The 57,671-nt window shown below is 47.4% G+C and carries 57 protein-coding genes and 1 riboswitch (2 of these 58 cut by a window edge); of the genes, 42 read left to right on the top strand and 15 right to left on the bottom strand.

All coding sequences use genetic code 11. The features are described from left to right. A protein-coding gene (locus tag BLS14_RS22050) for a carbohydrate ABC transporter permease (protein ID WP_063567788.1) crosses the window boundary here: on the bottom strand, positions 1–817 show its 5' portion. 41 nt of this gene lie to the left of the window's left edge; 817 of the gene's 858 nt are visible here — the first part of the coding sequence; it begins with the start codon at positions 815–817; the stop codon falls past the left edge of the window. Between the two features lie 489 nt (positions 818–1,306). On the opposite strand from BLS14_RS22050, the gene BLS14_RS22045 reads away from it, so the two are divergent. After that, the gene (locus BLS14_RS22045; RefSeq protein ID WP_090953963.1) at positions 1,307–1,663 is read left to right on the top strand and encodes a FlxA-like family protein; all 357 of its coding nucleotides are present in this window, start codon (positions 1,307–1,309) and stop codon (positions 1,661–1,663) included. A 136-nt stretch (positions 1,664–1,799) separates the two neighbouring features. On the opposite strand, the gene BLS14_RS22040 is transcribed toward BLS14_RS22045, so the two are convergent. After that, positions 1,800–3,155, bottom strand: a complete 1,356-nt coding sequence (locus BLS14_RS22040) for an MATE family efflux transporter (RefSeq protein ID WP_090953961.1) — start codon at positions 3,153–3,155, stop codon at positions 1,800–1,802. A gap of 167 nt (positions 3,156–3,322) precedes the next feature. Here BLS14_RS22040 and BLS14_RS22035 point away from each other — a divergent pair, with 167 nt between their 5' ends. The 8 genes from BLS14_RS22035 (at position 3,323) to BLS14_RS22000 (ending at position 10,667) form a co-directional block, all read left to right on the top strand. Continuing rightward, positions 3,323–4,057, top strand: coding sequence for a class I SAM-dependent methyltransferase (locus BLS14_RS22035; RefSeq protein ID WP_090953959.1), 735 nt, complete (start codon positions 3,323–3,325; stop codon positions 4,055–4,057). Positions 4,058–4,231: 174 nt separating this feature from the next. Then, complete coding sequence (locus BLS14_RS22030) at positions 4,232–4,810, top strand: RNA polymerase sigma factor (RefSeq protein WP_079695757.1); 579 nt, start codon at positions 4,232–4,234, stop codon at positions 4,808–4,810. After that, positions 4,807–6,069, top strand: a complete 1,263-nt coding sequence (locus BLS14_RS22025) for a hypothetical protein (protein ID WP_090953957.1) — start codon at positions 4,807–4,809, stop codon at positions 6,067–6,069. Before BLS14_RS22030 ends, BLS14_RS22025 begins: the two co-directional genes overlap by 4 nt. 60 nt (positions 6,070–6,129) lie before the next feature. Further along, positions 6,130–6,588 carry a 2-thiouracil desulfurase family protein gene (locus tag BLS14_RS22020; RefSeq protein WP_063567797.1) on the top strand — a complete coding sequence of 153 codons (459 nt, stop codon included), beginning with the start codon at positions 6,130–6,132 and terminating at the stop codon, positions 6,586–6,588. Positions 6,589–6,855: 267 nt separating this feature from the next. Further along, complete coding sequence (locus tag BLS14_RS22015) at positions 6,856–7,533, top strand: NAD(P)H-dependent oxidoreductase (protein WP_072734868.1); 678 nt, start codon at positions 6,856–6,858, stop codon at positions 7,531–7,533. Positions 7,534–7,680: 147 nt separating this feature from the next. After that, positions 7,681–7,992 (top strand): ArsR/SmtB family transcription factor, encoded by a 312-nt coding sequence (locus tag BLS14_RS22010; RefSeq protein WP_063567799.1) that lies wholly within the window; start codon positions 7,681–7,683, stop codon positions 7,990–7,992. A 164-nt stretch (positions 7,993–8,156) separates the two neighbouring features. Beyond that, positions 8,157–9,191, top strand: a complete 1,035-nt coding sequence (locus BLS14_RS22005) for an LLM class flavin-dependent oxidoreductase (RefSeq protein ID WP_063567800.1) — start codon at positions 8,157–8,159, stop codon at positions 9,189–9,191. Positions 9,192–9,506: 315 nt separating this feature from the next. Then, positions 9,507–10,667, top strand: coding sequence for an AI-2E family transporter (locus BLS14_RS22000; protein ID WP_063567801.1), 1,161 nt, complete (start codon positions 9,507–9,509; stop codon positions 10,665–10,667). A 139-nt stretch (positions 10,668–10,806) separates the two neighbouring features. Here the strand turns inward: BLS14_RS22000 and BLS14_RS21995 are convergent, their stop codons facing one another. Further along, positions 10,807–11,178 carry an ArsR/SmtB family transcription factor gene (locus BLS14_RS21995; protein WP_072734867.1) on the bottom strand — a complete coding sequence of 124 codons (372 nt, stop codon included), beginning with the start codon at positions 11,176–11,178 and terminating at the stop codon, positions 10,807–10,809. A gap of 264 nt (positions 11,179–11,442) precedes the next feature. Between BLS14_RS21995 and BLS14_RS21990 the strand changes: the two genes are divergently transcribed. The 7 genes from BLS14_RS21990 (at position 11,443) to BLS14_RS21960 (ending at position 19,461) form a co-directional block, all read left to right on the top strand. Further along, positions 11,443–13,815, top strand: a complete 2,373-nt coding sequence (locus BLS14_RS21990) for a heavy metal translocating P-type ATPase (RefSeq protein ID WP_072734866.1) — start codon at positions 11,443–11,445, stop codon at positions 13,813–13,815. A 100-nt stretch (positions 13,816–13,915) separates the two neighbouring features. Beyond that, positions 13,916–14,275: an SdpI family protein gene (locus tag BLS14_RS21985; protein ID WP_161490650.1), complete on the top strand. Its 360-nt coding sequence runs from the start codon at positions 13,916–13,918 to the stop codon at positions 14,273–14,275. A 246-nt stretch (positions 14,276–14,521) separates the two neighbouring features. Next, positions 14,522–14,962, top strand: a complete 441-nt coding sequence (locus BLS14_RS21980) for a helix-turn-helix domain-containing protein (RefSeq protein ID WP_063567805.1) — start codon at positions 14,522–14,524, stop codon at positions 14,960–14,962. A 140-nt stretch (positions 14,963–15,102) separates the two neighbouring features. Then, positions 15,103–16,320 (top strand): MFS transporter, encoded by a 1,218-nt coding sequence (locus tag BLS14_RS21975; protein WP_072734865.1) that lies wholly within the window; start codon positions 15,103–15,105, stop codon positions 16,318–16,320. Between the two features lie 19 nt (positions 16,321–16,339). Further along, positions 16,340–16,762 (top strand): universal stress protein, encoded by a 423-nt coding sequence (locus BLS14_RS21970; RefSeq protein ID WP_090953955.1) that lies wholly within the window; start codon positions 16,340–16,342, stop codon positions 16,760–16,762. A 90-nt stretch (positions 16,763–16,852) separates the two neighbouring features. After that, on the top strand, positions 16,853–18,277 hold the full coding sequence (locus BLS14_RS21965; protein WP_090953953.1) for an aldehyde dehydrogenase family protein: 1,425 nt from the start codon (positions 16,853–16,855) through the stop codon (positions 18,275–18,277). A gap of 368 nt (positions 18,278–18,645) precedes the next feature. Then, positions 18,646–19,461 (top strand): MerR family transcriptional regulator, encoded by an 816-nt coding sequence (locus tag BLS14_RS21960; protein ID WP_063567809.1) that lies wholly within the window; start codon positions 18,646–18,648, stop codon positions 19,459–19,461. 155 nt (positions 19,462–19,616) lie between these two features. On the opposite strand, the gene BLS14_RS21955 is transcribed toward BLS14_RS21960, so the two are convergent. Continuing rightward, positions 19,617–20,105 (bottom strand): GAF domain-containing protein, encoded by a 489-nt coding sequence (locus BLS14_RS21955; protein ID WP_063567810.1) that lies wholly within the window; start codon positions 20,103–20,105, stop codon positions 19,617–19,619. Between the two features lie 186 nt (positions 20,106–20,291). Between BLS14_RS21955 and BLS14_RS21950 the strand changes: the two genes are divergently transcribed. The 5 genes from BLS14_RS21950 (at position 20,292) to BLS14_RS21930 (ending at position 23,743) form a co-directional block, all read left to right on the top strand. After that, positions 20,292–20,588: a hypothetical protein gene (locus tag BLS14_RS21950; protein WP_063567811.1), complete on the top strand. Its 297-nt coding sequence runs from the start codon at positions 20,292–20,294 to the stop codon at positions 20,586–20,588. Positions 20,589–20,785: 197 nt separating this feature from the next. Continuing rightward, positions 20,786–21,358 (top strand): GNAT family N-acetyltransferase, encoded by a 573-nt coding sequence (locus tag BLS14_RS21945; RefSeq protein WP_063567812.1) that lies wholly within the window; start codon positions 20,786–20,788, stop codon positions 21,356–21,358. A 51-nt stretch (positions 21,359–21,409) separates the two neighbouring features. Then, on the top strand, positions 21,410–22,918 hold the full coding sequence (locus BLS14_RS21940; protein WP_079695914.1) for an MDR family MFS transporter: 1,509 nt from the start codon (positions 21,410–21,412) through the stop codon (positions 22,916–22,918). Between the two features lie 119 nt (positions 22,919–23,037). Next, positions 23,038–23,526, top strand: a complete 489-nt coding sequence (locus tag BLS14_RS21935; protein WP_063567814.1) for a hypothetical protein — start codon at positions 23,038–23,040, stop codon at positions 23,524–23,526. 34 nt (positions 23,527–23,560) lie between these two features. Next, the gene (locus tag BLS14_RS21930) at positions 23,561–23,743 is read left to right on the top strand and encodes a hypothetical protein (protein ID WP_063567815.1); all 183 of its coding nucleotides are present in this window, start codon (positions 23,561–23,563) and stop codon (positions 23,741–23,743) included. A gap of 90 nt (positions 23,744–23,833) precedes the next feature. On the opposite strand, the gene BLS14_RS21925 is transcribed toward BLS14_RS21930, so the two are convergent. Next, positions 23,834–24,295: a MarR family winged helix-turn-helix transcriptional regulator gene (locus BLS14_RS21925; RefSeq protein WP_024632985.1), complete on the bottom strand. Its 462-nt coding sequence runs from the start codon at positions 24,293–24,295 to the stop codon at positions 23,834–23,836. 309 nt (positions 24,296–24,604) lie between these two features. On the opposite strand from BLS14_RS21925, the gene BLS14_RS21920 reads away from it, so the two are divergent. Then, positions 24,605–25,936, top strand: a complete 1,332-nt coding sequence (locus BLS14_RS21920; protein WP_064642418.1) for an MFS transporter — start codon at positions 24,605–24,607, stop codon at positions 25,934–25,936. Positions 25,937–26,048: 112 nt separating this feature from the next. On the opposite strand, the gene BLS14_RS21915 is transcribed toward BLS14_RS21920, so the two are convergent. Next, entirely contained in the window at positions 26,049–26,357 is a 309-nt protein-coding gene (locus BLS14_RS21915) for a type II toxin-antitoxin system death-on-curing family toxin (RefSeq protein WP_244552198.1), read from the bottom strand. A 179-nt stretch (positions 26,358–26,536) separates the two neighbouring features. Between BLS14_RS21915 and BLS14_RS21905 the strand changes: the two genes are divergently transcribed. The 3 genes from BLS14_RS21905 (at position 26,537) to BLS14_RS21895 (ending at position 29,036) form a co-directional block, all read left to right on the top strand. Continuing rightward, a complete protein-coding gene (locus BLS14_RS21905) occupies positions 26,537–27,268 on the top strand; it encodes an ABC transporter ATP-binding protein (RefSeq protein WP_072734860.1) in 732 nt (243 codons plus the stop codon). A gap of 19 nt (positions 27,269–27,287) precedes the next feature. Beyond that, complete coding sequence (locus BLS14_RS21900) at positions 27,288–28,538, top strand: ABC transporter permease (RefSeq protein WP_090953951.1); 1,251 nt, start codon at positions 27,288–27,290, stop codon at positions 28,536–28,538. A 114-nt stretch (positions 28,539–28,652) separates the two neighbouring features. After that, the gene (locus BLS14_RS21895) at positions 28,653–29,036 is read left to right on the top strand and encodes a hypothetical protein (RefSeq protein ID WP_090953948.1); all 384 of its coding nucleotides are present in this window, start codon (positions 28,653–28,655) and stop codon (positions 29,034–29,036) included. A 177-nt stretch (positions 29,037–29,213) separates the two neighbouring features. Here the strand turns inward: BLS14_RS21895 and BLS14_RS21890 are convergent, their stop codons facing one another. Further along, positions 29,214–30,479: a BaiN/RdsA family NAD(P)/FAD-dependent oxidoreductase gene (locus BLS14_RS21890; RefSeq protein WP_079695747.1), complete on the bottom strand. Its 1,266-nt coding sequence runs from the start codon at positions 30,477–30,479 to the stop codon at positions 29,214–29,216. A 196-nt stretch (positions 30,480–30,675) separates the two neighbouring features. On the opposite strand from BLS14_RS21890, the gene BLS14_RS21885 reads away from it, so the two are divergent. From BLS14_RS21885 to nadE, 3 genes are all read left to right on the top strand, one after another. After that, the gene (locus BLS14_RS21885; RefSeq protein ID WP_143021574.1) at positions 30,676–32,370 is read left to right on the top strand and encodes a two-component system sensor histidine kinase NtrB; all 1,695 of its coding nucleotides are present in this window, start codon (positions 30,676–30,678) and stop codon (positions 32,368–32,370) included. 168 nt (positions 32,371–32,538) lie between these two features. Beyond that, a complete protein-coding gene (locus tag BLS14_RS21880) occupies positions 32,539–32,973 on the top strand; it encodes a BrxA/BrxB family bacilliredoxin (RefSeq protein WP_053779648.1) in 435 nt (144 codons plus the stop codon). A 137-nt stretch (positions 32,974–33,110) separates the two neighbouring features. Next, positions 33,111–33,920: an ammonia-dependent NAD(+) synthetase gene (nadE, locus tag BLS14_RS21875; RefSeq protein ID WP_063567821.1), complete on the top strand. Its 810-nt coding sequence runs from the start codon at positions 33,111–33,113 to the stop codon at positions 33,918–33,920. A 99-nt stretch (positions 33,921–34,019) separates the two neighbouring features. Here nadE and BLS14_RS21870 read toward each other — a convergent pair whose 3' ends face one another. Further along, a complete protein-coding gene (locus BLS14_RS21870) occupies positions 34,020–34,835 on the bottom strand; it encodes an alpha/beta hydrolase family protein (RefSeq protein ID WP_090953945.1) in 816 nt (271 codons plus the stop codon). A 186-nt stretch (positions 34,836–35,021) separates the two neighbouring features. On the opposite strand from BLS14_RS21870, the gene acpS reads away from it, so the two are divergent. Next, the gene (gene acpS, locus BLS14_RS21865) at positions 35,022–35,441 is read left to right on the top strand and encodes a holo-ACP synthase (RefSeq protein WP_090810330.1); all 420 of its coding nucleotides are present in this window, start codon (positions 35,022–35,024) and stop codon (positions 35,439–35,441) included. 55 nt (positions 35,442–35,496) lie between these two features. Continuing rightward, a complete protein-coding gene (mutY, locus tag BLS14_RS21860) occupies positions 35,497–36,852 on the top strand; it encodes an A/G-specific adenine glycosylase (RefSeq protein ID WP_090953943.1) in 1,356 nt (451 codons plus the stop codon). Positions 36,853–37,037: 185 nt separating this feature from the next. On the opposite strand, the gene BLS14_RS21855 is transcribed toward mutY, so the two are convergent. After that, the gene (locus BLS14_RS21855; protein ID WP_024632995.1) at positions 37,038–37,649 is read right to left on the bottom strand and encodes a superoxide dismutase; all 612 of its coding nucleotides are present in this window, start codon (positions 37,647–37,649) and stop codon (positions 37,038–37,040) included. A 538-nt stretch (positions 37,650–38,187) separates the two neighbouring features. Between BLS14_RS21855 and BLS14_RS21850 the strand changes: the two genes are divergently transcribed. The 9 genes from BLS14_RS21850 (at position 38,188) to BLS14_RS21810 (ending at position 49,192) form a co-directional block, all read left to right on the top strand. After that, positions 38,188–38,613, top strand: a complete 426-nt coding sequence (locus BLS14_RS21850) for a GNAT family N-acetyltransferase (RefSeq protein ID WP_024632996.1) — start codon at positions 38,188–38,190, stop codon at positions 38,611–38,613. A 423-nt stretch (positions 38,614–39,036) separates the two neighbouring features. Next, positions 39,037–39,642 (top strand): signal peptidase I, encoded by a 606-nt coding sequence (gene lepB / locus BLS14_RS21845; protein ID WP_024632997.1) that lies wholly within the window; start codon positions 39,037–39,039, stop codon positions 39,640–39,642. A gap of 178 nt (positions 39,643–39,820) precedes the next feature. Next, positions 39,821–41,662, top strand: a complete 1,842-nt coding sequence (queG, locus tag BLS14_RS21840; RefSeq protein ID WP_064642404.1) for a tRNA epoxyqueuosine(34) reductase QueG — start codon at positions 39,821–39,823, stop codon at positions 41,660–41,662. Positions 41,663–41,677: 15 nt separating this feature from the next. After that, on the top strand, positions 41,678–42,709 hold the full coding sequence (locus BLS14_RS21835) for an HD-GYP domain-containing protein (protein ID WP_063568445.1): 1,032 nt from the start codon (positions 41,678–41,680) through the stop codon (positions 42,707–42,709). Positions 42,710–42,932: 223 nt separating this feature from the next. Further along, the gene (locus BLS14_RS21830) at positions 42,933–43,196 is read left to right on the top strand and encodes a YneF family protein (RefSeq protein WP_063568444.1); all 264 of its coding nucleotides are present in this window, start codon (positions 42,933–42,935) and stop codon (positions 43,194–43,196) included. Positions 43,197–43,275: 79 nt separating this feature from the next. Further along, on the top strand, positions 43,276–43,869 hold the full coding sequence (folE, locus tag BLS14_RS21825) for a GTP cyclohydrolase I FolE (protein WP_063568443.1): 594 nt from the start codon (positions 43,276–43,278) through the stop codon (positions 43,867–43,869). Between the two features lie 263 nt (positions 43,870–44,132). After that, on the top strand, positions 44,133–44,987 hold the full coding sequence (locus BLS14_RS21820; RefSeq protein WP_090953941.1) for a lipoate--protein ligase family protein: 855 nt from the start codon (positions 44,133–44,135) through the stop codon (positions 44,985–44,987). Between the two features lie 70 nt (positions 44,988–45,057). Further along, positions 45,058–45,282, top strand: coding sequence for a hypothetical protein (locus BLS14_RS21815; RefSeq protein ID WP_053779639.1), 225 nt, complete (start codon positions 45,058–45,060; stop codon positions 45,280–45,282). 268 nt (positions 45,283–45,550) lie between these two features. Beyond that, entirely contained in the window at positions 45,551–49,192 is a 3,642-nt protein-coding gene (locus BLS14_RS21810) for an S-layer homology domain-containing protein (RefSeq protein ID WP_090953939.1), read from the top strand. Positions 49,193–49,329: 137 nt separating this feature from the next. Here the strand turns inward: BLS14_RS21810 and BLS14_RS21805 are convergent, their stop codons facing one another. Together BLS14_RS21805 and BLS14_RS21800 are read right to left on the bottom strand one after the other, a co-directional pair. After that, a complete protein-coding gene (locus BLS14_RS21805; RefSeq protein WP_090953937.1) occupies positions 49,330–50,655 on the bottom strand; it encodes a Fe-Mn family superoxide dismutase in 1,326 nt (441 codons plus the stop codon). Positions 50,656–50,852: 197 nt separating this feature from the next. Continuing rightward, the gene (locus BLS14_RS21800; RefSeq protein WP_090953935.1) at positions 50,853–51,881 is read right to left on the bottom strand and encodes an alpha/beta hydrolase; all 1,029 of its coding nucleotides are present in this window, start codon (positions 51,879–51,881) and stop codon (positions 50,853–50,855) included. Positions 51,882–52,239: 358 nt separating this feature from the next. Between BLS14_RS21800 and BLS14_RS21795 the strand changes: the two genes are divergently transcribed. The 3 genes from BLS14_RS21795 (at position 52,240) to thiC (ending at position 55,370) form a co-directional block, all read left to right on the top strand. Next, complete coding sequence (locus tag BLS14_RS21795) at positions 52,240–52,983, top strand: IclR family transcriptional regulator (RefSeq protein ID WP_063568040.1); 744 nt, start codon at positions 52,240–52,242, stop codon at positions 52,981–52,983. Positions 52,984–53,100: 117 nt separating this feature from the next. Beyond that, positions 53,101–53,214, top strand: a riboswitch (TPP riboswitch). 25 nt (positions 53,215–53,239) lie between these two features. Then, on the top strand, positions 53,240–53,404 hold the full coding sequence (locus tag BLS14_RS32715) for a hypothetical protein (RefSeq protein ID WP_176854680.1): 165 nt from the start codon (positions 53,240–53,242) through the stop codon (positions 53,402–53,404). Positions 53,405–53,576: 172 nt separating this feature from the next. Next, positions 53,577–55,370: a phosphomethylpyrimidine synthase ThiC gene (gene thiC / locus BLS14_RS21790; RefSeq protein WP_371121659.1), complete on the top strand. Its 1,794-nt coding sequence runs from the start codon at positions 53,577–53,579 to the stop codon at positions 55,368–55,370. Between the two features lie 116 nt (positions 55,371–55,486). Here the strand turns inward: thiC and BLS14_RS32710 are convergent, their stop codons facing one another. The 4 genes from BLS14_RS32710 to BLS14_RS21780 all read right to left on the bottom strand — a co-directional run. Further along, the gene (locus tag BLS14_RS32710; RefSeq protein ID WP_176854678.1) at positions 55,487–55,654 is read right to left on the bottom strand and encodes a hypothetical protein; all 168 of its coding nucleotides are present in this window, start codon (positions 55,652–55,654) and stop codon (positions 55,487–55,489) included. Positions 55,655–55,718: 64 nt separating this feature from the next. Continuing rightward, a complete protein-coding gene (locus BLS14_RS21785; protein WP_143021573.1) occupies positions 55,719–56,396 on the bottom strand; it encodes an aspartate/glutamate racemase family protein in 678 nt (225 codons plus the stop codon). A 203-nt stretch (positions 56,397–56,599) separates the two neighbouring features. Continuing rightward, positions 56,600–56,767: a hypothetical protein gene (locus tag BLS14_RS32705; protein WP_161490662.1), complete on the bottom strand. Its 168-nt coding sequence runs from the start codon at positions 56,765–56,767 to the stop codon at positions 56,600–56,602. 542 nt (positions 56,768–57,309) lie between these two features. Further along, positions 57,310–57,671, bottom strand: the 3' end of a protein-coding gene (locus tag BLS14_RS21780; RefSeq protein WP_063568042.1) for a zinc ribbon domain-containing protein. 457 nt of this gene lie beyond the right edge of the window; only the last 362 of its 819 coding nucleotides appear in the window; the start codon falls outside the window, past its right edge; it ends in the stop codon at positions 57,310–57,312.

Here is a 57,671-nt window from a genome sequence, read left to right as displayed (position 1 = left end):
AGAGTTTGATAATAAGCGCCGTAAACGCCATGACGACGATCAGCAGTACCCAAGCGAGTGCCGAGGAGTAGCCCGCTCTGTATTCCTTGAAGGCGCTGGTGTACAGGTTGTAAACGTAGAACCAGGTCGAGTAGTTTGGACCCCCTTGGGTCATTACATACGCCTGCGTAAATACTTGGAAGGAATCAATGACGCCCATAATCAGTTGGAACAAAAGTACCGGTGAAATCATGGGCAGCGTTACGTTCAGGAAAATCCGGAAACGTCCCGCACCGTCAAGCTTGGCGGCTTCCACGAGGCTTGAAGGAACGCCCTGAAGTCCCGCAAGGAACAAAATCATGCCTGAGCCCACCGTCCAGAAGGACATAATCATCAGAGCGTAAAGCGCATAATCGGGGCTCATGAGCCAAGCTGGGCCGCTAATGCCGAACCAGGACAGCACGTAATTGAACAGACCGATCGATGGATTGAAAATCCAGTACCATAGCAAGGACATGGCGACGCCGGATACCATGCTCGGAAAATACATGGCCGTGCGGAAAAATCCGCGAAACGGTATTTTCGCATTGAGCAGGAGAGCAAATCCCAGTGCCAGCAGCAGCTGGATCGGTACACTGATAAATGTATAGCGTACCGTTACGACAACAGATTTCCAAAATAGGTCATTTTGAAACATTTCTTTGTAATTCGCGAGTCCGACATATTTCGGCGGGTGGATAATGTCATAGTCCGTGAAGCTGTAATAAAGGGATGACAGAATCGGATACAAGGCAAACACGAAGAAACCGATAAGCCATGGAGAGATGAAGAGGTACATGTAAAATGTCTGCCGCCGGCTTTCGCGATGGGTCACATAAACACCAACCTTTCTATTTGATATAAAGTTATAACGCTTTAACTTTCATAGTTGAGTTTCCCCGAAATAAAAAGGTTTCATGTGATGTTATGTAATTGAAAGTTAAAGTGCTTTAACTTTATTATCCGGACTGATGAGATTATCATAGTGGATGGTTTCTCAATTATCAACCCTTTTTTTGGATAGTTGAAAGCGCTACCTTCATTGGTGCTTCGGAAGTTCTTTCAATACGCCTGATAAAGGCTGATTTAGAAAGGTTTTTTTGGGGGAATCAAGCCCTCGAAAATTCACGAAATTTCTTGGAAGAAATTTTCGCAAAATGATCGGGTAACTTTGTTCGAAAAACTAGAAATGGCCGGCGCCAATCATTCAGCAACCTTTCAGTTGAATTTAACGTTCCTATCGTCTGGATGGGATATAGTGGAACCAAGAAAGAGGAGGAGATCAACAATGAATATTTCTTCAGCAGCAAGTTCCACGACATCCTACATATCCACGTCTTCATCCAGTTCAAACAGCACAAGTGAGTTGGAAAAACAAAAGACGAAGCTTGAGGCCGAATTGGAGAAAGTGCAATCCAGCAAGGACGATGATAAAACCAAGGAGACCAAAACGAAGCAGCTGCAGCAGCAAATCAAGCAAATCGAAGCTCAAATCTCGCAGCAAAGCTCCCAGAGCAGCGGGACAACCGGAACCAAAGAAGCGCCGCCGGCCAAACCACCAACGAATGGTATGCAAGCAGCATCCCCGCAAGAAATTGCAAATGCAACGACGGACAGCAATGGCCGATTTGATATTCGGGTATAAGATATAATATAAAACTTATTAAAAACATATTAAACGAACGAGCAAATCGTTAATTTAGAGGGAACTAGAACAACCAAAAGACCTGCCTGATCTCTATAGATCAAGCAGGTCTTTTGGTTGTTCACATGTACATGTTTTATTCAATCGTTAAACCGTTTATCCGTTCAGAGATGGCTCTTTTTTTATAGTACATGCCGATAGTCACCAGAACCACCATCTCGGATAGCGGAACGGCAAGCCAAACGCCAGTAACACCGAAGAATGAAGGGAGGATCGCAATCAAAGCAACCATAATAATCATCTCGCGTGCAGCTGTAATCCAGATGGCCATTTTGGCATTTCCGACAGATTGAAAGTACGTGCTCATGACAAAGTTAATACCCATGAACAAGTATGCAAAAGTAAATATTCGCAAACCGTACACGGCGTTATCCGTCACGCTGGCACTGAAGTTCCCGAAGATTTGCACAAAATAAGGTGCGCCCAGTTGTACAACGAGTAATAGCAGGACCCCACATGCCAGAGCCGTTCTGGAGGCTAAACGAATGGTCTGTTTTTCCCGATCCATCTGTTTGGCTCCGTGATAATAACTGACCAAAGGTTGGGCAGCGGAGGCTAGACCGAGAAATGCGAGCAGTACAACACCATGAATATAGTTCAAGACTGTAAAAGATGCCACGCCATCCGTGCCCGCAATCCGATCCAGTGAGATGTTGTGAGAGATGGAGAAGACGGACATGCCTAGTTCAGCAAGGAAGCTTGGAAACCCAATGAGTACAATAGAAGCCAGCAGTTTGGTATTCCATTTGAAGCGAGTGAATTTGAGATTATTATTTTTTCTGAAAAAGTGAGTCAGCAACACAAGAAGCGCCAGAGATGCCGATATAATTGTACCAATCGCGACGCCACGAACGCCCCATTCCAGTACGTATAACGTTATATAGTTAAGCACAATATTGGCTACCGCAAATGTAATCTGAGCATACATGGATGTATTGGGATTGCTGTCGTTACGAACAAAAATAGTGAGTGCATTCTCAATGGTGAAGACAAAACCGAACAACAGCATAATATTCATATAGTCCGCAGCAAACGGGAATGTTTCAGTATTGGCACCAAGGGCCAAAACAAGCTTATCTCTGAAAGTATATGCCGTATATCCGATAACCATTGTAATCAGCAAAATAATCGTAATGGATTTGGTGAAGATTTGTTTCGCTGTCGTGGGGTCCTTCTTACCCATATAGGTGGAATACAAGGTTGCCCCGCCCATTCCGATCCATAGCGACATAGCTACAAAAAGCGTATAGACAGGAGATGCAATCCCGATTCCCGCCAACGCTGTAGAACCTAGTTTGTGTCCAACCATAATGCCGTCGATAATAAAATTGAAAGCGATAACGAGCATCCCTAATATGGAAGGCACGAGGTAGCTTACAAATGCCTTACCTACAGATTGCCTTTCTAATGGATGCGTCCAATTTGTGTTCATGATGACCTCCGTTAGTATACTGAATGTTCGTTCTATATTATATTATACTGAACGTTCGTTCTGTATAATAACATGCCGAGAATTTGGTTGGCAACTTTTCCAAAAGATGATCGTTTATATGGTAGAGTTAATAGAGCATCTTTTATGACACGGGAGGGAATCTCTTTATGAAGCAAAACAAATATGATGAAGCTGAGTTTTTCGGCAATTACAGTCAGATGGCTCGATCTACCCAAGGGTTGGAGGCTGCTGGCGAGTGGCATGAACTGCAAACGATGCTGCCTGAATTAAAGGGCAAGAACGTATTGGATCTGGGGTGCGGCTTTGGTTGGCACTGTCGATATGCACGTGAGCAACACGCTAGTTCTGTGGTTGGCGTGGATTTGTCTGAAAATATGTTGCAACGTGCACGCGAGATGACGGATGATCCTCAGATCGAGTACCAGCGTATGGCGATTGAGGATATTGATTTTGCACCCGGACAATTTGATGTGGTGATCAGCTCACTGGCTTTGCATTATATCGAGCGTCTGGATCAGGTATACGCCAAAATCAATGCATGTCTTGTTCAAGGAGGTACATTTGTCTTATCTGCGGAACATCCCATCTTCACGGCGCGGGCGGAGCAGGACTGGCATTATGGAGCTCAAGGTGAAATACTGCATTGGCCTGTGGATCATTATCAAGAGGAAGGGCAGCGGGTAGCGAACTTTCTGAATCAGGACGTGGTGAAATATCATCGTACGATGGCGACTCATCTGAATGAATTGATTCAAGCTGGTTTTGTCATTCAACAGGTAGCCGAGTCCAAGCCATCTCTTGAGATGATGGAGCAGGTTCCCGGTATGCGAGACGAGAATCGTCGACCGATGTTTCTGATGATTGCCGCGGTTAAGGCTTGAGCAGCAGCTTCGGCATCAAAATGAAGTTTATGGGTTTTATACTCGATAGACCAGCGCGTTCAGTACATCTGGACTTTGCTGGTTTATTTTATTTTGTAGGAGAGGGAGAAGAAGTAAACCGTTTGGGAACCAAATCCGAATGGACGTAGTCTTATTAAGTGAGGTGAATATCAGTTGGACTATCAATATCTGGCACACGCTCAGACGATCGACAATTACACACTTAGCAGCATGATGGATGAGTACGGGAACGACGTATGGAACTACGCGTACTTTCTGACCAAAAGTACCGAGCAGGCGGATGAATTGTCACAGGAAGTGTTTATCCGGGCATATTCCGGGATCGCCCATTTTCGAGGAGAATGCTCATTGAAGACATGGCTGCTGACCATCACTAGGAACACGACATTTACATACCGGAAATCCAGATTTTTTCGCAGCAGTTTATGGGGAGAGACACTGCCAATCCCCACGGAACAGGTGAATACGAGCATGGGTGAGATGAAGCCTGAAAAATGGGTTCACCCCTCTGCCGAAGCCGAGGCGATTAGCAGGGAGCACATTCACGAAATCTGGGACATCATCATGGCTCTGCCGGACAAATTCCGGGAATTGCTTTTGCTGCATCTGAAGTATGAGCTTAAGACGAGTGAAATTGCGGAAATGCTGGGCATCAGCGCGGGAACGGTCAAATCGCGACTGTCCAGAGCGAAGGCCAAAGTACGGAAACAGTGGGAGGAGCGAAGTGAATGAAACATATGGATGACGAATGGGAAAAAGTAGTCAAACAGGAGCCGTTTGCGGCGTCTCCTTTTACCGAGGAGCATAAACAGAACGTACTTCGTCAGGTAGCCTGGCTCAAATCGGGATCTGCACAGAAAATGAGTGATGTTGGGGATAAGTCCGCCGAGCAAAACACCCTGCCCAATCAACACAGACGCCGTCTTCGCTCCCGCAGAGCTGTTATGGCGTGCACGACGATTGCAGCCGTGGCAGCGGCGGTCATTCTCTGGAACGGACAGATTGTGGAGCCTGTAATTGAAAAAGTATATCCCACAGCAGCGCTGCAATATACCGATGATGCCGGCATGAGCCTGCTCACTGACAAGATGAAAAAGAATGTAGCCGTCACGATGCGAGACTATCTTGGCAAACAATTACGTATAACCAAAGTGCAGGACCTGCCTGTCTCTGGAAGAGTCTCCGTCGAGGCTGGAAAAGAAGGCGATGCAGAATATGCGTTGATCTGGCTTGATGCGGCAACAGGCAATCTACGTGAGGTACAGATGAGACGGGAGATGGCAGCTAATGAGCTGGAGCATCGTTATTTGCGCCAGATTCCTTCACTTCTTGAAGGGATAAACAGTGACCCTACGCTAAAACCGATCTCAGCAAGACGTTATGTGAAAATGAAGCAGGGTCAGGAAAAACCGGTATGGTTCACTACATTGTTTTTGGAGAATAGTAGGGGCAGTGGCAGTATCGAATGGACAAGGGATGAAGCAGTATCCGTTTCTGGTAGTGTGAGTTCAGATACTGTATCACAAGATTTAATAACAGAAGCCAGAATGTCGATTGAAGCCTTGTCTGGTGAGCCCGCACCTGATTTGAAAAATATAATTTTTGAACAAAATGGCAAGACGCTTGAAGATACAACAGACCTGTATTTTGGAGATCGTTATTTAGTAAGTAGAAGTGGTGGGATGTTTAGCGATAAATATACTGTTATGGATTTCCAGAGAGGGATTCCAGACCTTGAAACTCGGGAAGAGTATGAGCATTACTTTGAGAAGTTACGTAACATGAAGGAAAGTGTAATCAGGCAGAATGCAGCACCAATAATCAAACAAATATTCAAAATCGACCTTGATCTATATAAACTTGAAAGAGATCCAAATACGCTTGGAATGGTCACATTCCGTTCAGCAGAGACAGAGGTTTACCATACTTTTAAGGTTCGATATGAAGAAGATGCAAGGATTACGATGATCACATTGGATGCCAACCTCTAAGACTTGATTTCATATGGTACAATCAATTTAATAGATGATTGGAGCATAAGGAGCATAACGATGAAATATTTGGTGAGTTCATGTCTTGCTGGCGTAGCCTGCCGTTACAACGGAACAGCGAGTCTGGATGCAAAGATTCAGGAGCTTGTGGAGCAGGAACAGGCAAAGATGGTCTGCCCGGAGCTGCTTGGAGGGTTTTCCACCCCGCGGGAGCCAGCTGAAATTATCGGCGGTACGGGTAAGGATGTGCTGGCAGGTACAGCCAAGGTGATTGAGAAGAGTGGCAATGACGTCACGGATCTGTACATTAAAGGAGCCTATCAGACACTTGAATGGGCGCAAAAACTGGATGTCACCTGTGTGGTGCTTAAAGAATTCAGTCCTTCCTGCGGTACACAGATGATCTACGATGGCAACTTTGCCAACCACAAAGTCGTGGGCGAAGGGGTTACTTCTGCTTTGCTGCGGCAAGAGGGATTTACGGTTATCTCGGAAAATGAGTTCATGGAACAGTTGTAATTGTCGTAATCACAATAATCTCTGATACGAATTACAGGTAAGTCGCCTTGGGGAGCAGCAGATCCATGGCGACTTGTTTTTTTGTTACAACAGGGCATGCACTTGATTATCGAAAAAACCTTGTTAGAAATAATAGTTACTTTTATATACTAAGAAACATTATTGTGCGTACTTTTATATTTTGATTATAAACTCTAAAATAATACTCAGGTATTCAAGTTCAGACCATAAACAGGAACATAAACAAGAAAAGGATGTGCAGATCATATGGAAGCCTCGGCAAAAGCCATTTCGAAAGAAAACATCTTGAACGCTTACTATTTTCGGCATGCAACCAAACAGTTTGATGCTTCACGTATCATTTCGGCTGAAGATTTTGAGTTTATTCTAGAAACGGGACGGTTGTCGCCAAGCTCAATTGGTTTGGAACCATGGAAATTTCTGATTGTGCAGAACCCGGACTTCCGTAAGCGTCTGTCCGAAGTTTCTTCCGGGGCTCAGAAACAATTGGCGAAGGCAAGCCATTTTATTGTCATTCTGGCGCGGTCTGAGGCGAGTTATAACTCGCCTTACGCGGAATATATGCTGAAAGAAATCAAGGGCATGCCGGATGACGTATTTGAGCTGACCCGTGAAGCTTATGGCAAATTTCAAAAGAACCAACGAATGCTTGAGAACCCGCGTACTTTATTTGACTGGGCGTCCAAACAGACCTACATCGCTCTCGGTAATATGATGACTGCGGCAGCGCTGATTGGTATCGATTCCTGCCCAATTGAAGGGTTTAGATATGAAGACGTACATCGTATTCTGGAAGAGGAAGGTCTGCTTGAGGATGGACAATGGGATGTTTCCGTCATGGCAGCCTTCGGTTATCGGGCGGAAGATCCGCCACGCGAGAAATCCCGTCAGCCTTTGGATAAAATCACGCAGTGGATTGATTAAGCTTATCAGTCCATGCTGGAACAAGTAAAAGAAACGGTCAGCACCAAGTTCTAAACGTATTCACTTGTATTTATTGGCAGGCCGGTTCCTTCGTCGAATCGGTCTGTTTGGTTTGCAAAATGAAAGAAAGGCGGTATAATCTTACCCATGGAACCTATACTCATATTCAAAGCATTATCCAACGAGACACGTCGACAGATTCTGTTGTGGCTCAAAAACCCGGAGCAACACTTTCCACCGCTGGAGTTATCCCAGCATCCGGATGCAGGAAAGAGCGGCATATGTGTTGGAACGATTCAGGTGAAGGCCGGACTGGCTCAATCCGTCATATCCAGCTATCTGCTGACCATGCTCAAAGCCGGGTTGCTGATCTCCGAGCGTAGGGGACAGTGGACGTATTATCGCCGCAACGAAGAAACCATTCGTCAATTTGCCGAGTACGTACAGCACGAGCTATAAGCCGGACGCCGAGACGGAAGCAAGAATGCAGGTGCAGGCGGGTATTCCGTCCGGATGTAAACGGCTAGAGGAGCAGCTCTGTCACATCATTTTTTTGCGCTTTTACATCTATATATCTGGATATACAAAAATAAAAATATGAACAAAGAGGAGATCTTTCTATTATGTCTACCGAAAACACAGCTTCATCCCATAAAAAACTTATTAACGACGTTAAATTGTCCATACTGGATTTGGCTCCTGTCGTAGTAGGTGCCACACCTGCGGATGCGCTTCGCAACAGTCTGGATCTTGCTCAGCACGCCGAGCGTTGGGGATATCACCGTTACTGGGTAGCGGAACACCACAACATGCCGGGCATCGCTTCTTCCGCGACCTCGGTTGTCATTGGTTACCTTGCAGGTGGAACGAAGACCATTCGTCTCGGATCAGGCGGAATCATGCTGCCTAACCATGCGCCGCTTGTTATTGCCGAACAGTTTGGCACGTTAGAGTCACTGTATCCAGGCCGTATTGACCTTGGGCTGGGCCGTGCACCGGGAAGTGACCGACGTACGTCTCTTGCTTTGCGTAAAGACCTGAACAGTGGTGAAGATTTCCCCGAATTGCTGGCTGAACTTAGAGCATACTTCGATGCTTCTGCTACATCGTATCACGCGCCTGTTCGCGCTGTACCCGGTGAAGGGTTGAATATCCCGATTTACCTGCTCGGCTCCAGTGATTTCAGTGCTCGTCTCGCCGGACAGCTGGGATTGCCGTTTGCTTTTGCCAGCCACTTCTCACCGGATTACACCCGGATTGCACTTGAAACGTATCGGAGCAGCTTCCAACCATCCGATTACTTGAAGGAACCCCATGTTATTGTGGGTGTAAATGCTGTCGTGGCGGATACCGACGAAGAAGCAGCATGGCTTGGCACAACGATGCAGCAGCAGTTCTTGAACATTATTCGTGGCACAACCGGATTGGTGCAGCCACCAGCCGATATGGAAGGCAAATGGACAGATCGTGAGAAAGCTGGTGTAGAGCAGACGCTAAAAGCAGCTGTGAACGGTTCTCCAGAGACCGTGCGTGGTCAACTGGAATCATTTATTGCTCAGACCCAGGCGGATGAGCTGATTATTACGTCGATGATCTATGATCATCAGGCACGCCTGCACTCGTATGAGCTGATCGCTCAACTGGCGGGAAAAGCATAACAAAAGCATAAACTCAACAGCGGACGTGAACAAAAGGCTCGCATGCCGCTGACATATTAACGGTTTGTCTCTTCGGAGGCGAGCCGTTTTTTGGTAGGGAAATTATTCAAAGGAGTTGTATGGGGCAGAAGGTTCTTTTTAGGGTAAAATGAACTTACCGGTCTAATTTGAAACGGTTAAACAGCGCCATACGTATAAACTCAATGTGTTATACATATGTTGGCTTGTACAAGCAACTTTATGCGCAGTCAAGAAACGTGCAGGTTTACAGCTTATGCTTTTGATAAAGGATACATAAGAGAGGAAGACACGCCTATGGAGCAACCCGAGCAACCCCGCATTTGGCCGGATCGGTTTAAACGATTTTTTCTGAATAATAAGTTCGTGCTTTTTCTGTTAATTTTACTGCTGGTAGGACTGAACGTGATGGTTCTTACCAAAGTATCCTTTGTTTTGCACCCGCTCGCGGTGCTGATCAAGACGATTGTGCTGCCGATTATTCTGTCGGGTATTCTCTATTACCTGCTGAATCCGATTGTGGATGTCATGGAGAAATGGAAAATCAAACGTGGCTGGTCCATTCTGATCTTATATCTGGCTATCGGGGGCATCCTGACAGTCGTGGTACTGGCGGTCATTCCGGTCGTACGTAACCAGATTACGAGTCTGATTGAAAATTTTCCAACGTACAGTGAGACGGTCAAACAGCAGTTTGAGCAGCTTACGGGCAGCAAGCTGTTCGGTCAGTTCCAGGAGACAGTCAATTTGAATTCTCAGGACTGGTGGGGCACGATTTCCCAGAAAGCCACTGACATTCTGAACTCGACCTGGAACAAATTGGGCGGATTCCTCGGAGCGTTCACCGAGACGGTGCTGTCCATTGTAACGGTTCCGTTTATCCTGTTCTATCTGCTGAAAGACGGCAAGAAGCTTCCATCGAAAATTCTGTCTTTCCTGCCAATCAAGAGTCGTACAGGTGCAATGCATGTGCTGGAAGATATCAATCACCAGATCAGTTCGTTCATTCGTGGACAGATTATCGTTAGCTTCTGCATAGGTATTCTGCTATACATCGGTTATATGATTATTGGTCTGGACTATGCGCTGATTCTTGCGATTATCGCATCGTTTACGAGTGTTGTACCGTACCTGGGACCTGCAATTGCGATTACGCCTGCGCTGATCGTGGCTCTGGTCACTTCTCCCGTGATGCTGCTGAAGATGGTAGCGGTGTGGACGATCGTGCAATTAATTGAGGGTAAATTCATCTCACCTCAGATTATGGGCAAAACGCTCAAAATTCACCCCATCACGATTATCTTTGTCATTCTGACTTCAGGTAATCTGTTCGGTGTAGTGGGCATTCTGCTGGCTGTTCCGGGATACGCAGTGCTGAAAGTATGTGTGTCGCATATCTTCAACTGGTTCAAGGAACGATCCGGCCTGTATGATCCGAAGAATAACAATCTACTGTAACCGAAGTGGGCAAGCCCGTAGCTAGAGCATGATAAACTTCTTTTTCTGGCAAAACGGTGCCCTAATTCAACAGAACCCCCGTCCATCGGCTAACAGCCGAGAGGCGGGGGTTCTGTTGTGTGAACAGGCTGGCTGATGCCTAGCCATGTTTAATATGCTGAAGCGTCTGCAGGAAAATCTGCTCAATGTGTGTATCATCCAGAGAATAATACACGGTCTTGCCTTCTTTGCGCCGCTTGACAATCCGCATGTTGCGGAGTGATCGCAGCTGGTGCGAAATGGCCGACTGTCCCATATCGAGCAGCACCGTCAGATCATGAACACATAATTCCTTCTGCAACAGTGCATCAATAATACGAAGCCGTGTCGGGTCACTGAAAGCCTTGAACCAATCAGCCATCTCGGAAGAGGTATCGCGATCCATGAGAGAAGCACGAATGGTCTGCACGTCAGCCTCTGTTCCAGAGCAGGCCGCGTCGCATTCGGCTGGAGCTTTAACCGGTTGTTCCATTTCCTATCACCACCTATATTAACTCAACCTTTGATTTGATCAAATGTTCTTCGATAAGCCTATTATATCCAAAAAACGTCTAAAGCGAAATGATTACTATTAGCATATTCTGTATGAAAAATCAAACGGAATTGTTGACACTCATGTTTAAGCGTGCATATAATAGGGTTAACAAAACATATGAATGATTGCTCATATATTAATTTTAACGTAAAAATTACGAATAATAATATTGATTTACGTACTGCAAAGGGGAGAGTTCACATGGGAACCGGACAGGAACAGGTGAAAAGGGAACTGCTGCTGGATGGATTGGATTGCGCGAACTGCGCATTGAAGATTGAGAATGGCGTCAAAAAAATTAAAGGCATTTCCGATTGCTCGGTCAATTTTGTGACCAAAACCTTATCCATGCACACCACATCCGATATGGATGAGCAGGTGGTGGAAGAAGCGAAGCGCAAAGTACTTCGGCTGGAGCCGCATATTCGTATTTCGGAAAAAGGTAAATCATCACAAGGCAGTCGTGGTTCTGCTGATTCAATAAACCAAGCTAACGGCAATGTGCACGCACATGCAGGTAGCGGAGCTCACACGCATGAGCATACTCCGAGTAGGCACGATCATGCTGGTCACTCCCATGACCATGACCACGGTCATCATCACGGAGCCCAAGATCACACGCATGATCATGGAAGTCATGCCGGACATGATCACGGTCATGCGGACGGTCACGATCATGACGATGCGCATGCCGGACACTCACATGAACATGGCGCTGGGCAGACAAAGGTGCTGCTTGCACGCCTGGCGGCAGGCTCCATTTTGGTAGCAGCCGCGATCTGGTCTCCGCTGGAAGGCTGGGCACAGCTTGCACTCTATGTTGTCGCTTATCTGATCGCAGGGGGAGATATCGTTCTCCAGGCGTTCAAAAATATTATTCGCGGTCAGGTATTCGATGAATACTTCCTGATGTCCGTGGCTACCATCGGTGCGTTTGCCATTGGCCAATACCCCGAAGGTGTTGCGGTCATGCTCTTCTATCAGCTAGGTGAGCTGTTTCAGGGGCTGGCGGTTAATCGGTCAAGGAAGTCGATCCAGTCGCTTATGGATATTCGCCCGGACTATGCGAATATGCTGATTGGCTCGGGAGAAGAGACCAAGCGAGTGTCGCCGGAAGAAGTACGTATTGGAGATCGCATTTTGGTTAAAGCGGGTGAGCGAGTACCTCTGGACGGGATTGTTAAGGCAGGTCGTTCCATGGTGGACACTTCCGCTCTGACAGGTGAGTCAGTTCCGCGTGAACTGGAACCCGGTAGTGATGTACTGAGTGGTTTCGTGAACAAAAACGGAATGTTAACTATCGAAGTAACAAAAACTTTTGGTGAATCCACGGTATCCAAAATTTTGGACCTAGTGCAGAATGCGAGTAGCCGCAAAGCCAAAACGGAACATTTTATTAGCAAATTCGCCCGTTATTACACGCCGGTTGTTGTCATTCTCGCCGCGTTGATTGCGCTCGTTCCACCACTGGTGCTCAGTGGTGCGACATTCGCCGATTGGATCTATCGTGCACTGGTCTTCCTTGTGATCTCTTGTCCGTGTGCGCTGGTCGTTTCCATTCCGCTTGGTTTTTTCGGCGGTATCGGAGCTGCCTCGCGTAACGGTATTCTCATCAAAGGAAGTAACTACCTTGAAGCCTTGAACGATGTCAAAGTCGTTGTTTTCGATAAAACGGGTACACTAACTAAAGGTGTTTTCAAAGTAACAGCTATTCGCCCTGAAGGTGGGCGTAACGAAGATGAATTGATGGAGCTTGCTGCAATTGCCGAGGCTCATTCCAATCATCCGATTGCTGAATCCATTCGCGCAGCTTGGGCAAAAGATATCCGGACCCAAGGTGTGGATGATTACGATGAGGTTGCAGGGCATGGCATCAAGGTCAGTGTGGATGGACGTGAAGTACTTGCTGGTAACGCCAAATTGATGGAACAGGCAGGTATCTCCTACACGACTCCACAAACCGTAGGCACAGTGGTGCACGTTGCCGAATCGGGTTCGTATGTGGGTCACCTGATCATTGCCGATGAGGTTAAGGATGATGCAGCGGCAGCCATTCAGGCACTCAAGAAGCTCGGTATTCGCAAAACAGTGATGCTGACAGGGGATGCCAAGGCTGTTGGTGAAGCTGTAGGGCGTGAGCTGGGTGTCGATGAAGTATACGCTGAGCTGTTGCCACAGCATAAAGTCGAACAGCTGGAGCGTCTCGAAGCTGCCAAATCGTCGAAAGAGAAAATGGTGTTTGTCGGGGATGGCATTAACGATACACCGGTTCTGGCACGTGCCGATGTAGGTGTAGCAATGGGGGGACTCGGTTCGGATGCCGCGATTGAGGCGGCAGACGTTGTCATCATGACGGATGAACCATCCAGACTGGCAAGTGCGATCCGAATTGCAAAACGGACACGAACCATTGTTTGGCAAAATATCGGTTTTGCGTTGGGTGTCAAAGCGATCTTCCTGCTGCTGGGTGTGTTCGGAATTGCCACCATGTGGGAAGCGGTATTCTCTGATGTAGGGGTGACCGTACTGGCTGTCCTGAACGCCATGCGTGTACTGCGCGTGAAGGACATCTAAGTTTTACGAAACGATCCGGACGGCTCTTCGTATATACGTAGAGCCGTTTTTTTGTTTTAATATCTGTGGTGTATTTTTAATGGAGTTAGGGGAGAACATTGTGGCAGGAGCAGTAGTTGGGATTATATGCGGAGTGTGCTATTTCATTCTGGGATTAATGGTGTACAAAAAGCCGCCGAAAAGGATTAATGGCGTTTATGGTTATCGTACTCCGCGAGCAATGAGTCATCCTGAGTTATGGGAAGAAGCGCAACGTTATAGCGCCAATCTGATGATGCAGTTTGGTGTGATTATTACGGTATTCGGCATAATCGGTTTTTGGCTTACGGATGTACGAGCTTTGGTTCTAAGTCTTGTGGCTATAGGATTCTATACATTCAGGCTGTTTACCAGAGTCGAAGGCCGTTTGAAGCAAATGCAGCGTGTCCAGCAACAGGAACAGAAGGAGCAAGGCGCTTAGAGACACAATATGAAATCGCACCTGAACGAAGATCCGCGCGAGCGGATCTTTTTTGCATCCTATAGAGGCGAAGGATAACAGAGAACTGCTTTTAACAACATATTGTAAAAATTACCACTGCAATAATTTATCCTTGTTTGAGACATACTACATATTCAAGTCCAAAATCTAACGTTGACGTTAACGTTAATAATATATATAATTATGTACATAACATTATAGACATATTAAAGTGAGGTGAAGGAAATGAGTTTATATAAAATCGATGACGTAGCCAAGGAATGTGGTTTGACCAAGCGCACCATTCGGTATTACGAAGAGATCGGTGTTATGCCTTCACCTCAGCGGACGGACGGTGGCACACGATTATACACCCGGGAAGATATCGATTATCTCAAAAAGGTGGTTCGGGCGAAGGAAGTGCTTGGTTTCTCGCTTCAGGAGCTACATACCTATGTGGCAACGGCGGATGCGCTGAACGAACAGCGTTTTGACTACCAACAGACCACTGAGGTGAGAGAACGGATCGAGAAGCTCACCAAGATGGAAACGACGTTGGATGACCAGCTGCAACTGATCGAGCAGAAACTTCAGAGTATTCACGCCGTTCAGGAGGAACTTGAAGAATTACGTGAACGGGTTCAGAACGGCATTCGACGATTAGAAGGGCACGAGAATGAGACATAATTAGTATTTCACGATAAGCACCGGGAGATCCGGTGTCATTTGTGCCGTTTTCTTTCCTATATTTCTGAAAAAAAATGAGCATTTCATTGTTTTTCACAATTTATTTCACAACATAAATCATGAACCAGGAGGAATTACGTATGAAAAGAGAACCCTCATTACCTGACGAATTGCCGTCATCCCGTGGAGGTCTGTTATCCCAGCCCAGAGCAGTATGGGCAGTAGCCTTCGCCTGTATTATCTCCTTTATGGGTCTGGGATTGGTTGACCCGATTCTGCCTGCGATTGCCGATCAGCTGCATGCCTCCAAAAGCCAAGTATCTTTATTGTTTACAAGTTATAACGCGGTTACCGGGGTAGCCATGCTGATTACAGGTGTTGTATCCAGCCGGATTGGTGTGAAGTGGACACTGCTCAGCGGGATTTTGCTGATCATTGTTTTCTCTTTCCTCGGCGGGACCTCTGACACTGTAGGTGCGCTCGTCGGCTACCGTGGTGGTTGGGGACTAGGGAATGCCCTGTTCATCGCAACTGCATTATCCGCTATTGTAGGACTGTCCACTTCGGGGACAGCCAAAGCGATTATTTTATACGAAGCAGCGCTTGGTCTGGGGATTGCCGTTGGTCCTTTGCTCGGTGGTGAACTGGGTTCCATCTCATGGCGTGGCCCGTTCTATGGTGTAGCTGTTCTGATGGCGATTGCTTTTATCAGTATTACGTTTATGCTGCCTAAGATGGCCAAACCGAAAACGCGTAGTTCCTTGTCCGATCCGTTCAAAGCTCTGGGTTATCCTTCACTGAAAACATTGGCGATCACAGCCTTCCTGTATAACTTTGGTTTCTTTACCTTGATGGCTTATTCACCTTATGTCATGAATCTGGATGAACACGGACTTGGTTATGTATTCTTCGGTTGGGGTCTGATGCTGGCGATCACGTCTGTCTTTGTAGCACCAAGACTGCAACGTCGATTCGGATCCGTTCCTTCCATGAGCGTTATGCTGACCCTGTTCGCCATTGATCTGCTGGTAATGGCGGTGGGTACGGTAATGGGATCATCCACAACGGTTATTGTGGCCGTTATCGTTGCCGGGATTTTCCTCGGGATCAACAACACGTTAATTACAACGGCAGTTATGGAAGCTGCCCCAGTGGAACGTTCTGTGGCCTCGGCTGCATACAGCTTTGTCCGGTTCCTTGGAGGTGCGCTGGCACCTTGGCTTGCTGGTAAATTGTCCGAGTGGTTCCTGCCGGAGACACCGTTTTATTTTGGCGCATTGATGGTTCTGATCGGGGTCGTTGTGCTTCTGGTACGCCGCAGACATCTGCGCGATATCGATGCTGCCATTACGCATTAATGAACAGGAGGAATGGAAAATGCTGAAACGAATATTGGTTGCTGTCGATGGGTCGGATCATGCACACAAGGCTTTGGAGCAAGCCGTTGTTCTGGCAGAAAGTATGAAACAACCGGCTTCCTTGATGATCGTGCACGTTAATCCTTCGATTTCGCTGAATGAGCCCGCACTGGGTGTGGATCTGGAAGCACGGATCGCAGAAGAAGGACAGCATATTATTCAACCTGTTAATGAATTGTTAGCTGCGCGTTCTGTTCATTATGAAACGTTGCTGATAGCTGGTGATCCCGTGAATGAGATCTGCCGTGTAGCGAAGGATAGAGACTGTGATCTCATTGTGATGGGGACGGCGGGGAAAAGCATGCTCGCTGAGATCGTCGTGGGCAGTGTCAGCCACGGTGTCTTGAAACATGCAGGATGTCCCGTAATGACTGTGAAATAGTGGTATGACTTTCTTGTGTTGATGATGCTAAAGTGGTGTATAAATAGGTATGGGATAACTTTGCGTTAAACATGAATGGAGGATACAACTATGAAAAAACAACATCTGTTCATCGGGGGCAAGCCCACCGAATCAGTAGACTATATAGCACTTCAGGCACCATACTCGAAAGAAACACTGGCAGACGTATCCTCGGCGACAGCTGAGGAAGTGGAAGCGGCGATTGCCGCCGCAGTTCAGGCGGGCAAAGAGATGCGCAGAATGCCTGCCCATCAGCGTGCAGACATCCTTTACAAGTTGTCCACCCTGCTGGAAGAACGGAAGGAAGAAGCAGCACGGATCATTGCGCTGGAGGCAGCAAAGCCGATTACTGCGGCACTTGCCGAGGTTGACCGTACGGTGGAAACGTATCGTTTCGCCGCAGAGGAAGCTAAGCGGCTCACCGGAGAGACGGTTCCCATGGACGCAGCCAAAGGCGGTGAAGGACGCGTAGGCTACACGATGCGGCAGCCTTTGGGTGTTATTGGAGCCATTACGCCGTTTAATTTTCCGATGAACCTGGTGGCTCACAAAGTAGGACCGGCGCTGGCAGCAGGCAATACGATTGTGTTGAAACCTGCGGAGCAGACACCGCTGTCTTCGTATTATATTGCCAATTTGCTTCAGGAAGCGGGATTACCGGATGGCGCATTGAATGTAGTGAGCGGTGACGGCAAAACGATTGGTGATGTGCTTGTAGAACATCCTGACGTGGCCCATATTACGTTTACAGGCAGCCCGGCTGTAGGAACCAGCATTCGCAGCAAAGCCGGACTGAAACGCGTAACATTGGAGCTAGGGTCCAATGCAGCCGTCATTATAGACGCGGATGCCAATTTGGACAAGGTGGTACCGAGATGTGTGACCGGAGCTTTTACTTACCAAGGTCAGGTATGTATCTCGCTGCAGCGGATCTATGTGCACAGCGCGATCGCGGATGAGTTCATTCGTCGTTTTGCTGAAGCAGCCCAAAAAGTCGTAGTTGGAGACCCGTTGAATCCGGATACCGTTGTCTCTGCGCTCATCACATCCAAAGATGTACAGCGTACGCTGGATTGGATCGATGAAGCGAAGCAGGCAGGCGCTGAGGTGGAAACAGGCGGCGAAGCCGAGGGCGGCGTATTACGTCCAACCGTGCTTGTTAACGTTCCGCGGGATGCCAAGGTGTCTTGTCAGGAGGTCTTTGCCCCGATCGTTGTCATTAATACAGTGGATTCGGTTGAAGAAGGCATCGAGCAAGTGAATGATTCCATCTACGGGCTTCAGGCGGGTGTGTTTACCAATGATATTCATACTGCATTGCATGCAGCGGACCACATCGAAGCTGGCGGCGTGATGATTAACGATATTCCCACTTTCCGAGTGGATCATATGCCTTATGGTGGTGTGAAGCAGAGCGGGGTGGGACGTGAAGGTGTTAAATATGCTGTAGAGGAAATGACGGAATTGAAGTTTGTCATGTTTAACAAGAATTAAATATCCACTCCTAGGACGAGCGGATATTCGAGATAAAATAGAACAAGATGATCCTGTACCCGAGTTAGGGGTGCGGGATTTTTTTATTTTTTACATTCAGCCCTTACCGTAAAAAAATACATAGCCTTTCTTTATTAACCCCGGGTTCACATCTGATGAGAAGGGTATAAATACTTATCATACCGCAAATCTACCAATTAGATGCCGTTCATATCACCGAAGCATTGTGTATCCATCCTGAGAAATGAACGGATTATTGGGGTACAGAATTGTTGGAAGTTTTATAATATCTCACTTAAATTTAAATAAAATGCAGTATGAACAAGCCTGAACCTAGGAGTTACAGGCCAGACAGGAGGTGTATTCAAATGGCATATTCCATGGTTGATGTATCCGGGATGTCCGGTGTAAGTCTGAGTGAATTGGGACAGTATGCGGAGACAGGTCTGCTGAATCCAGCCTTCGTTGGTCAAGACGAGGATATCTACTATGAGAAGCCGGAGCTGCTGAGACTACAGCAGATTCTGTTCTGTAAAGAAGTAGGCATGGAGGAGGAGGAGATCGGCCCCATGCTCAGGGATACTCCCCGTGACATGATCCGTATTATGCAGCAGCATCGGCTCGAGATGCTGGAGAAGGCACTTCATCTGCACGGAATGATTCAAACACTGGATAAAACCATCTCCTACTTACGTGGAGAGCAGGAACTGGATGAGTACGAACTGTACGCCGGGTTTTCCAACAAGGGGCGTCACCAGCTTCTAAATGAACCGACCTCTGACCAAGCGTCAAAGAATGACTATTCTGAACGGATGCAGACAGAGGACAGTCAGAAGTACAACGCCAATTCACCGGAGCAATCCACAATGCCTGATGGGCAGGAGATGAAGTCGAAGGAAGATTTTCTCGATTCACAGGCGAAGATTGACCGGATTCACTTGGACTTGCAGGGCGCTATTGAGGATGGGTTAGAACCCGGCAGCTCGGAAGTACAGCAGATTATTGGAAGACACCTGGATTGGATCAAGGATTATTACACCCCAACAGCAGAGATTTACCGGGATTTGGCCAATCTGTACGTCGAGCACAAAAATTTTCGTCAGATGTATGATGGCTACCACCCCAAGCTGGCCGAGTTTTTGCGAGATGGGATGATGATTAAAGCGGAACAGGATTTATCCTAGATGCATAAAGTATCTTGGGCGAGCAGAACATGGGTGTGAAGAAAAATAATCATAACAAAGAGCGCAGATCCTCTAGGAGGAGTGCGCTCTTTGTTATTGCATATCATCGTAAGGTCGATAAACCCTCCATCGGCTTAAGATGGTATTTCAGGCAGTTAGGATAATTCCAGCTGCTCTGTAATTAGGCTTACCGCCTTTTCCAGGAAGACGCGGTCTTCATCGTCAAAACGGTTTTTGATCGGGCTGTCGATGTCGAGCACCCCGTACAATTCGCCGTTTTTGATAATGGGTACAACGATTTCACTGTTCGATGCGGCATCACAGGCGATATGGCCTGGAAAGGCATGAACATCTTCAACGACCATTGTACGCCGTTCCGCAGCAGAAGTGCCGCATACACCGCGTCCAAGTGGAATACGGATGCAGGCAGGCAGTCCCTGGAATGGACCGAGTACAAGTTCTTTTCCATCATACAGATAGAATCCGACCCAATTGGTGTCGGTCATAAATACATTGAGCAACGCCGCAGCGTTTGCCAGATTGGCAATAGCGCTAGGTTCATCGCGGATCAGAGCACTTAACTGTCCCAGGACGGCGGTTTGCTGCTCGCTTCGTGTTCCTTCATAAGAAACAGCTTGAAACATGATGAATCACCCTCCCGAGCAAAAATGGTACTTATTTTCAAGATAGTGCAGAGCCTGCGGTTAGTCAAGCGGAGGATTTCGGAAAGGGCAGGTCAGGCATGAATATTCCTCCTGTTTCTCATCTTCCTGGGTGGGGTAAATACTTAGCAACCACGGCGGGCTACAACCCGGGAAGGAGCTTGGCTTATGCATGCAGAGGTACAGAATCTTTTTGTACGAATTCATCTTCTATATTTAGCTCAAAATCAGGATTTAACTGTTAGCGACGCATTGCCTCTATTGGAAGAACGGGGGTATCGCGTTGGAGAACGGGAGATCAAGCAGGAACTTGAGCATCTGACACAGGAAAACTTCCTGACCGCCCATGGAGATCAATGGAGCCTTACCGGGACTGGCATTGAGGAGTTTAAGGAAATCATAGCCGTGTTCGGCCGGGTTAGTGAGGAATTGCTGGGGACGGGCAAGAAGACGTCTACAGCCTGAAATTAAATTTGGATAAGGTATCCCGAAATAGGATGCAAACTTGAGTTGATCCATACGTACAACAAGACCGGGAGCGGAAGTGGCCCGGTTTTTTGACGTGATAATGATGACTGAACAGTTGCCATTCGGTGCAGGTTATGGTTAGATGGCTATTGAATATGAGGTCTGTGAGATAGATCGGATCGGAGAGTCTTTTCATGTACAAATGCAAAGGGAGAATTCCCGAATTAGAGACAGGGCGGTTGCGTCTGCGCAAAATGCGCCGCCGAGATGCTGCCCAGATGTTCGCTTGCTGGTCAGACCGGGAAGTGACCCGTTATATGAATTTGGCGCCCATGATCGGGACAAGTGAGGCTGCGGATATGATTGGGCTGTTGAACCATATGGCAGGAGAAGAGGAGGCGATTCGCTGGGGTATTGAGCTCAAGGAGACGGGCCAGCTCATCGGAAGTTGCGGATATAACACTTGGCAACTTGAAGGCGCATTCCGTGGGGAGATCGGTTATGAACTGGGGCGCGACTACTGGCGTCACGGTTATATGACGGAAGCATTTTCAGTTATGTTACCGTTTGGGTATGAGACGATGGGTCTCAATCGGATTGAAGCGCTGGTTGATCCGCGCAATGTGGCTTCGGGAGAGTTTCTGACGAACCGCGGTTTCACGAGGGAAGGCCTGCTGCGTCAGGTGCAACATACATCTACTGGATATAAGGATATGGTGATGTATTCCCTGTTGTACGATGAGTTTTTGCGTAAGAGAGATAAATAGAGATTAGAACGACTTGAAGAGAGAAGGGTTTGTGTGAATACAACCGGAGGTTTGAACCGCAGTTTCATCCTGGCGGGATTGCTGCTGGCGACTTTTTTGTCTGCAATTGAAGGTACAGTCATTGGTCCGGCAGGGCCAACCATTGTCAGTGAGCTGGGAAGTGTGCAGCTGTTGAGCTGGATTTTCACTGCTTATCTGTTAACGATGGCTGTGAGCACGCCGATTTTCGGCAAAATCAGTGATCTATACGGACGAAAGCCAGTATTCCTGATTGGCTGTGCCTTATTCTTACTAGGCTCGCTTCTGTGCTGCCTTTCGCAGAACATGGAGCAACTGATTATTTTTCGTGCGATTCAAGGGATTGGCGCAGGTGCGGTTGTGCCTGTTACGTTTACGATTATTGGTGACATCTACCGCCTTGAAGAACGGGGCAAAATACAGGGATGGATCAGCTCCGTGTGGGGTATTTCATCTCTGGCCGGACCGCTGCTTGGCGGGTATTTCGTAGACAATCTGGGCTGGCAGTGGATCTTTGGGTTCAATTTGCCGTTCGGATTGCTGGCGATGTGGTTTGTGTTCCGTTATTTGAAGGAAGAAATGTCTCCGCGTACCGCGAAAATTGACTATATGGGTGCGTTGACTTTTACCGTCGGTATTACAGCATTGCTCTTTGTATTGTCCGCGGGTGGACAGTATTATGCCTGGAGTTCTCCTATTATTGTGGGACTGAGTATCGTAGCTGTTTTGTTTATGATTTTATTTTTTGTGGTGGAAAAAAGAGCACAGGCCCCGATGGTACCTCTTCATCTATTCCGTATTCGGGACATCCGGGTGGCGAATATCGCCGGACTACTGACCAGTACCCTGATGATTGGCCTAACCAGTTATTTGCCACTATGGGTGCAGGGGGTTCGTGGCGGTAACGCGACTGAATCGGGATTGCTGCTTGCACCGATGTCTGTTGGCTGGCTGATCGGTAGTGTACTTGCTGGCCGTCTGCTAATGAAAATTGGATCACGCTTAACAGCGGTGATTGGATTAACCGGGATTGCCATTGGATCGGGAGGACTCTTTCTGGTCGGTGGAACATCACCCCAAGCCGTACTGTTTATTTTGACCTTTATTTACGGACTCGGCTTCGGATTTGCTTTTACAATATTCACGATCATTTCACAGTCTTCGGTTGGGTATAAAGAACGTGGATCTTCCACGGCCTTACATACCTTTATGCGTACGCTTGGACAAACCATTGGTGCAGCAGCCTTCGGCACATGGTTAAATTACCGAATTTCAACGTTGTCGAGCGAACAGCATCTGGCAGAGGCGGGGATTTCGGATGGGGACCTGAATCAACTGCTTGCTCCGCATACGGATGCCGCTCTATCGGATGACAAATGGGCGCTACTGCGTAACGTGTTGGAAGGAAGTCTGCATTCCTTGTTTGTCATCATGTTTGTCATTGCCATTATCTCATGGGTGACGACACTGGCCTTGCGCAAACGGCTAATCGTTCCCGAAGATGCAGATACTCCGCCACAAGCACAAGCTTCAGCGAAGTAAACGAAGTGAAAAGAAAATTCATTGGATTAGGGCAGCTGTTTCTTGGCTGCTTTTTTGTTTATTATTTTCTAGAAGGGATTATCTATAATTTACAATAATGGAATGGGAGGCGAGTTAAGATGAGTAAGCAATCGCTGCAATCATTCTGGTTAATATCCTTTTCAATCAAGCTTCTGGCAGTCATTATGACTTGCATTTCGCTCTCAATTGTTGTCGGACTCATGAAATATGTTCCCTTGGCAGAACGAGCGGAACATACATATTACTATCCCTTCTGGTATACATTGATCATAAGCATTCTTATCAACTTGGCTCTTCTTCTGTTTCTGACCCTGCCTTTATCGTTAATTGCGGACAGTGTGCTTGCTTCCCTGAAAATGAACAGATCTATATCCAAGGTAATAAGTACAATCGTAGCTTATTTTCTTCTTGGTGTAGGTAGTGCGCTGTTGTTCTCCATCTTTGTGTACAGAATGCATGCCTTTCAGTATGCTGGCCCTTATCAATACGTAGTAACAACAACGTTTGTTTTTTTACTGTGGCAATCAGGTCTGGGATGGATCTTGAAAAAAATTCGTAAGCAGAAGCAGCAGACCAGCACAGGATAATATAGATATCTCATTTGGAGTAGGGGTGAGGGTGATGTTTCCCAATAATCTGAATTCGTCCAAGGAAGATGAAGCCAAAAGAAAGTACGAAGAGACTCAGAGAGAGATTGAGGGTCACAGCCGCTCAGGTCTGTCCAGTTACATTGTCGATTTGCTGATTGCAGGTGGATTGGTTGTCGCTGTCCTCACGGTGTTGATGTGGATTCTGTACCTTTGATTTGATTAATAAACAAATTCGAATAACCGGTACCGCCTATTAAGGCGAACCGGTTATTTTTAGTTTGGATCAGATGATACGGGGCTGGCCTTAACCGTTTGCGGATAAACGATCCGCACCGAGTGCAAGCCTTTCCAACAGCTCAGAGAGCAATGTCTTATCATCTTCGCTCAGACCGCTGACAGCACGATCTATTTTGTGTGCGTAGCCTGGATAGATCTCATCCATCGTACGCTGGCCTTCTTCGGTCAATTCTACGAAAATGATGCGTCTGTCCTGCGGACAGTGTTTTCGATGTAAAAGTCCCTTTTGCTCCAGCTTGTCAATGACATAAGTGACATTCCCGCTTTGCAGCAGAAGCTGTGCACCGACTTGTTGAATGGGCTGTGCTCCTTTCATATATAACACTTCGAGCACCCCGTAAGCGGTGGGGTTGAAGCCATGCACTTTGCTTCCGGATACAGCGTGTTCATTCACGCTCTTAAATGTCTGGGCCAAGGTGCGGTACAGATGAAGAGAACGTTCGGTTCCGATTTCCTGTAATTCCAGCATACTGATCCCGCCTTTTCAGATTTATTGGAGTTGATGAATTTACATTGACGATTCAGAGGTTCGCCATATTTCTATTGTAAGCATGTGTTTGCACGAAAAACATGCGATATGTCACAAGATTTGCATTTTTAGCAATTAAAATTTAATCATTTTTCGTTTTGTCAGCATTCATGAGATTTGAAAATAAGTACTGAGAAAATCATCCTGAAGGCGCCGCGTCCTCTCCGTCTCTGGCAGGAGGTTGGAACTCCGCCTGCTCTCTATAATAAATTCATATCATGAATGGGTTGAGGGCGGAGGAGAAGAATGATGGCAAATGGATTAACGATGCAGGAACGAAGACCCCTGAAGCACAATCGATCTTTTATCACTTTGATGGCTGCGCAGGCTATCTCCAATCTGGGAGACTGGCTGCACCTGCTTGCGATCCTTACGCTGGTGGGCATTCGCTGGAATGCCACGCCATGGGAGATTACATTCACCACGCTCTGTGCAGCATTGCCTGTCTTACTTACAGGTCCATTTGCAGGGGCACTGGCGGACCGGGTCAATCGCAAGTGGCTGATGATCGGCGCAGACGGTGCGCGAATTGTGATCGTTGGAGGGCTCATTTTTGCGGATCAAATCTGGCATGTGTATGTATTGCTTATTCTCAAGTCTTTATTCGATGTGGTGTTCTCACCGGCCAAGAACGGCAAGCTTAAGGAGATTGTGCCGCAGGAGCAATTGGGGCAGGCGGTGTCCATCAGCTCGGTGATTGAACAGATGTCCAAAATTATCGGTCCGGCTCTTGGCGGGCTGTTGGTTGCCGCTTTTGGGATCACCTGGTGTTTCGTGTTGGATTCCGCGTCCTTTCTGATCTCAGGCATTATTTTGCTATGGATTCCTGGAGCACGAGTGATCCAATCTGTGAATCAGAACGTAGAACAAGTAAGGGAAGAGACAGCAGGTGTTGCTCCAGCAGGTAAAAAAGCTACGTTTATGAAAGATACAATGGAAGGCATCCGCATGCTCGCATCTCTTCCTCATGTGGGTACCTCTTTAGTCCTGCTTGCCTCAGCCCTTCTGTTTTTGCAATTTGCGGATTCCCAGACGGTAGTCCTGTTTAGGCAGCTTCCTGGTATTTCAAGTGATCTGCTCGGATGGTGTGTCGCGGCTAGCGGTGTTGGGACGTTAATTGCAGCGATGAGTGTTCAGAAGTGGAAGAAGGCGGGGCATGTAATCAAGATGGGTCTTGGAACATCATTGATGGGTCTTGTCATTGGTGGAGTAGGCATGATCGTAGGAGTATGGCCGCATGCTGGTCTTGGCGCTAATTTACTGCTGATATCGTTATTTGCCTTGGCAGGTGTGGGGGTTGGGTTTGCCATTGTTCCGTTCCAAATTCTACTTCAGGAGCAAACGCCTGAATCCATGACAGGGCGTGTGTTTGGAACGGTTGGCAGCATCATGACGGCCAGTAACATCATGGGTCCGGTGGTAGGTGGATTTTTGGTGACCTCATTCGGAGTTATTCCGGCTTTTATCAGTTCAGGCATTTTGCTGACGTTGCTTGGCGTGATTTATGTAGCGATTCGTAGGCGAAAAAAGAACGATATGGACGGGAGTCTTACAGCAAACTACATGATTACAGGTGAGTGAAACGAGTATGCAAATATGAGATTTTCACTGTAATATAAAGAAGCAGGGGTTCCAGAACCCCTGCTTCTTTTGTTTATTATAAAATTATGTTACCGCACGACTGAATGGTCCTTTAATATAGTTGAGATGCTTTCAAATGAGTGCTTCCCTCTGCAATATTGACCACGAACTCTACTGCAAATTGACGTTCCATTTGGAGATGGTAACCATTCAACATCAAAAACGATTTGGTCACGAGATAAGCTGTCCTTTTGTTCCCATTTTGAAAGCAGTGATTTTTAACTAAAGACTCTAATAAAGCACTAGTTTTTTCAAATATAGAAGGATAGGCATCTTCTCCAAACAAAGTTTGTTGGGGGCTATTTACAGCAGAGTCCAACAAAGAATAGTTCTTCACTCCAGCTTGTGCTGTGTCATTCATCCTCTTCAAAAACATCAAAAAAAGCTTCCAGTACTTCAGGTCTCACATTTTCAGGTATTTTCACAGTATGATCCAACTTAAGAACAAAAGCTTAAAATGATCAAACAATTCCTCACGAACTCGATTACAATATCAATAAAGAACCGAACAAGCACCTGACAGGACAGGGAGTGAATGATATGGAAATCGAAAACAAAAATACAGCCGCACAGGAGTCCATATTGGACGTACATATTACGGAAGCAGGATATGAGGCGGGTCAATCCACGATCAGGAACATCCGATTACACGTGGCGCCGGGGGAACTGGTGGGTATAATCGGACCGAATGGGGCTGGCAAAAGCACGACCATTAAAACATTGCTTGGCTTACTTGAGCATGCAAAGTATGAAGTAACCATTGGGGGAGATGGACGTTATGCCTATATCCCGGAACAACCTGTGTTTTACGAATATATGACCCTGTGGGAACATCTCGATCTGGCAGCGGCTGCCTATGAGATGGAGGAAGAGGTCTTTGTTGCCAGGGCGGAGGAGATGTTGGTTCGTTTCGGCATGGACCACGTTCGCAATGATCTTCCGGCCAGTTTCTCCAAGGGGATGCGGCAGAAAATGATGCTGATGATCGGCTTCCTGTCCTCGCCGGATGTATATATTGTGGACGAGCCTTTCATCGGGCTGGACCCACGCGCAACCAAGGATTTTCTGAAATTGCTGGACGATGAGCGCCGCCGTGGTGCGGGTGTCCTTATGTCAACGCATGTACTGGATACCGCTGAGCGAATCTGTGATCGTTTTATTCTTATTCATTCCGGGCGCTCTGCTGCCGAAGGAACATTGGACGAAATCCGTGCAGCCGCAGATTTGCCGGATGCCTCGTTGTTTGATTGTTTTGACACACTGACATCCTAACCGGGAAGGGGGGAGGAAGATGGAGACCTCTCGAGCATACACGCCACTTGGTTTATATAGACGCAGACGCAAGGAGCACTTCAATGAACAGTTAAAAAACCTGAAACTGGTAGTAGATTGGACGGTATGGGTATACCTGCTTATTCCGGGTCTGCTGTATTTCAGCGGATGGTACGTGAGTTTATGGTCCAAACCATTGCCCTCATGGGCGACCGGATTAACGCTGCCTACACTGACAGGACTGATCGACGTCATTATGCTTACAGGTGGAATTCTTATATTTGTAGAGGAAGCGGATGTGTTATTCCTGAAGTCGCGGTCGCTGTGGATGCGTACATTGATGAAACAAGGGATCTACCGGGCTTGCTTGCAGCATTTGGGTAAAATGATTGCAATTACGGCGTTGACTTCACCACTATGGTCCCGTGTGTATGACATGTCATTTATCCATATCGCACTAATAGCGATTTGGTTTGGCGCAGTAGCTTCATTCCAGGTCATTGTACTTCATATGACGAAAGTACGTTATACCGGATGGAGACGCTGGATTCGCATAATCCCTTTAGCAGTTGCCATGGGCATTATCACGATTGGAGTAACATCCTGGATGCATGGACACATCTGGACACTGCTTGCAGGTATTGTGGCCGCAATCCTTCTTCTGATTTTGGTTGGCCGATTGAGGCTGGAGATGAAGGGAACCTTTGAGGGCGATGTGCGTGAAGATTTACGAGAAAGGCTAAAGTTCACAGCCCTTTTACTGAGTCGATCTGTAACCAAACCGAAAGCACCACGCACCCGGACGATCATATTCCGCAAGCAGCGCAAGTTGCTGCGTCATCGAACGATCTCTAATCGGACAGCTGAGACGGCATTCAAAGCATTTTTTCGTAACTCCTCGACCATGAAATTGTACTTGCAGCTTGGCGGCCTTTCGATTGCTGCCGTTGCTTTACCACCTTTCCCGGTCAATGTAATCGTGTGTGGCTTGTTGGTCATCATGTTGAGCGTACTTTTCTATCGTTCCTGGGAGGTCTTTGCAACCTCGGAGTACGTTCAGCTTGTATCCTATGATTCCGAGGCGTTAAATCGTGCAGGTGTGACCATGGTACGGATGTTGTTCGTTCCGCTAGGGATTCTAATGGGATTTTCACTGGGAGCAGCCTGGCTAGGCTGGCTGGAAGGTATCGTTACGGCTGCGGCTGTCGTGGCATTTGGGCTGTTCGTCCTATCTATAACAGGCTGGATTCGTTACATCCGATCCGCTTAGTTGATATTCTTCCTTGTTCAGTAGCATATCAGATGAAGTAACTGACCATGCTATAGGAGACGGGTCTTACGATTTTGAAAGTAAGGGATCGGCTCTCGCAAGGAGGAAAAAATCATGTTGGATGATAGTGAACTTCAGGTACATTTTGCAGACAATGTAGCGTTGCTCGCGGCGCAGGCAACTTTGGAGGAACTTGGGTATAAGCCATACCAGTCAGGGCCGCTTGAATTGTACATTCCTACAGATCGACAGGATACGCTATCTGCTGTGGAAATCGTACAGTCACACGGAGGAAGTGCGGTGTTTCTCTCCGAAACAGATGGATTGGATCAGTTTCAGAATATATCCATTCCGGCTCATCTCGTGAATGAAGATTGGAATGAAGGTTATGCGAGCGGAACCCAGGGGGGCAATCCCGAACAGGAGATGTCTAACCGGGATGAAGATCCGACATTCGATGATTCAGTGGATGGTTTCTCGGGCAGTGTGAAGGCGTAAATACAACAGGGGCAACGATGCTGCTTGCCTTGTTGGTGACAGTGATTCTGGATTGCATACATCTCAAAAAACCTCGATACCCCGCCGATAGCGGGATGTCGAGGTTTTTTCATGCTCTTAATAAACTTACGTGATGTGGCCCCTAACTCTGTCCATCAACATCATATGTTCAAGTCATTAGTGAGCGTTTTTATACTCTGCAGCATGCATGCCAGCCGTGTACCCCGTAGAGAAGGCAGCGGTAATATTATAGCCTCCCGTGTAGCCGTGAATATCCAAAACTTCACCGCAAAAGAATAGTCCCGGCAGCAGCTTGGATTCCATTGTTTTGGGGTATATTTCCTTTAAGTGGATTCCCCCGCCAGTCACAAAGGCTTCTTTGAGAGAACGAGTTCCGTCTACGCGGAAGGTAAAATCTTTCATTAACCCCACTAATGCACTTAACATGCCTTTGGGGAAATGGTGAAATGTGAGGTCTTCGCTGATCTCTGCACGCTTCATCATCAATGGAATCATGCGCTCAGGAACCCATGTTTTGAGTATGTTTTTGACGGCCTTTCGGGATTCCTGCTCCAGCACCTGCTGAACCTGGGCTTCCAGAGCACCGGGGGACAGATCGGGGAACAGATCAATACTCATCGTGACCTGAGGGTTCCCAGATTTCATTTGCACCTTGCGAATGAACTGGCTGCAACGAAGCGCGATCGGTCCTGATACGCCGAAATGGGTGAAGATCATATCTCCGCGATGGGAGATAACCGATTTGCCTTTGGCATCTAGAACAGATAACCCGACATCCCGCAAGGACAAGCCTTGCAGTTCTTTGGATTGAATCCAGCTTTCGCCAGACACAATCGGCACTTCCGTCGGATACAGCTCTGTAATCGTATGTCCAGCCGCTTCAGCCCAAGGGTAGCCATCCCCGGTTGATCCGGTTTGAGGGACTGATTTACCCCCGGTAGCGATAATAACTGAGCGTGCAAGTACCGTTGTACCAGAAGCTAGCTTCACGCCCTGCACGTGTTGACCATTCTGAATTAATTCCTTAACCGGCTGTTTGGTGCGAATCTCTACCCCAAGGGAAACAATTTTGCCTACCAACGCATCAACGACCGTTTTGGCTTTATCGGTTACCGGGAACATTCTCCCGTTATCTTCCTCTTTCAGGGCAATACCGAGATTTTCAAAAAAACGCATGATTCCCTGATTGTCCAGATTCTGAAATGAACTATATAAAAAGCGTCCATTGCCCGGAATATGCCGGATTAGTTCATCCGTCTCCTTGGCATTGGTCACATTGCAGCGACCGCCGCCAGAGATCCCGAGTTTACGGCCGAGCTGATCTCCTTTATCCAGCAGAAGCACTGAGGCTCCATGCTCAGCAGCGGCAACACAGGCCATGAGGCCCGCAGATCCACCGCCAATTACAATGACATCATACATGCATTATTACCCTCTTTTTTCATTGATTTTGTCTGTTTTCCGAAAACCCTGTCTACTCCTGCCTGTTTATGAAACAATACAAATGTATTAGCAGTTCTATTATGCAGTCTTAAGGGATATATTGTAATATACTGTCGCCTATGTTTTAATCAGAAATACATGAGGGAATGTGCAGGCAGAGGAGGGAGATGGCATTGTGGTTGCGTTGAAGGACATTCTTTTACAAATACTGCTTGCAGGAGCTGCGGTATTCCTGATTCCATTATTGCACTTGGGGCTCTCCAAGCAAGCGGTCGCCAAGGCAGGATATCATAGGATGGTACAGACCAGTTTTGCCGCGACCAGTGTGGTGAGCATGTTGCTATGTCTGCTTTTTGCCCACTATGGGAGTCCGGTGTCAGTTCCCATCTCCTTGGGCATTGTGCCCCTGACGCTAGTCATATTGTATTGCAGGCCTCGCATTGGTCTAACGCTGTCTCTTCTCCAGATACTCTTCTATTTTCTCTTTGCGCATCCCTATAATCTGTACGGATTTCTACTTCAAACGGGCATCCTTCTCTATCCTATTGTATGGTTGTCAGCCAAACGATTCAAGCATTATACACGTTCACGCAAAATGGCAACAGTTATCGCCTTAATAACGGCAGAGCTGGTTGTGTCCAGTGTACTGTATATTCCATTGATGGAAAGCCAGCCAACATTCTCAATAGTACAGTGGGTATTGCTAGCCCTGGGATATACCATCGGTGCAGTTATTGCTGGAAGTCTTAGTATGCTCTGGATTGAACAGATGCAACATCACCGGGGGCTTGAGCAACATTTGTCTGAAGTTCATCATAGATACATAGCCGAAACGGAAAAGCTTAACCAAATTCTGAATGCCGTCCCTTTATCCATCGCAACCGTAGATAAGGAAGGGACCGTGCAGTTCGTCAATGATACGATGGAGCAAACGGCGCGGGATCAACTGCCTTGCACAACCACACCAGATTTGATTGGGCGACCAGCGAGTCAGTTTGTCGAACAAGCCCAGGCAGACAAGATGGAGAGCAGTATTCGTAAAGCCATTGTTCATGGAGAAGTGAGTGGGCTAACGGTGCGTTACGGTTCAAACGTGTTTCAATCCCGGACGGTTCCCATCTACGCGTATTCAGCAGAACTGCCAAGAGAGGCTATCGGAGCCATGTTGATCATTCAGGATATTACTGAGCTTGAAATGCTGCGGAGCGAGCTCGATAATGTGGATCGCCTCAGTCTTGTCGGCCAAATGGCCGCAAGTATTACCCATGAAGTACGGAATCCGATGGCGGTTGTGCGTGGTTTTCTTCAATTAATGCAGGAAAAGAGTCCAGAGTCCCTGGATCACTATTACCGGATCGTTCTGGAAGAGCTTGATCGGGCGAATAGCATTATTAATGATTTTCTGTCATTGGCTCAGAATCGAATTGCCGAGAAAGAAGAATCCCAGCTGCATGATATCATCCATGAACTAAGTCCTTTGTTATGGGCGGATGCAAATTTGCGAGGTCAGAGTATTGAATTTATGCTGGCTCACAATGTGCCGAAGCTGCATCTGAATTCAAAGGAAATCAAACAAGTGGTACTTAATCTGGCTCGTAACGGGATGGAAGCCATGAATGAAAAAGGGGTACTTACACTTGAGACCCGGTTGGTGGATGACACCGTGGAGCTGTGTGTGCGAGATACAGGCCCAGGAATACCTAGAGTGAAGCAGGAGAAGCTGTTCGAACCTTTTTTTACGACCAAGGCCAAAGGAACCGGACTGGGATTATCCATGTGTCTGAGTATTGTTGAACGGCATAACGGAACCATTACCGTCGAATCGGAGGAAGGGCAGGGTACAACTTTCAAGGTTGCATTTCAACGCTGAACTTTAAGCATGTTTTGCCAAGGAATGAGACATAATATTGAAGGAGAAGCCTTTCCGCAGGCGGTGTTTGAACCTTGCTTTCATTGATTAGGGATGTATAATAGGAATAGCACAAAAGCATTTAATTTTTTAAATAATAGAACTCACATGTTTAAGGAGTGAAACCGAATGTCTATGTCATTTGATCAATACATGAAAGATATGGTTCAACCGATGCGGGATGATCTGACTCGTTTGGGAATTCAGGAGTTGCGTACTCCAGAAGAAGTTGAAGCAAGTTTGCCGGATGCCAAAGGAACCGCTCTGGTTGTCATTAACTCGGTTTGCGGATGTGCCGCAGGTCAATGCCGTCCAGGTGTATCCCAAGCACTTCAACATGATATTACACCAGACCACCTGTACACAGTATTTGCTGGTCAGGACAAAGAAGCTACAGCAAAAGCACGTGAATACTTTGCACCGTATCCTCCATCTTCACCTTCCATCGCTCTGATGAAAGACGGAGAACTCGTTCACTTTATTGAGCGTCATCAAGTGGAAGATCGTTCTGCGGAGGAAATTGCGGCTGAACTCACAAGTGTGTTTGACCGTTACTGCCGTTAATTAGCTCAAGCAACGCCCCGCCTTTCGGATGACCGATGCCGGGGCGTTTCATTTTGAGCGAATAGGGTTATTGAACCATTCGGACCTTTCAAAATGGACATCAAATTTCATTAATTTAGAAACGGGGTGTGTGAACGATGAGTTTGCAACAACAGATCATCGCTGAATTGAAGGTTAAACCAAGCATTAATGAAGAAGAGGAAGTGCGCAAGCGCGTGGACTTTCTCAAAACCTATGTGAAAAATGCCAATTCCAAAGGGTTGCTTATTGCAATCAGCGGCGGGATTGACAGCGCTGTAGCTACGGCACTTTGCAAAAAAGCAACGGACGAGCTTACAGCTGAAGAGAATAAGGAATACAAAACGCTGGGTGTATTCCAGCCTTACGGTGAGCAATCGGACATTGACCATAGCTATGCTGTAGCAAAAGCCTACGACCTGAAGCACGTTGTGGAAACCAACATCGAAGATGCAGTGAACGAAATCGCACTCGAAGTGGAACAAGGTTTCAAATCCATGGGTAGCCCGCGTCATATGACTCATCAAGGCAAAGGGAATGTGAAAGCAAGAACCCGTATGGTGATGCAATATGCTCTGTCCTTTGAGGAAAACCTGTTGGTTGTCGGAACAGACCATGCTTCTGAAGCCATCACGGGCTTTTACACCAAGTGGGGTGACGGCGCCGTGGATATTACACCACTGAGCAGCCTGAACAAACGTCAAGTGCGTCAGCTGGCTGCGTATTTAAACGTGCCACAGGCCATTTTGGACAAGGCTCCATCAGCGGGACTCTGGGAAGGCCAGACTGATGAAGATGAACTGGGCATTTCGTATGAAGCGAACAGTGACTATCTGGAAGGCAAACAGATTGATCCGGCTGCACAGGAGCGTCTTGAAGCATTCTACACACGTACCCATCACAAACGTAATGCCATTCCTGGCATCTAATATGGATTGTAAGCATGCCATGATCTGATATGGGCTATGCAAGCATCTGAACAGCAAAGAGTCACTGCATAAGGCAGCGACTCTTTTTGTTATGCAAGATTAGTTCATCCAATTTGCGATCTGGCGAAGTGTTTCGGCGATCGCCTGCTCAAGCTGCGTCGTCGATTCCTTGAATGGATGCACAGTATTAAAAGTATGATTTCCGCCGGGAATCTGGTGCCACGGGATATCCGGGCGAGCCTGAACCAGTGCGGCCGAGCCGTCACGCAGCCGTGTGCCGTCCTCTGTTCCCTGAATAAGTGCCACACGCAGAGGGGAAGAAGCCAAACGATCAATGATGGCGTAACGCTCCTTATGCGCGTCCAAGTCTTCCAGAATGGACACGTCCAGAGGCATCTGCTGGCCAGTTCGCCCGTTCGTAACATGGCTGCGGCCATGTGTGCGCATTTCTTCTTTTTGCTCAGGGGTAAAGAGATCCAAGTTGGTTACGCCGTTCCATGAGAGTACGCCTGCAATCTGTTCGGGATGATCCAGTGCGTACACGAGGCTTACGCCAGCACCGCGGCTATGTCCAATTAGAAATACCGGTAGTTCGTTAAGTTCTGGCTGTGTGGATACATAATCAAGCAGTGTTGCCAAGTCAGCAAGCTCCCGGCTGTACGTATTGACTGCAAACTTTTCAAGTTCAGAAAATTGCTCCAGATCTTCTCCAACACCGTTGTGAGAGAAATTGAAGGTCAGGACGTGATAGTTCTCGCTTAGCTGGGATGCAGTGTAGGGGAACATGCCCCAGTCTTTGAAGCCTTTGTAACCGTGAGCCAGGATAATGATTCCTTGAGCGGGTTGCCGTGCAGTGAATATATTTCCGCGAATGACGTCATCTTCGCCAACAGGCAGTTCAAATGCTGTGGACATATCTTATTCCTCCTAAAGTTTCATCTATTGCTGATTCATATTTTAACATAAATGGTAATGTGGACGAAGGTACTCGCATCCATGCGCGCCTCCTGCTACAATAGAATACGTGTTCGGATAAGTTACGGATCAGATGACCGAATGGAGATCGTTTACAGCATAAAAGGTTAAGCGGGTGAAGCGTTAATGATATATGGCATTGGAAATGACGTACTGGAGATTGGGCGTATGCGCAGGCTGTTGTCAGGTCAACACGCCGAAGCGTTTATGAAGCGGATTTTAACGCATGCAGAGCAGGAGATTGCGGAGCATCGGGGAAAACGGATGGTGGAGTTTGTATCTGGTCGATTTGCAGCGAAGGAAGCTGTGTCCAAGGCATTTGGCTGCGGCATTGGAAGCATGATGAGTTTTACCGACATTGAAGTGCTGCCTGATGCGAAAGGACGTCCCGTTGCCACACTGTCTGATGAAGCGTGGGAACGACTGCAACTGCCATACGGCAAGCAGTATGATATTCACTTGAGTATTACGCACCAGACGGAGCTGGCTGCGGCCTTTGCTATTGTAGAGCAGATGGGGAAGACATTGCCTGAATCTGAACAGTAACAATGTGGGATAACGTGTGAAGAACGTAAGCATGGTAACAGGAGAGGACGGGAATATGGGTTTATTGGAACAGAAACGACATTTCAGCGTGAATTTGCTGGATTGGTATATGGTCAACAGACGGGATTTGCCGTGGCGTCGCCACAACAATCCTTATTTCACGTGGGTATCGGAAATTATGCTGCAACAGACTCGGGTGGATACGGTGATCCCGTATTTCAACCGTTTTATTGGGAATTTTCCGACTGTACAGGCTTTGGCTGAAGCACCGGAAGAAGAGGTCTTGAAAAATTGGGAGGGGCTCGGATATTATTCGCGTGCCCGCAATCTTCAAGCAGCTGCCAGACAAGTCATGGAGCTGCACGGTGGGGAGATGCCACAGGACAAGCAGGCAGTATTTGCGTTAAAAGGGGTGGGCCCGTATACAGCCGGGGCCATCCTAAGCATTGCCTTCAACCAGCCGCAGCCAGCGGTGGATGGCAATGTGATGCGGGTCCTGTCCCGATACTTCCTCATTGATGAGGACATTATGAAGGGCAGCACCCGGGTGTTGATGGAAGAGCTCGCGGGAGAGCTCATTCCAGAAGGGCGTGCGCGTGATTTCAATCAGGCGCTGATGGAACTTGGCGCGCTGGTGTGCACGCCCAAAGCGCCGCACTGCCTGACTTGCCCGGTCATGGAGCAATGTTCCGGCCGCATCGCCGGACGTGAGCTCGCGCTGCCGGTCAAGACTAAGGCGAAGCCGCCGCGCCCTGAGCAGCGGCTGGTCGCCATTGTAGAGGGCCGCGGTGCTCATCGCGGCCGTGTGCTTGTGCGCCAGCGCCCAGCGACGGGCCTATTGGCCCGCATGTGGGAGCTGCCGCATGTGCTGGCGGCGCCCGCTGCAGCCGGCAAGGCGGCGGGGCCGCTGGCAGATGAGCCGGCCATGGCTTTGCTGGCCGGCAGTCTGTGGGCGGAAGGCTTCGCTGCCCGCCCGGAAGGGCTGGCTACCCATGCGGAGCATGTGTTCAGCCACATCGTCTGGAGCCTGCAGGTGTACAAGTGCACCGAGCAGGACCAGAGTAACGAGCTTCCGCTGATCGCCGCGGAAGCCAGAGCCGCCTACGACGCACAGGCGGCAACAAGGGAGGGCACAGCCGCATCATCAGCTGTGTCACCTGAGTCAGCCACATCGCCATCGGAGCCGGGCACTCCTCATGCACAGAACATCTCAACATCGCTTAACGATGGAGAGCTGCTCGCACCATCTGACGTTAGTGACCAGGCGCTGAGCACACTGACAGGTAAGGGTGATGGCCTGACCTATCGCTGGATTGGTCCAGAAGATATGGACAAAATGGCATTTCCGAATATATTCCTGAAGCTGATCAGCAGTTATTTTGCAGGGGCATATGACGATGTTAATGAATAGTGAAACTACTCCATACTAACCGTCTTTGAATGAGGATACTTGCTCTAAGGACTAAGGATTCTTAACTTAAAGCTCGTAGCCGTAGAAGGATTACTCATAACCAAGTGCAGCAAGCAAAAGCAAATAAAAAAAAGCCTGATTCGGTCGTGTTGACCAAATCAGGCTCTTCTATTATGCCAGCAGTCTTATTTCGCTGCAGCGTAACGTTTGTTTACTTCGTCCCAGTTGATTACATTCCAGAAAGCACCGATGTAGTCAGGGCGTTTGTTTTGATATTTCAGGTAGTAAGCGTGCTCCCATACATCCAGACCCAGAACCGGAGTCAGACCTTCGAAGAGAGGGCTGTCTTGGTTAGGTGTGCTAGTGATGGACAATTTGCCATCTTTACCAACTACGAGCCAAGCCCAACCGGAACCGAAACGAGTTGTAGCTGCTTTTGCAAAATCTTCTTTGAATTTGTCAAAGCCACCCAGTTCGCTATCGATTGCTGCTGCGATGTCTCCAGTAGGAGCGCCGCCGCCGTTAGGTCCGATGATTTCCCAGAACAGGCTGTGGTTAGCATGTCCACCACCATTGTTGCGAACGGCTGTGCGGATACCTTCAGGTACGCTGTCAAGGTTAGCAATCAGATCTTCCAAGCTTTTACCTTGCAGTTCAGGAGCGCTTTCCAGAGCTGCGTTCAAGTTCGTTACGTAAGTATTGTGATGGCGATCGTGGTGAATTTCCATCGTTTGCGCATCAATATGTGGTTCCAGTGCGTCGTTAGCGTAAGGAAGTGCTGGTAATTGAAAAGTCATAGTGAAATACCTCCTGAGATTTTTGAATTTTTGTTAAGGTCAGCATTTTGCATAATTCAATTCGAATCGCTTCCGGGACAAGTTCTAGACGAATAGGATCACTTCGATCTATATCTTGCTGAGTGAAAGTCGCTCACAGGATTTATGCAAATTGCCACAGGTACCTATGTAATAATACCCTTGTCACTAATATTAAACCGCATTCGGGCTAATTAAGCAACATTTTTGTTTATTAAGTCCCCCCAGATGTTAATCCATTCATGGGTCAGAGATAACAAACATATTTTACCCATTATGAAACTATTTATGTGATTTTAGGTGTTTAAATAGAGGAAAAGTTTAATATTCGGATGTAAACGGTTACAATTAAGCGCTTTCAAAAGAAAATGCGTGTTTTATGGCGTAAAGTATGGTTTAATTGACGAAGAAGCGGTATTTTCTCGTTTTTTGTCATTATATGAACATTGGGTTTTTGGTAAAAAGGGGAGCCCCTTTTTGTAAAACCTCATCTAAGCTAACGAAAAGGGAGATTTAAGACATGCACGTTCGTTCCTTTCAGTTGAGTGATGCAAGCCAGATGACAGAGCTTCTCCAGGTTGCACTATCGGAAGAGTGTTATGAGAACACGATGGGCCCGTTTGCCCGTCAATTGTCATGGGATTCTGACCTGATCATGGTTGCGGAAGAAGAGGGAGACCTCGTCGGCGCTTTGATCGGTACGATTGACCACAACCAGGGATGCATCTATCGTATTGCGGTCCATCCAGACTATCGTCGCCGCGGAGTCGGCAAAAAACTTGTCGAGGCCATGGAACAAAGGTTCCAGCAGCGTAAAGTCAGTCAAATATGGGTGGCGGGTGATGAGCACAACAAAGTGGCCATGCCTCTTTATGAAGCAATGGGTTACGGTGCCAATCAGATTATGAGCGCTTTCCAGAAACTTAGTATTTTGTCCAAAGCTTAGTTTGCATGGTTAAAAAGAAATATAAACAGATTTTCATTTTATATTAGGCGTATCTTTCAGCGTGTAACAACGTGAGGGATATGCCTTTCTATTTATATGGGTGCTATTCACCGATTATTCCCCTTTTTTCGCCACTTCTGAACGCCATTCCATTTAACTTAATCCCTGGTTTAACTGTTTTAATCTCGTTGTTATTCACCCTTCAAGTTGTGTTGGTGCTCATAACCAATTGTTTCACCCTTGCAAATGAAGTAGAATTAAAAGGATTATGATCACTCGATTTTGGTAATATCAGAACATATAAACGTGGAACGCCAGCTTCCTGATATTTTTAAGAAAAACGTTCATTATATGCGATCTGTCTGCCTTGAAAGTACGTCGATCGATGTTTTTCTTTATAAAATTGATAAACGAGGTGTCTCTTTGAACTCCAACAATCTTTCAACGGAGCATGTGGCTTCCAAGGAACGAAATGGTCCGGGAGTGCCTGATCAACCGGGGAAATCCTGGGGTGCAGAGCTTTGGGACTGGGTGAAAACGATAGTGATTGCTTTTGTAATCATGATGCTGTTGAACCTGTTTGTATTCAATCTTTCGATGGTCAAAGGTCAATCGATGCAGCCCACGCTGGTTGAGCGGGACCGTTTGTTTGTGAATAAAATTGTATACGATTTTGGGACACCGTCCCGATCGGATGTTATTGTACTTCGTGATCCAAGCGAAGGTGTGGAGAAAAAAGATTTTCTGGTCAAACGGATTGTCGGACTTCCCGGTGATACGGTTGAAGTACGGGATCATCATCTGTTCGTGAATGGGGAACAGCAAGCGGAAACGTACACGGATACGGAGGTTCAGGACCCTGATTTTGGACCGATTACGCTGGAAGCGGATCATTACTTTGTGATGGGAGATAACCGTCATGAAGGCAAGAGCAAGGATAGCCGTGTGTTTGGCAGCATTACATCCAGTGAAATTGTAGGCAGGGCGGAGTTTATTTTTTGGCCGTTCTCGGAAATTAAAAAACTGTAAAATGTTAGCAGGACAAGGACAACAACTTCACGCTACATTTTGCGTTAAACGATATAGACTCGGTTTCTTTCTAGCTCCGGTATGTCCGACTTGTATATCGAAATCAGCGCCTGTCCTCCCACCTGAGGCGGGCGTTCACTATTTACGGAATTAGCGTGGAAGAAGAGAGGGAATAGATATGACGAGTGTACAGACCGGAGCAGCAAAGGCAGCAGCTGTATGGGAGAAGTTAAAACAAGAGATTAAGGCAGCTGCTCCCGAGATGGGTATTGATGATATAGGATTCGCTTCGGCAGAACCATTCGTGACCTTGAAGTCCATTCTGGAGCAACATCGGGCGAAAGGATTCGAGTCCGGATTTGAGGAGCCTGATATTGAGAAAAGGGTGCGTCCCGAACTAAAAGATGGAGAGCCTGCTTCGCTCATTGCTATTGCTGTTGCTTATCCATCGAAGATGGTCAATCCGCCGAAGTCGGAGCCGGGTGCATACCGCGGTATTCTGGCTCGTTCCGCCTGGGGGCAGGATTATCACCAAGTCCTGCGTGCAGCGATGGACAAGCTGGTTAACTTTATACGTGAGCGCGTACCTGAAGCCATGATTGAAAGTATGGTAGATACGGGGGCGTTGGTGGACCGTGCTGTTTCCCAACGTGCGGGGATAGGATTCAGTGCCAAGAACTGTGCCATTATATCGCCCAAATTCGGTTCATGGATCTTTCTCGGCGAACTGGTCACGAATATTCCGTTTCAGCCAGATAACCCGGTGACCGAGGATTGTGGTGAATGTACGAAGTGTATTGATGCCTGTCCAACAGGAGCATTGGTGGGACCGGGACAACTGAATGCACAGCGCTGCATTTCGTTTGTGACCCAGACGAAAGGCTTCGTGGATGAAGAGTTTATGCTGAAAATTGGCAACCGTCTGTACGGTTGTGATACCTGTCAGATTGTCTGTCCGAAGAATCGGGGTAAAAACTGGGACCACCATCCCGAGTTTCATCCTGATCCGGAGATTGTAAAACCTTTGCTGATACCGCTGCTTGACATCGGTAACCGTGAATTCAAAGAGCGCTTTGGCCAAAGTTCCGCCGCTTGGCGGGGCAAGAAGCCAATCCAGCGCAACGCCGTAATTGCCCTCGGCAATTTCAAAGACAAAACCGCTGTACCGAAACTAACGGAGGTACTGAAGCGTGATCCGCGTCCCGAGCTGCGGGGAACTGCAGCTTGGGCGCTGAGCAGAATTGGAGGAGAAGACGCAATGAGAGCCATTGGGGAAGCTGCCGCTAACGAACAAGATGGGAACGTGCTAAGCATGCTGCAGAAGGCCAAGGAACGACTGAGTTCGTCCGAGACCTTACCCGATAAGCCTCAGGCAGAGCCAAAGAGCAACGATAAGCCTGAGGATCAGAAGGAACAGAATAAGACACCCGAACAGGAAAGCGAGCAGACGATAGAGCCTGCCAAACCAGAAGCTGCAGCATGGAAACCATCAGCCGTAACAGGCCTGCATGGTACGCCAGTATATTACGATGAAGTGCTGACGCCGATCGGTACACTAACGCTTTGTGCCACGGATAAGGGCCTGTGTCACATTGATTTCGGTGCATTCCATGTGCGCGAGGCGCATCTGCAACAATGGGCCCGTACATGGATTGGCGAATATCGATATGAGAAAAATGAAGAGAAGCTGAGTGAAGCTGCACAGCAGTTGAAGCAGTATTTTGCAGGAGAACGAAAAGCGTTTGAACTGAAGCTCGATTTGTTTGGAACACCATTCCAGCTACAAGTATGGCAAGTCCTGTCCGATATATCTTATGGAGAGGCCTCAACACACCAACAGGTTGCGGAAATCATCGGTAGGCCCAAAGCTGTTCGAGCAGTTCTGGATGCCATTAGTAAAAATCCGATTCCGATTATTATTCCCTGTCACCGCATCAGCGGTAAAGACGGAACCCTGGTGGGTTATGTAGGCGGGCTGCAAACCAAAGAGCAATTGCTCACATTGGAGCAGCAATCGTAAGAGCGGGGGACGTTCATGAAGTATGTTAACGTGGAGAGCGTGGAAGCGGGAGAGTTTCTGGGCAAAACAGTATATTCCGGTAACGGTACGGTATTGCTGTCTGCCGGAGTCCAACTCACCGTATTTATGGTTAATACGCTGAAGCGTATTGGCGTGACCATGCTATACATCCAGGATGAAGCTTATAAAGATGTGGATACAGAAGACATTCTGGATGAAGCCACGAAAAAAGCAGTTATTAATGAAATGAGTGTAACTCTTGAATCTATCCGTTCCGGGAAGGACTGGAGCCCGAAGAAGGTCGCCATCAGCATCGATAAATTGTTGAACGATGTTCTGAATGGGCGTGAACTGCTTGTCCAGCTCACAGATATTCGGACCAAAGATAACGCACAGTATGTTCACGCCATGAATGTATGTTTGCTGTCTTCTGTCATTGGTCTGAATCTGGGGCTTAACTATGTGCAGCTCAAGGATCTAGCCGTCGGAGCTCTATTGCATGACATCGGTAAAGTGGGGGAGCCACCCGGCAGCGGTTCAGCAGCGAATTCCTCCCTTCATCACACGTGGAGAGGGTTCGAGTTGATCAAGTCCAAACGGGAGTTCAATCTGCTTGTGGCACATACAGCTCTGCAGCATCATGAGCATGTGGATGGAACGGGACAGCCGAGAGGTATCAAGGGAAAAGACATTCATCTGTTCGCCAGAATCGTCAGTGCAGCTAACACGTATGATAATCTGATCAATGGCCTTTCGGGTCGAAGGTTGCTGCCGCATGAAGCCTGTGAAGAGATGATGGCGATGTCTGGCACGAAGCTGGATCGTGACATTTTGATAGAATTCAACCGGAGTGTATCCGTTTATCCGAATGGAACAGCAGTTCGATTGTCTACCAGAGAGACCGGAGTCATTGTGCGTCAGCACCGGGGTTTGCCCGGTAGGCCGGTCATTCGGGTGGCACGTGGCAGTACACGTTATGATCTGGATGTGATTGAAGTGGATCTGGCTCAGCATACAACCGTTTTCATAGAGGCGGTACTGATGTAACTTATACGGATGTTCCTGAGAGATTTATTGAATGTTTTCGATCTGTTTTCTGGATGTTAAATTCAGCAGATAGCTGGAAAATCCGTTTGCTCAAGGCGTGCGGAAATGCTATGATAACTTTCAGGAAATCCGGTGCGTGTCATGTTTGCATTGTGAGCGTATAACATCATGTGCTGACACGGATCATCAGGCTTTTTAGATTGCATACAGAGGTGTCTAAGAGATGGCAATAGCAATACCGATTATTACATTGATTGTTGGTCTGGTCGGAGGGTTTTTCATTGGGGTATACTACTTGCGGAAGCAGCTTGAGAAAATGCAAAGCGATCCCGACATGCTCCAGAAGATGGCGAAGCAAATGGGTTATAACCTGAATGGCAAGCAGATGCAGCGCGCCCAGCAGATGATGAAGAACCAGCAGCCTGGCACTAAGATGCCTCAGCCGCAACAACATCCTGCGCGTAAAAACTCGGGCCGCCGAAAATAATAGCTGTGAGTGAGCATTTTGCTTAATGCTGGAGTGAATGGCTACTTACAGCATGTGGTTCGAAAGGAGGCGTTCGGCAGTGGCTGGCGTTAAAGATTATTTGAATTCAAAAGTATCCGACAATCGGGAGAAGATCGAGTATCACATTGAGCAGATCTTGCAATTGATCGGTGAGGATAGTACGCGGGAAGGGCTGCTTGAAACGCCTGCACGCGTAACCCGGATGTATGAAGAGATTTTTGGCGGGTATGAAGTGGATCCGCGCGATGTGCTTGGTGTGACGTTTGACGAGAATCATGAAGAACTGGTCATTGTGAAGGACATTGTCTATTACAGCCAATGTGAACACCATATGGCGCCTTTCTTCGGCAAGGTGCACATTGGATATGTACCGAGTGGCAAGATTGTGGGATTGAGCAAAATGGCCCGTCTGGTGGAGGCAGTTACCCGCCGCCTGCAGGTTCAAGAGCGCATTACCTCACAGATTGCCGATATTCTGACTGAAGCAGTAGAGCCGAACGGTGTCATGGTTGTCGTGGAAGGCGAGCACTTGTGCATGTGTTCCCGCGGCGTGAAGAAGCCGGGCAGCAAGACGGTAACGTCTGCGGTACGTGGTTCTTTCCGTGACAATCCGGCACAGCGTGCCGAGTTCCTGTCGCTGATGAAAGATTAAGATCGGCTCATTCCACTCGTTGGACAAGCCAGAAGCATTGGATCCTTTGGCACCATCATGTTGTTTCCATTCGGCAAATTGCCGGATCTGAAATGGCAGAATAGATGCTTGTGCCTATGGAAGCATTCATAAATAAGCCGTGTTCCTTGGGGAACCGGCTTATTTATATATTACTTTTGCATTCACACAAGGGGATACATAAGGATCACGCAATTAATTCAATTAAAATTCATCCAGATTAGTTTAGTCGGAGGCTATCTTATATGAATGTACCGTCCAATTCAGATCAACCCGGATCGCCGGGAACAGAGCAGCAGATGCAGCTGGATAAATCATTGCGTCTACAGATTTGGGAGACACCGCTGCTGCGGCGCGGGAGCAGTGTGCTTGAAGCATTTGCTTGGGAAGAAGTCATGTGCCGCCGGGTGGGAGAAGGTCAGCTGCCCGTTGCTCATATTTGGCGTCATCCAGATGCCTTTGTAGCGGGGCTGCGGGATCGGAGGCTGCCTATGGCGGTAGAAGCGATGGGACGCATTAGAAGCCAAGGAACGGCGGTCTGCGTTCGTCCATCCGGTGGTGCAGCAGTTCCCCTGAATTCAGGGGTGGTTAACGTATCTTTGATTTTGCCGAACCCGGGACGTGCTATCAACATTCATGATGATTTCAGGGAGATGGCCTCACTGATCGCTGAATCGTTAACACCATGGTCGAATCAGGCACGCACGGGGGAGATCGAAGGCGCCTTCTGTCCTGGCGATTATGATGTCAGTGTGGGTGGACTGAAATTCTGTGGTATTGCCCAGCGCAGACAGGCCAAGGCTTATATCATTACGGCCTTTATCATCGTGGAAGGACTAGGGGACCAAATGGCAGCAGACGTGCGTAAGTTCTATCAGGACGCAGCAGACGGTGCCAGCGAAGGGTACCCGGATGTTCGGCCCGGAACGATGGCGAGTTTGCAGGAACTGGCAGGAGTCCCTTCTTCGGCGGCGTATACAGCCTCGCTGGTACGTACACTGCGTCAGCGCTTTCCCCAAGCGGAGACGAGCCGTGTGTTGACTGTGGATCGGGAAGCCGTCATACGGACGGCTGAGCAGATGAAACTGCGTTACGATTAGGTTCAGAAGCTTGGACTTGGAATTGGGTAATAGAGATGATATGATGTGATTTCGGAAGGAGAGTGTCTACATGGAAACTTTAAGATATACGTACTTATATGAGGTCATTTCAACAGGCGAAAAGTCTGAATTTAGCCAAATGGCTACAAGCAAGGAAGAAGCAGCTGCCCTAATCGTTGCGCGTATCGCTGATCTTGAATTTACAGGTGAAGAAGATATCAAGCTGGGCGATCTGATCGCCATTAGCAAACAGGTTGGCGACAACTATGTTGCCTGTGAGGGTTGTGCGTCTTAAGGTAAACGCTCTGCACAGTGATTCTTAAATGATAAGCAAGTCTCTAGTATAGAGACTTGCTTTTTTGTATCTGTATTTGATTTATTCGATTCAGGTGTGCCTCGCTGAACAATAATTGCACGGGAAGAAATATGTTCATTTGAAAGTGGTTTTGCGAAAATGCGAGAAAAGGCATATTTTCACGAAAAATGCCGATCAATGTTCAGAATCGGTTCAGAGCTGATAGGTATAATCTTCCTACAACAGAAAGAGAAGGGAAGATTCGAACATGCGAAAAAAGGATCACCAGAAGCGCTCCAGGCTCCTGAGACGAATAGGGATTGTGATATTAACATTCTTTATGGTCTTTGGAATGCTGCCAGTTGTATTTCAACAAGGTGTCGTACAGGCCAAGAGTTGCTATGATCTAACGGAAAAAGATTCTGATGATGTTGAATGGAAGCTCATTCGTACGCCTGAAGAGCTCTATTGCGTAAGAGAAGACTTAAACGGTAATTACAAGTTGAAGAATGATATTTCTGAAGCAGCCATGAGCACGTTTTTGAACGGAGGATCTTGGACTCCAATTGCTGACATGATAGAAGATGAGCTTATGCCTTTTACAGGCAGGTTCGATGGGAATGGTTATTCAATCTCCGGTTTGAAAACGACGGATGAAAGTCAGAATTCTGTGGGGTTATTCTACGGATTACAAGGTGCTGAGGTTAAAAATCTTATATTAAATAATGTATCCTTTACAGGTGATGCGATGGTAGGTGGGCTTGCAGGAGGTATTAGAGAGTCACGCATTGAAGGCGTGCATATCAGTGGAAACATAAAAGGGAATATGAGAGTAGGCGGTATTTCAGGTTTATCGGACGGAAGTGAATATATAAATAACAGCACTAATGTTGCGGTAATTGCCTTAGGTGAGGATAGCGACTCACTCGGGGGACTTTTTGGAGAAAGTAATAAGGGCACAATCATTGCAAATGCTGCTGAAGGTACAGTGAATGGTTATGAGGCTATAGGTGGACTGATCGGAGAGTCGAATGATAATTTCATTCAACAAAGCTACGCTTCAGGACAGGTAACGGGTAACTACCAGGTAGGCGGTTTGATTGGCCAACTTAATTATGAACTTAGCCATACCATTGCAGACAATTATGTGGTTGGTTCAGTGAGATCTCATGCTACAGGGAATAATGATTTTTCTGCTGAAGCCATTGGCGGACTGATTGGTGAAGTGAAAAAATATGATGAATCAGCCTCCGCAAAAATAGATATTCAAAATAATTATGTAGCTGCGTCTATAGATATTACTGATCCTGATAATTCATCCTCACCGATTGATGAGCAGACCATAGGGTCATTCATAGGTTCTTTCGATGATCCAGAAGGTGAAGTAAGCTTCTCAAGTAATTATTATGATTTGAACAAAAGTAATACTAGCCAGCAGAGCAATTCGATCTACGCAGTGGGAGTTCTTACCGAACAGATGAAACAACAATCTAATTTCAATGGATGGGATTTCGCTGAAGTTTGGACAACTCGTAACAGGATCAATGATGGGTATCCGATCTTGCGTTCATCCAAGCTTATGACTGCGCCGACTCCACCTCTGCCTGATCGGACAATAGATTATTTGTATCCATATCCTACAAGCGGAACAATTACTCAGTCCACATCTAAAGTTATAGTGAAGCTTAATGAAGCTGGTAGATTTTATTTTGACAATCAATTGTTTGATGAAGAAATTGGGTGGCAGTCGGATGAAGATACTAAATTACATGCCTTAGCTAATCTATCTTATGTTGATCTAGAAGCTAATGAAGTAAGCTCGTTCTTGTTTACAGGACTGGAAGAGAACACCTTGTACCGAATGTTCCTGGCGGTAGAAGATACGAATGGTCAGCTCTGGGACATGGGAGGTCGGGGATATGAAACACTTGCAAACTCAACGCCTCTTCCACAAAACGTAGTGGCTACACCTGGTGATGGTCAGGCTGCCATTGAATGGATTACAGAGCCAGAATTAGAATATCGCGTGTATATGTACCAAGGTACGGAGGCACCAAAGGATCCGGATCTGTGGACAAATGTGACGGACAGTTACATCGATGGACATATCGGTGGGCTGACGAATGGTGAATCTTATGTGTTTGCAGTTAGATCATATGCTTCCGATGAAGAAAATTCAGATTATGTTGCATCTAACGTGGTGATCCCGCAAGAGGAGAATAATAATGGTGGTGGATCTAATCCAGATCCAGACCCAGACCCGAACTTTCCTGCACCACAGCATGTAGTGGCAACAAAAGGTGAGAAAAAGGTTACGTTAACTTGGGATCTAATCATGAACGGATCAGCTTCGGTCTATATGTACGAAGGTTCGTCAGCACCAGTAGATCCTTCACAATGGGTACTTGTTACTTCTAATATTTTGAATAATAGTTGGGAAATTAATGATCTTAGAGAAGGCGAAAAATATATTTTCGCTGTTAGAGCTGTATATGAAGATGGCGTATCCGAATATGGAATTTCTAATTCAGTGAAGATTAACATAACTCCATCCAATCCAGAAACGCCAGGTAATGGGGGAGGTGGGGGAGTTATTACTCCTACTCCTGTAACGCCAACAACTCCACAAGCTCCACAGAAAGAAGTAATCAAAGTGGATGTAGCGAATGGGGATCAATCTTCAACGATCGCTTCCTTGGAGATTCAACGTACTCGAGGAACAGATGGTACGATTAAGGATGAACTTCTTCTTGATCAGAGTAGAACGCAAACCATTATCAACCAATTGAAACAGACAGGCTCCCGCACAGCGGTTGTCTTGATTCCAGACGCAAAAGATGAAGTATCGCAGTGGGATCTGAACCTCTCTCCACAATCGTCAGCAATGCTGGCTGAGCAAGGGGTGGATCTGGTTATTTCCAATCCTAATGTGAAGATTATCATTCCGGCGAGTTCCTTGAACGGACGCACAGATAATATTTATTTCCGTCTAGTACCGGTGAAGAAGGAAACCCAACGTTTAGAGATCCAAACGAGAGCACAGGCGAATGAATCGATCATCCAATCTGTAGGTACAACGGATATCCAGATCATCGGACGTCCAATGACAATCGAAACGAATCTCCAGAGCAGACCTGTTACACTCATATTGCCTTTGGATGCTAATCAGGTTGCAGGTGTGAAATCTGAGGAGCTAGGTGTATATATTGAGCATAGTGATGGGACGAAGGAGCTTGTGCACGGCAAAAAGGTTACCCTAAACGGTAATCATCAGCAAGGCGTCGAGATTGAAGTAAACAAGTTCAGTACATTCTCCATTGTTAAGGTCAAAGACTGGACAGACAACACATTGAAAGCACGACCGTATATTCAGGGGTACATGGATAGCAGTTTCCGACCAGAGCGTAACGTAACTCGTGCGGAAATGGCAACATTAATCACGCGTATTCTGGGAACATCGACTCTTGAGGGAAGTCATGAATTTACAGATGTTACATCCAGTCACTGGGCAGATGCGGCTATCTCAGCAGCAGCTCAATCCGGTTATGTTCAAGGCTATACAGATGGCAGCTTCAAGCCGGATCAAGCGATTACTCGCGCGGAAATAGCTGTCCTGTTACAGCCGTTATTAACATCTGATCAGATGACTACTGCTCCGACAGCATTTACCGATGTAAACGAGCATTGGGCGCAACAAGCAGTAGAACAATTAAGTTCGGCGGGTGTAGTTACCGGATACAAGGATGGCACGTTCCGTCCAAGCCAGCCGATCACCCGCGCTGAAGCTGTTACAATGCTGAATAAGCTGATCGGTTTTCAAGCTGAAACGAATGCGGTAGGACAGTGGTCGGATGTACCCGCCACACATTGGGCTTATGAAGCGATTGAGGCAGCTTCTATCCGCAAGTAAATAGTTGTATTCAAACTCAAAGAGAGATATCTTTCAGTCATTTGGCTGGAGATATCTCTTTTTTTACATCAAATTATTGAACCATGGATTCAATGCGCTCCAGAGTACTCCCCGATGCTATGCTTAGCCCGAGAATACTAATAAGGCGGCCATAAGAGCTTGCGCGCAGTTTCGTAACGTTCCGCCACAGCTGGCCAGTACACAACCTTCCACCAATCCTCGATATATTTTTTGCGTTCATTCTGGTGTTTCAGATAGTAGGCGTGTTCCCATACATCAAGTGGCAGGAGAGGCACGATGTCGGACTGGGACAGGTTCTGATGTTTCTCCGCCTGTAAAATCTCCAATCTGTGCGCCCGCGGGCTCCAGACCAGCATGGACCAGCCACTGCCTTCCACTTTGTTGGCCGCTTCAGTGAATTGATTCTTGAACGCTTCATAGCTGCCAAAATCCCGCTTGATCTGCTCTGCGAGCATACCGGAAGGCTTACCTCCACCTTTAGGGTTCATAATTGTCCAGAAGATCGTATGCAGGTAATGGCCTGCACCATTAAATGCGAGTTCGCGTTCCCAATGTTTAACGAGTTCAAAATTATTCTTTTTCCGCGATTCTGCCAGCTTTTTCTCCGCGGTGTTCAGTCCGTCTACGTAGGATTGATGGTGTTTGTCATGGTGTATACGCATCGTCATCTCGTCGATATGTGGTTCCAGCGCATTGTAGGCATAGGGTAGGGGTGGCAGTGTGTGTCCGCCAATAGGTACAGGTTTCTCTTTGACTGGCGCTGCTGAAGAGCTGGTTGTACCCTCGGCATTTGTATTGGGAGTCTTTACAGCAGTCGCTGAAGATTGTGCCTGTACCGCTGGAGTGGAGTTATTGATTTTTCCCGCAGCATTGGACGATTCTTCTACAGCTTCACGATAGGCTTGTTCAGATACGGGCGTTGAAGCAACTTGTACGTTGGGATCAGCCGGTTGTTCCGAGGTTTGAAGAATATGGTCCAGTGAAAAAGATGGATCAGACACCAAATCTCGCAAAGCTCCAGATTGTTTCAGCGTTTCAAGTACCCCCAGGAAATACTCCGATTCACGTATGAAATGCAGAATAACCACTTTGGCAATCGGCACCTGCTGAACAGCAGTACTTTGCTCCAGCAGGACGTACAGCTGTCTAATGAACTCACGCGATTGTGTGCAGGCCGCAGCCACGAGCTGTTCAATACAGCGGATGATGTAAGGAGCAGGCGGTTGGGTTCCCGGCAGTATTTGCTTCAACAGCTGATTCGCGACTCGTTCGCTATTCTCAAAAATCGCTTCCCATTCCGCAAGCCATTTGACATATGAGGGTTCAAGATCAGGAACCAAGGCACGAATGACAATCGTATGTTCCTTCTCTTGCTCTTTCCAGAAACGGACTTCTTCGAGTACCCGCAGAGGCAGCAGATGCCCATATCCATACCAATTCATAAGCGGTATACCTCCGTTCAGATGAATTTGAATTCAGATCCAGTAGCAGAAACGAATTGCTTCCCCGGTTCGCTCAATTTTGTATTGTACAAGGTAGAGCTGTCTTTAATTACATCCCAAAAGTATATTCTCCAGACATGTTGTCCTATGTATACACAAAAAAAAGAGCCCCTAGGGGCTCTTGAATTACCGGATTTTCACGATTCTCTGTTATTCGTATTTTCCACATCATCGCTGCTCGTCTTGGTCACATGACTCAGGAATGTGGAGACACGGCGCAGATATTCCTTCGGATGCTCCCGGAAGATCAGCTCATGATGCGCACCGTCCACAATCCATTCATCGGAATTCGGATTGGTTTGGTTGCCGGCAAGCAGCTCCGCAATCGGGTAAGGAGCTTTCTCATCCTCGGTACCATGGATGAAGAAAATCGGGAAAGGATAATCTTCTTTTTTCACTTCTTGATATGGAATTTGCTGCAATCCGGTCCCGTTCAGAATCGGGAACAGCAGGTTCATAATCTCCAGCGTAGGCTGCCGCGGAAGATCAATCTGATTATGGATGTTGTGATACAGCGTATCCGGCTCAAGCAGGAACGTGCTGTCCAGAATCATAGCATCCACATCTTTGGTAATCAGCCCAGTCTGCAGGGCTGTACCTGCACCCATGGAGAAACCCCATACGACAAGCTCCTGAGCTCCGCGCTGCTTCGCAAACTGGATAGCACCAAGCAGCTGCTGGGACTCGGCTTTGCCGCCTGTGGCAACAGCTTTGTTCACCTGTGAAGCGAAACCGTAATCGAACATCACCACATTGAAGCCAAGTTGGTGAGCATAATGGGCCAGATCATACATCGGTACCCAGGTCTCTTCACGATTCGCACCATATCCATGGCTGAATATGATGGTTTTGTTTGCATTATCATCAGCCGGAATATACCAACCCTGCATCGTTCGACTGCCGTCTGCTGCCGGGAACGTGATGTCTTGATACTTCATGTTCTTCGCCTGCATGGGATTGGAGAATACAGGCGCTACAGTTGGATTGGATAATACCCAAGCAATATAACCGTGTAGTGCAATGAAACAAAAGAGCAGAAAAAATACAACGGAGAGCAACAACGCCACGACAATATGTTTGAACCGGATCAGCCTCGGTGATAACGAAGAAGGCAGATCTGACACTTTCGTTTGCAGCGGGGCTTCGCTCTGGGATGTCGGATACATGATTGCCCCTCCTTTAAAAATCAAATGAAGATAACAACGAGACGAACAGAGCGGATAAATGATTTTTCTGACTACATATGAAGCAAAATCTTAATTTAATATATCTTTATCGTATGTTCCAATATAGTCAAAGTCAATTGATTGAGGCCATTTGTTACGCAATTGTTATATAGTTTTGAAGATATATGGGTAACATTTCCTTAGGGTGCAAATTGCAGGGGATTCTAATTTATAAAAAGAAAATATTTACAAATATCCCTATTCCAAATGGCGCTTTTTGGTTTACAGATGAGACCGTTTCTCATATAATTTATGTAACCAAGTTTCATGTGATGAAACATGAGGAGGGCAACTTGCCATGGAAGACCGAAAGTTAACCGTCCGGGCTGTAGAACGGGCGCTGGATATATTATTGTGTTTTACAACCCGCAGTGATCTGGGGCTCACGGAAATTGCGAGCCAGATCGGTCTGCACAAAAGTACAGTCCATCGTCTGATGGCTACTTTGGAGGACAAGGGGTTTGTGATCCGGGATGCAGCAACCGAGAAGTATCGACTGGGCATACGTATCTGGGAACTGTCTGCCCATATGTCTCGCAGCGATGATCCTGCCATTTTGCTCCTTCCCGCGATGGAGCGGCTGAGAGATCGACTGGGCGAAACCGTGAGTTTATATCTGCGTGATGGCAGTGAGCGGATTCGAATTCAAGCCGTGCAGAGTGATCAGGCGATTCGTCGTGTAGCTCCGGTGGGCGTCAGACTTCCGTTATCCGTGGGAGCATCCAGCAAAGTGCTGATGGCTTTTGCCACCGAAGAGGACCGCGAAGATCTGATGAATGGACCTGAATGGCCGGTATTTATCGATCCCAAAGTATATTTGGCCCAGATGAAAGACATTCTGGAATACGGCTACGCAACAAGTTATGAGGAGCGTGAACCGGGAGCAGCGGCTGTATCTGTACCCATCATGGATCGGAAAGGCAACATCGCTGCTGCTCTGTCGGTATCCGGGCCTGTTAGTCGCCTTTCGCAGGAGACGTTGCATGAATATGCACCTGTACTGAAGGAAGCTGCTACACAGATGGGACTTATGTTATCCTGATTTTATGTTCTGGAATATAAAGGTTGTTTTTATGATTCGGTTGCGCTACTCTGTAATGGACGGCCCAACAGGGTCAGCAATTGAATATGAATTTGCGGCTTAAATGCTGCAACTTGTTAACGTTACTGGGGGAGTCCGAATTGTCCGGACTGAGACGGAATCGCATGAGATTCTGGACCCTTTGCACCTGATCTGGATCATACCAGCGTAGGGAAGTAATCGGCGATACGACCACGAACACCGTATAATGTGACCTATGGATGGACTCCGTTATGGAGTCTCTATAAGGTATGTTATTGGTGATGGACATAAGCCGGTTCCCTTGGGAACCGGCTTTTTTTATACAGTAAACAGGCGGAAGCTGGTGTCAGATCTGCTTTTGGATAAAGGGCTGGGTGCCATTGGCGAGCATTGGGTGTAAACCTTTTGCTTCGACTGTCTGTATTAATTGAAGTGTATGTCCCTATTTTGTGTGGTATGGTCGCTCTTCCTTTTTCTATGTTGTGGATGATTTGGACCCGTGAGCAAGCATTTCAATCCAGGCAATCACTAATGAGGAGGAGACAAGAGCGATGAGCACAGGAAACCGAATGATGGGACAGGACAAGCAGGACAAGCAGGATCAGCAGTTGGCAAAGGAAAAAGGTACGGCAGGACGGGTTCAGCCCTTCCCGGGCAGCCGCAAAGTATACATTCATGGCTCACGACCGGACATTGCAGTACCGGAGCGTGAAATTGCCCTTCATGACACCAATACTCCCCAAGGAGTGGAGCATAACGAACCGCTGCGTGTTTACGATACGAGCGGACCAATGACCGATCCTGGATTTCATGCCGATATCCGGGCAGGGCTGCCGGCGCTGCGTACCCGCTGGATTACGGAGCGTGAAGATGTTGAAGCCTACCAGGGACGAACGGTAAAACCGGAGGATAACGGATTGAAACCAGGAGGGAAGCGAACTGGAGCCGAGAAGTATCCTGGCTTGCATGCTAAACCATTACGTGGACAGGCAGGGCGCAGTGTGACTCAGATGCATTATGCACGGCAGGGAATGATCACGCCGGAGATGGAGTTCGCCGCCATTCGTGAGGGTGTGGAGCCGGAGTTTGTGCGGCAGGAGCTGGCGAGTGGCAGGGCCATCCTGCCGTCGAATATTAATCACCCAGAGAGTGAGCCGATGCTGATCGGGCGTCATTTTCATGTGAAGATCAATGCGAACATCGGAAACTCTGCGGTATCCTCCTCCATCGAGGAGGAGGTGGAGAAGATGACTTGGGCCGTACGCTGGGGATCGGATACGGTGATGGATCTTTCCACAGGCAAGGACATTCATACGACCCGCGAATGGATCATCCGCAATTCACCTGTACCGATTGGAACAGTACCGCTCTATCAGGCGCTGGAGAAGGTCAATGGCGAAGCAGAAGCACTGACATGGGAGTTGTATCGTGACACGCTCATAGAACAGGCAGAGCAGGGTGTGGACTATTTTACGATCCATGCAGGTGTGCTGCTGCGATATATTCCGCTGACCGCCAAACGTATGACGGGCATTGTGTCACGGGGCGGGTCCATCATGGCAGCATGGTGCCTTGCGCATCATCAAGAGAATTTTTTGTATACCCATTTTGAAGAAATCTGCGAGATTATGAAAAGGTATGATGTGGCGTTCTCGCTCGGAGACGGACTGCGCCCAGGAAGCATCTATGATGCCAATGATGAAGCCCAGATGGCGGAACTGGCTACGCTTGGAGAACTAACACAAATCGCTTGGAAGCATGATGTGCAGGTGATGATTGAAGGTCCGGGGCATGTGCCGATGCACAAGATCAAGGAGAATGTCGATCTGCAAATGGAGATATGTAAAGAGGCGCCGTTCTATACACTGGGGCCGCTGACGACCGATATCGCTCCAGGATATGACCATATTACCTCGGCGATTGGGGCGTCGATGATCGGTTGGTTCGGCACGTCGATGCTCTGTTATGTTACGCCAAAAGAACATCTGGGCCTGCCCAATAAGGATGATGTGCGGGAAGGCGTTATCGCCTACAAGATCGCTGCTCATGCCGCTGATCTGGCGAAAGGTCACCCACGTGCCCAGCGGCGGGACGATGCGCTGTCCAAGGCACGGTTTGAGTTCCGCTGGAGGGATCAGTTCAACCTGTCACTGGACCCGGAACGTGCGCTGTCCTACCATGATGAGACGTTGCCGGCAGAAGGGGCTAAGGAAGCCCATTTCTGCTCCATGTGCGGTCCGAAATTTTGCAGCATGCGCATTACGCAGGATATTCGTACCTTTGCCGCAGACAAAGGTTTGTCCGAAAATGAGGCCGTGGCTGCGGGCATGCAGGAAAAGGCTGAGGAATACCGGACTCGCTCTTAGGCGTCGTTACAGCGCAATCTGGGCAGCCTGACATGGTGAAAAGCTGTTCTTCTCCGTGATTGAGGAGAGGAACAGCTTTTTTCTAATTTCTTGTATGTGTACAATCATCTGAACAATCAGTTCTCATCAGTATGAGTTTCTTGATTTTTCTTGTTCCACATTTTATATAAAATCCCCGCAATAACAAATAACAGTGCATCACTGAGTTTGAGATTACTTCCATGTAAAAATGCCGAACAGGCAAATCCAACTACAAATAATATAACAACATAAAGAAAACGCACGCTTATTCCTCCCGTCAATTGTAGATGTAGATGGTTTGAATGGCTTACGTCTCGGATTCAAAGTCTAACACCGCTTCAAGCTCAACTTCTTCTCCAAATAAGCCGCTAGCGATGCCAGCGGGCTATAGATCGCCATGCCTGTATCTGATGTGACCCGTGCTGCTGCGGGAGCCATCGACAGTTGAGCGGCTACGACAGTGCTATCTGGATACTGCTCAGCAATTTGCTGTAATCCGGTGCTCACTGCTGCAAGATAACTTTCCTTATCGCCTCGCATAATTAACTCGAATGTGCCCGGGATCAATACTGCTTCGATCCCGTTTCGCTGCTCATCCTTATCATCTTGCTGCAAAGCCAGATTCACCCGCGCCATCGTTCCTTCAATCGTTGCGGGGTTGGTAAACGCTAGGATATACTCGCCAGGATTCTGCTGTATTTCCTGAAGTAATGGATCATCAATTCCAATCACGGGCACGGGAACATGCTGTGCCTCCTGCTCAAGTACGGCTGCAAACAGGGTACAGGTGACGAGGATGGCATCTGCATGACAGTGGGCGATCCATTGCAGCGTCTGTGATACTTTCTCATGCGTAACTGCTTCGCTGAAATCATCATCATGTTTGAGGCGATCCAGACCCGGATCGACATAATGTACAAGTTCAACCTCATAAGGAGCGAGTGCTTCTTCAGTTAGTGCAATATTAGAATAGTGAGCGTGAAAACAGCCAATGGTCATCATCATACTATCCCCCTGAAATGGATTATGTCTCATATAAGTTCGAAGATTTTTAACCCATTATAGAGATTGTGACAATAGACTGTACATATTTAAAATAATTGAGGTAGCAACATTTATCGTGAAAACGCGAATAACCGTTCATCCACAACTTCGCAGAGGAACGGTGCGAACCACGTAAGCGATTCTCAATTCGCTCATCATTTCATTTATCGCATAGAAGGGGCAGCATTCTTTTTAGCCATTTTTTGTTGCAAAATTTCATGAAAGGATAGACCTTGAGTGTTCTCATTCTCCTTTTTGGGAGCAGTGGTCGCCGTGTTGCGCGGATATTGGTGGTGGTACGGGATCATTTGCTGAATAGGCATGCGGATCATCTTGGTTCCTCCTTTAATGCATTTTCGAATATGCATATGTGATTATTAATAGGTTATGTATTCCGACGGGGTATCGTCTCTGTTACGCAAATAGGTATATGTGACTTGTTAGACGAAATAGGCAACTTAAGGTGTAATTCCAATTGGATTGTAGTGATTTTACCCCGTATTCAGGAGATGTAAACGTTTTTAAGTAAATTCAGGAGGAAAGGACCGCATATGTGAGGTTTTGTATGGGAGGATAGAAGCGGTCGTTAAGTGAATAGACCCAGTTTTGGGAATGCCAATTGTGTCGAAATTAAGACATATTGTCTGGTTGTATAGGTACGACGCAAGCTAGCTAACTTGGTACCATGGTCGGTTGTCGGGTGCATATTAGAGCAATTTTGAACGGACAGACAAAGGCGGAATGCCAAAAAGCCGCCAGGAAAACCTGACAGCCTAACAGCATTGTGCATAAATCCGTGAGCGTTATTCCATTGCTGAGATATAGATCGAAACGGTCCAATTGGAATTAAGAAATGACCATAATCACTTTTTTCTTATTTTTCTTGGCGAACAGCGATATATAGATCTACTTGTACATTCTCAGGATCCAGACTTCGTTCATCATATAATTCGAAGTCCCCGGTAAACGTGCGTTCCCCCTGATTGTTCCAGGCCCACACCGCACCCCAGGCCTCACCTACGACCTCGGCCATCGGGCCCTTTCTAGAGGTGAACACCGCATATGTTGCAGGTGGCAGCTCAACGGAACTCACTCCCTCAGGCAACGCTTCATCCGGACCCACCTCATGACCCACCAATATGGTGTATTCTCCATTTATACCATCTGTATAATCAGCGTAACAGCCAAAGCGGGCGGCTTCAGGGGCAGGCTGATGATCTGAGGCGAAGTAGCTGT

Origin of the sequence: Paenibacillus sp. OK060 (assembly GCF_900101205.1) — a bacterium.
Lineage (GTDB): Bacteria > Bacillota > Bacilli > Paenibacillales > Paenibacillaceae > Paenibacillus > Paenibacillus marchantiae.
Note: the sequence above shows the minus strand (reverse complement) of the source record. Positions and strands in the feature narration are given on the sequence as shown.

Bases quoted from the DNA above. Each gene is read 5' to 3' on its own strand.
- BLS14_RS22045 (WP_090953963.1), top strand. From the start codon at position 1,307: ATGAATATTTCTTCAGCAGCAAGTTCCACGACATCCTACATATCCACG.
- BLS14_RS22040 (WP_090953961.1), bottom strand. From the start codon at position 3,155: ATGAACACAAATTGGACGCATCCATTAGAAAGGCAATCTGTAGGTAAG.
- BLS14_RS22035 (WP_090953959.1), top strand. From the start codon at position 3,323: ATGAAGCAAAACAAATATGATGAAGCTGAGTTTTTCGGCAATTACAGT.
- BLS14_RS22025 (WP_090953957.1), top strand. From the start codon at position 4,807: ATGAAACATATGGATGACGAATGGGAAAAAGTAGTCAAACAGGAGCCG.
- BLS14_RS22020 (WP_063567797.1), top strand. From the start codon at position 6,130: ATGAAATATTTGGTGAGTTCATGTCTTGCTGGCGTAGCCTGCCGTTAC.
- BLS14_RS22015 (WP_072734868.1), top strand. From the start codon at position 6,856: ATGGAAGCCTCGGCAAAAGCCATTTCGAAAGAAAACATCTTGAACGCT.
- BLS14_RS22010 (WP_063567799.1), top strand. From the start codon at position 7,681: ATGGAACCTATACTCATATTCAAAGCATTATCCAACGAGACACGTCGA.
- BLS14_RS22005 (WP_063567800.1), top strand. From the start codon at position 8,157: ATGTCTACCGAAAACACAGCTTCATCCCATAAAAAACTTATTAACGAC.
- BLS14_RS22000 (WP_063567801.1), top strand. From the start codon at position 9,507: ATGGAGCAACCCGAGCAACCCCGCATTTGGCCGGATCGGTTTAAACGA.
- BLS14_RS21995 (WP_072734867.1), bottom strand. From the start codon at position 11,178: ATGGAACAACCGGTTAAAGCTCCAGCCGAATGCGACGCGGCCTGCTCT.
- BLS14_RS21990 (WP_072734866.1), top strand. From the start codon at position 11,443: ATGGGAACCGGACAGGAACAGGTGAAAAGGGAACTGCTGCTGGATGGA.
- BLS14_RS21980 (WP_063567805.1), top strand. From the start codon at position 14,522: ATGAGTTTATATAAAATCGATGACGTAGCCAAGGAATGTGGTTTGACC.
- BLS14_RS21975 (WP_072734865.1), top strand. From the start codon at position 15,103: ATGAAAAGAGAACCCTCATTACCTGACGAATTGCCGTCATCCCGTGGA.
- BLS14_RS21970 (WP_090953955.1), top strand. From the start codon at position 16,340: ATGCTGAAACGAATATTGGTTGCTGTCGATGGGTCGGATCATGCACAC.
- BLS14_RS21965 (WP_090953953.1), top strand. From the start codon at position 16,853: ATGAAAAAACAACATCTGTTCATCGGGGGCAAGCCCACCGAATCAGTA.
- BLS14_RS21960 (WP_063567809.1), top strand. From the start codon at position 18,646: ATGGCATATTCCATGGTTGATGTATCCGGGATGTCCGGTGTAAGTCTG.
- BLS14_RS21955 (WP_063567810.1), bottom strand. From the start codon at position 20,105: ATGTTTCAAGCTGTTTCTTATGAAGGAACACGAAGCGAGCAGCAAACC.
- BLS14_RS21950 (WP_063567811.1), top strand. From the start codon at position 20,292: ATGCATGCAGAGGTACAGAATCTTTTTGTACGAATTCATCTTCTATAT.
- BLS14_RS21945 (WP_063567812.1), top strand. From the start codon at position 20,786: ATGTACAAATGCAAAGGGAGAATTCCCGAATTAGAGACAGGGCGGTTG.
- BLS14_RS21935 (WP_063567814.1), top strand. From the start codon at position 23,038: ATGAGTAAGCAATCGCTGCAATCATTCTGGTTAATATCCTTTTCAATC.
- BLS14_RS21930 (WP_063567815.1), top strand. From the start codon at position 23,561: ATGTTTCCCAATAATCTGAATTCGTCCAAGGAAGATGAAGCCAAAAGA.
- BLS14_RS21925 (WP_024632985.1), bottom strand. From the start codon at position 24,295: ATGCTGGAATTACAGGAAATCGGAACCGAACGTTCTCTTCATCTGTAC.
- BLS14_RS21920 (WP_064642418.1), top strand. From the start codon at position 24,605: ATGGCAAATGGATTAACGATGCAGGAACGAAGACCCCTGAAGCACAAT.
- BLS14_RS21915 (WP_244552198.1), bottom strand. From the start codon at position 26,357: ATGAATGACACAGCACAAGCTGGAGTGAAGAACTATTCTTTGTTGGAC.
- BLS14_RS21905 (WP_072734860.1), top strand. From the start codon at position 26,537: ATGGAAATCGAAAACAAAAATACAGCCGCACAGGAGTCCATATTGGAC.
- BLS14_RS21900 (WP_090953951.1), top strand. From the start codon at position 27,288: ATGGAGACCTCTCGAGCATACACGCCACTTGGTTTATATAGACGCAGA.
- BLS14_RS21895 (WP_090953948.1), top strand. From the start codon at position 28,653: ATGTTGGATGATAGTGAACTTCAGGTACATTTTGCAGACAATGTAGCG.
- BLS14_RS21890 (WP_079695747.1), bottom strand. From the start codon at position 30,479: ATGTATGATGTCATTGTAATTGGCGGTGGATCTGCGGGCCTCATGGCC.
- BLS14_RS21880 (WP_053779648.1), top strand. From the start codon at position 32,539: ATGTCTATGTCATTTGATCAATACATGAAAGATATGGTTCAACCGATG.
- nadE (WP_063567821.1), top strand. From the start codon at position 33,111: ATGAGTTTGCAACAACAGATCATCGCTGAATTGAAGGTTAAACCAAGC.
- BLS14_RS21870 (WP_090953945.1), bottom strand. From the start codon at position 34,835: ATGTCCACAGCATTTGAACTGCCTGTTGGCGAAGATGACGTCATTCGC.
- acpS (WP_090810330.1), top strand. From the start codon at position 35,022: ATGATATATGGCATTGGAAATGACGTACTGGAGATTGGGCGTATGCGC.
- mutY (WP_090953943.1), top strand. From the start codon at position 35,497: ATGGGTTTATTGGAACAGAAACGACATTTCAGCGTGAATTTGCTGGAT.
- BLS14_RS21855 (WP_024632995.1), bottom strand. From the start codon at position 37,649: ATGACTTTTCAATTACCAGCACTTCCTTACGCTAACGACGCACTGGAA.
- BLS14_RS21850 (WP_024632996.1), top strand. From the start codon at position 38,188: ATGCACGTTCGTTCCTTTCAGTTGAGTGATGCAAGCCAGATGACAGAG.
- queG (WP_064642404.1), top strand. From the start codon at position 39,821: ATGACGAGTGTACAGACCGGAGCAGCAAAGGCAGCAGCTGTATGGGAG.
- BLS14_RS21835 (WP_063568445.1), top strand. From the start codon at position 41,678: ATGAAGTATGTTAACGTGGAGAGCGTGGAAGCGGGAGAGTTTCTGGGC.
- BLS14_RS21830 (WP_063568444.1), top strand. From the start codon at position 42,933: ATGGCAATAGCAATACCGATTATTACATTGATTGTTGGTCTGGTCGGA.
- BLS14_RS21820 (WP_090953941.1), top strand. From the start codon at position 44,133: ATGAATGTACCGTCCAATTCAGATCAACCCGGATCGCCGGGAACAGAG.
- BLS14_RS21815 (WP_053779639.1), top strand. From the start codon at position 45,058: ATGGAAACTTTAAGATATACGTACTTATATGAGGTCATTTCAACAGGC.
- BLS14_RS21810 (WP_090953939.1), top strand. From the start codon at position 45,551: ATGCGAAAAAAGGATCACCAGAAGCGCTCCAGGCTCCTGAGACGAATA.
- BLS14_RS21805 (WP_090953937.1), bottom strand. From the start codon at position 50,655: ATGAATTGGTATGGATATGGGCATCTGCTGCCTCTGCGGGTACTCGAA.
- BLS14_RS21800 (WP_090953935.1), bottom strand. From the start codon at position 51,881: ATGTATCCGACATCCCAGAGCGAAGCCCCGCTGCAAACGAAAGTGTCA.
- BLS14_RS21795 (WP_063568040.1), top strand. From the start codon at position 52,240: ATGGAAGACCGAAAGTTAACCGTCCGGGCTGTAGAACGGGCGCTGGAT.
- BLS14_RS32715 (WP_176854680.1), top strand. From the start codon at position 53,240: ATGGATGGACTCCGTTATGGAGTCTCTATAAGGTATGTTATTGGTGAT.
- thiC (WP_371121659.1), top strand. From the start codon at position 53,577: ATGGGACAGGACAAGCAGGACAAGCAGGATCAGCAGTTGGCAAAGGAA.
- BLS14_RS21785 (WP_143021573.1), bottom strand. From the start codon at position 56,396: ATGATGATGACCATTGGCTGTTTTCACGCTCACTATTCTAATATTGCA.
- BLS14_RS32705 (WP_161490662.1), bottom strand. From the start codon at position 56,767: ATGATCCGCATGCCTATTCAGCAAATGATCCCGTACCACCACCAATAT.